The sequence below is a fragment of the Clostridium sp. TF11-13AC genome (assembly GCF_003481065.1).
Lineage (GTDB): Bacteria > Bacillota > Clostridia > Lachnospirales > Lachnospiraceae > Otoolea > Otoolea fessa.
Map to the genome: position 1 here is coordinate 401,513 of NZ_QUKJ01000003.1, position 53,909 is coordinate 455,421.

The window sequence follows — 53,909 nt, forward strand, 5'->3', positions numbered from 1 at the left end:
CTGTTGTGTCTTCCTTGTGTAGTGGTGGCAATGGTGGCACGGTGCTTCTGCGTCATTATAATATAGGCACTTTTCGTCTGTATAATATATACAGTCCGAGCCGTCCCAGCCATGCAAAAAGCCCGTTTCAAATTCCTGTTCTTTTACTCTTTCTGCCACGTCAATTCCTCCCCGGTGTCCCGCTTGTATTTCTCTTTCACCGCTTCCACAACATAGTTGTTCTGGGAAGAATAGCCCTGCACCTTTGCTATTTCTTTGATACGGGCTTTCATACCCTTTGGCACCGCAAGTTCCATGCGGTCATAATTGCTATCACGGTATTTATTCTTTGCTACCGTCGCCGCAGGTCCTCTTGGTATATATTTCTTTTCTGTTGTATCTGGCATTGTCTGCACCTCCTGTTGTTTTATTCAGTATATCACACTTTGTTTTCTTACGGAAGTATACATTTTATACAATCTTACGGAAGTATATTTGTTTATTCTGCCCATTGCTTTTATACTTCCGTAAGTATATAATAAAGACAGTTAAAGAAATCAAGCACATGGAGGGCAAACGATATGGGAAAAATTATTTACATGGAAGATAGAATAAACGGGCTTCACTGCTACACCCCGGAAATGGGACAGCGCAAGCCGGAAGTCAAAATGGAAGCCAGCCTTGCATATTATGGCAAACACTACTTTGTTGATACCCCGCTTGAATTAAAAGGCAGGGGCATAACGGAAGTTGAAGCCCACTGGGTTGACGGCTGCCAGAAGAAAATTGAGAACTGGCGCAGCTACCGTGTCACAAAGGCAGCTTTTGAAAAGCTGAAAGCGCAATATCCAATTTCAATGGAATGTTATCTTGATTAACAATAGCACGGGCGGCGCTGCTGCCGCCCAGAAAGAATGGTGATGATATGAAAAAGTTAAAATGGACGCTCAATGATATTTCTTTCAACCGCAGCAATTACAGACCTGTTATTGCCCGGTTTGACAACTCTAAACACTGGCTGGGTATTCCCTCCATGACAACTACCTCAAGCGCACGGGCAATGTTCCGGGAACTCGCCAACGCATACGGTGCAACCTCCGTTGAATTAAAATACTTTTATGATGATATGGACCAGCAGACCGAAACCGACGTTGTGGACTTCCTCAAACTCTCTGCCGGGTACAAATTCAGAAATGAATTGCAGGTGCCAGCCGGAACCCGCCGCAAATTTGTTGAGTATGAAGAAAAAGAAATTTTTGAAATGAGGTGATTGTATATGGGAAAATCTTATAATAGACGCTTTAGAAAGAATGGTCTTTCATTCATGGTGCAGGACACGCACCCGGCAGACCGTAAAAGTGATAATGATAAATACTATCTGACAGTAAATAAGGACGGTATATACAAAATTGTGTATGATAGTATCACATGGGAAATTCCAAAGTTTCCAACCATACACGCAGCGCAGTTTTGGGCGCTGACCAGTTCCGATTTTATCGGCACAATGTAAATGACGCTGTATTTGCCCCGTAAACGTAAAAAAGACCGCAGGTGGTGTATTTCTCCACTTGCGGTCTTTCTGCTTTATTCTGGCTTATTCTGTGCGACGCTGGCGGTATTATTTGAGGTCTGCCAGTGTGTTTCCTTTTTCATCAACAATCTTTGTGACTGCCGCCGCCATTTTCTCTGCTTCCTCTTTCGGAATACAACCAGTGATATTTCCGGCAGCGTCATAAATGTTCACTGTTCCGTCTGCGTTCACCTCTGTTGCTCCCTCCGGCACGTTGTCTGTTGCAACTGCCACTTTCTCTGTGTTAATCACAACCGTTGCTGCCGGAACTGCTGCGACTGCTGCCAGTGGCTCTGCTGTTGCGCTCTCTTTTTCTCCGGCTTTTATTGCATTGTATGCAGTCTGGGCAATGGCTTTCAGCTGTTCTTCCGTGACATTCAGCCCGGCTTCATCAGCAATCTTTTTCAGCTGCTCTACAACTGCTGCCATTTTTTCTTCCCCGGTCTGACCCTTTTTGAACTCTTTTGCCCATTCCACAAACTGTGTTGCCCATTCAGACAGTGACGCCAGCTTGTCCGTCACGGTCTTTGGAATGTTCGGAAATACATATTTTCCAAGCAGGAACGCACCCAGCGTCACGCCAAAATATACAGCTGCATAAATAACATTATCCATTTTCTTTTCCTCCCGTGATTATGCAGGCAATTTCAATGTCTGCCCAGCGTAAATTGTGTTACTTGAAAGACCGTTCATGGTCTTAATTTCATTGTATCTGCTGCCGTCGCCCAGCTGCTTTGCTGCAATAGCCCAAAGGCTGTCACCAGCTTTCACGGTGTATGTACGCACGCCGCTTCCCGGAATTTTGATTTTCTGACCCACGCTAATGACGTTAGGGTTTGCAATGCCGTTGTAGCTTGCTAACTTCTGGTAGGTTGTACCATACTTTGCAGCAATACCAGAAAGCGTGTCACCACTCTGCACTGTGTAAACCTGTTCCCCGGTTGCTCCCTGTGCTGGCTGCGCTGGTGTCGCAGGCTTTGCAGGTGTGCTGCTGGCTGTCGCTTTCTTTGAGAAGTCCGGCACGCCAAATCCTCTGATATAGCGCCCGTTGACTTCCAGCGTTCTTCTACCAACTGCATTGGACTTGTTGCCCTCGATAACAGTGATAGTGTGACCGTTGCAGCTTTCTACAATGCCCACATGGTCTGCGCTTCCTGTGCAGTCACCAACGCCGTTGTCGTCCCAGTCATAATAGATGTAGTCGCCCGGTTCCGGCACCTTTGCGTCATTCTCACACCAGCGCCCCATATTCTGCCACAATTTAATCTGGGCGTCGCAGCCGCACTCCGTAGGAATAATGTCTGTGTAGCCAGCTTCAATGGCAATCTTTGAACCAAAGGTTGCGCACCATGCGTCCGTATACTTCACCGCATACCCTCTGGCAAGTGGTTTGTGCCTGTTGTAGTCGTCAATGATTGCATGGTGTGCCGCCGTGCCCCCTTTTACTCCCACATAGGCTGCTGCTCTCGCAGCAAATTTCTTTCTTACTTCTGATACATTCATATTGCTTGTACCTCCATTCTCTTTATTGCTAACGGCTCTTGCTGCGTACTGGTCAAAATACTTCTGCCCGTATTCTGCACGCTTTGCCTTTACCGTGTCGCTCTGGTCTGCCGGGCGTTCAAACTGTGTCAAAACTGCATTGGAAGCAGCCGCCACAGTCTGCGCCGTCTTTAATACTGACAATGTGGCTTTGTAGCCCTCTGTCAATTCTTTCATAAGGAACCCCAGTTGCATTTCCATGTCACCAATAGACTTCCCGGCTGCTTTTGCATATTCCAGTAAGGCGGCTTTTCTGGTGTGATATGTCCACTGTGCCAGCCCGTAGCCTGCGGCGTCCTTTGCAAAATTCGTATAGCTGCCGTTGTCCACCGCCGCCGTGTAGCTTGCGTCCGTGTGTCCCAGCTTCTTTTCATAGCTGTTCTGCAAATTCTGCGGGTTCAACCCACTTTCCGCAAACAAGTTCCCCATTAGTCCGGCTGTCCCGCAATCGGACAGCCCATTTGATTTTAAAAAGTTCCAAATCTTTTCAGCTGTTGTGTTTCCTGCAAGTCCCATGTCCTGCACCTCTCTTTCTTTACTGCGTCATGCTTGAAAAATCAGACAGCGTGCCGGACAACTCCGGGTATGCTGCCTTGATTTTCAGCAGGTTTTCTGCCTTTGCTTTCCAGCAGTAGAAAGCTACTGCGGCAGCAGTTACCCCGCCAACAAAGGTCAGTAAAACGGATAGCTGGTAAAAATCTTTTGCCACCACAACCCACACACCCACGCCAAACGCTATGTAGTAGGTTGCCAGAATGGAAAAGATAATGATTTTTGTTGCCCCGGTCTTGCGCTCTGGGTGTTCCTGCAATTCCTCTTTTCTTTTCTTTCGCAAGCGTCTGAAATGCGGTAAATTGCATAAAAAAAGCACTGCAAATGCCAGTGCAAAACCGATAATGAAAAATATTAAACTTTTCATGCTGCTTTTCTTGTACCTCCTGTTATGTTTCTTCCGGCTCTGTCTTTATCAAAGCAAAGTCGTTTGTGCGCATACACTCTTTGTAAATTTCCAGAATATATTCATGCGCAACGTCAACCTGTCCATTGGTCAACTTGTGGTCCTTGATGTACTTGTCATACTTTGCAAGTATATCAATGATGTGGTCGAACTCCTCTTTTGTGTGTCGCCTATGATTTATGCAACTGCTCTGAAATTCCAGAATTTCCATGCGCCAGCTGTCAACCTTATGGTCTGTAAAATCCTTTTGCAGCTGGTCCAGTTGCTCTTTCATGTCGTGGTTCATCAAATTTCCCAGCTGTTTGATTAACCAGCGCACGGGCTGCACTTTAATTCCCGGCGTGAGGTCAATAACAATTCCAATCCTCGCAAGCCACACAATAGCTTTCTGTACCACTTCCCAGACGTCCGCTGGGTTAAGCGTCTGCATTGCTTCCACTGTCCGTCACCTCCTTTTTCTCCGGCTGCTGTCTGATATAATCATCAGTGCTGCCATAATATCCGCAGAATAGACCGCATTTGTTGGCTGGCTTCTTCTCCGGTTCTGGATATGGCTTGCCCATTTCTTGCAAGTACAGTTCGTTTAGGCTCTGGCGCATACCGTAACTGTTGAAGTGCTGCAATATGCCCCGGTATGAAGCAACGGACCTATCCAGTGTATCTTTGTCAATCTCTCCGGCGTGATATGCTGCAAACATATATTTCAATCTACGTTTCAGCTTCTTTGCCGTCTTCTTGCGCAATTTTACGTGTGTTGACCAAATACGGAAGCCCACAAACTCAATACCCATGCTGGTTGGTCTTATGCATGTTTTCTTGTTAAGCTGTAAATGCAGCTTGTTTCCCAGAAAGTCCGCAATCTTATTCTTTATCTTTTCCAGATACTTTTTGTCTGGGTGTAAAATTATAATGTCGTCCATATAGCGTATGTAATAATGCAGGTGCAGTTTGTGTTTGCAGAACTGGTCAAGTTCGTTCAAATACAAATTCGCAAACATTTGTGAAGTCAGATTGCCAATAGGCAGCCCAACTTCTCCCAGCAATTCATCAAACGCCACGTCGCCAATGTCGGCACCCAGCGGCAGACCAAAGTTTGTGTCTTCGCAGTTTATTATTACTGACAAGACGTACAACAAATCTTCATCAGCAATCTTCTTCCGCAAAATGTCCATCAATACTTCATGGTCTATTCTGTAAAAATACTTTGCAATATCCAGTTTCAAATAATAGAAACGCTGCGGTTTCCGGTCAGTCTGTTTCAACCAATCATGCAGGCGGTTGACTGCTTTGTGTGTTCCCCTGCCTACTCTGCAAGCGTAGCTGTCAGAAATGAACTGCTTTTCAAAATATGGGTTCAGCTGGCTATATATAGCGTGCTGCGCCACACGGTCTTTGAATGTTAGTGACATAATCATGCGCTTTTTCGGCTCATAAACATAAAATATGTTGTAGCGTCCCACGGTGTATGTCTGCCAGATAAATTCATTCTGTAATTCAATCAGATTTTCTTCTAACTTATCCGTGTACGCCATTACATCTGGTCTGTACCGTTTGCACTTTATCCCGGCTTTGTACGCATTGAAAAGATTTTCAAAGTCGTAAATCATAGGGAAAATGTTTTTGATTTTGTGCAATTTCTTTTCCCTCCTGTTGTTAAAATCTGCCGTACAAATCAAATTGCGGTTCTTCCGCAACTCAAACGTGATATATACATTCAGCGCCAGTCTTCCCGGCTCTGACTTTCAGCCCTGCGGCTTACTAACTATCTTTACGGCTATTCAATCTTTTTCCTACGGCTCCCGGCTGGCAGCCTTTGGAATGGAAATAAACCCCTTTAACCCAAGCGCACTGGACGTGTCCACTTGTGGGCACGACTGCTGGCAGAAATGGGGTGAAGCGGAACGCAAGGACACATTGTTGTTGACGTTAGAACGGGCGTTGTTCAAGTTCAGCGCACCAGCGCCACCGTTGGAAGTGTTGTTGAAACTCGAACCCCGGATAGGCACGGCAAGTCCTCTATTAACGGCTTATTCCCATAATATAAAAAGCAGGTGTTACCCTGCCTTTTACCAGTCTTATTTTGCAGCACTCCCATTCCCGGAAGTGCTGCCGTTCAGTGATTTATAATAGCCGCCCACCATGCAGCCTATTTCATTGATATATCTTGCCATCATTTCATATTTCTTCATTGGCAGACACGGTTTGCCGCTACGTGTGTATTTTGTACTCGCCGCAAGTCTTATCAAATGCCGCAGCACATCAACTTTCGTGTCCAGTTCTCCAAGTGTCGTTTTCTTATAGTGCTTGTTTTCAAGCATTATGACCAATTCCAAAATATCCAGCATGGTTCCGTCTATCTTCTGTGCAAGCCCTCTTTTTGCTCTGGGAAATTCTTCAAGTTGTGGTCCTGCATATTCCAGCATTTCCCACACTTTATTTTTCATTTTGAAGTCTTCCTGTGTGGCGTTATCTCGCACATTGTCCAGCTGCGGCGGTCTTTCTTCTGTTGTGTTTTCCGGCATTTCTTAAACCACCTTTATTGTATTTTTGTAGTATGGGGCTTACTGCCGTAAGCCCCGCAGTTTATCAGTTCCCAGTTTCCAGTTATTCATATAAAGCGGAACGCAAGGACACATTGTGGCTGACGAGAGAACGGGCGTAGTTCAAGTCCAGCGCACCAGCGCCACCGTCGGAAGTGTAGTTGAAACCCGAACCCCGGAAAGGCAGTCTTTCGCCGTTATTTCTTGCCCAAAATCTGCCCGGCGTCGTCTGTCCTGCGTCTGGATATAAGCCCGACGCAATCAAAATTTGCGGAATGGTTACGCCGCTTACTGCCTTTGTGTCTTTGAATGGCACGCTTGTGTCGTTGCTGTCTGTTGTCTGTGTTGTGACACTTGTGTTGATACGCAGCGTTGCGTCACTCGCACTGGTTCTGTCAATCTTTAACGTTCCAACTGTTCCCGGTGCTACCAGTGAACCGTCCGGCTTAATTGCTTTCCATTCGGTACTATTTGCGCCCATGTTGCAGTCAGACTTCATGGCGTTTCCGTATGGGATAATCTGAATTTCACCATCTACAATGCGCATACCAGATACCCACTCCCAGCAGTTGCCGCAAAGGTCGGCAATTCCAGCCGGGCTTCCATCATGGTTCCATGTTACCGGACCAGAACCCGTTGCAGTTCTGCCGCCGCCATGTGAACCGTCAACGTATGTATTTACACCCTTTTCATACGCTTTTTCATAGCTTCTATCCCAGTTTGTATTGCCCCGTGGTGTAAATCCATTCTTCATGCACCAAAGATTGATAGCGGCAAAAACGCCGTTCTGGTTAAGGTGCCAGCCCTCACCCTTTCTGCGGCACACTGCAAGTGCTGTGTCAAAGTCAATGTATGCTTTAGGGTCTTTCATTGGCAGTGAATATGCACGGTCATTGACTACCACGTTAATATACTTTGATACCCAGATAACTTCTTTTTCTACCCCGTCCACAATCCACCACGGCAATGTTTCCTGTGTTCCTCCGGTGATAATGTCGGAATACTTCATTTTTGGAATACCCACCATAATTGACGGCATACCCAAATCATCAAACTTTACTGCATTGTTGCCCCCAAAGGAAGCAACCGCCATTGCTAAATCATCAAAATTAGACATAATTCTTTATACCTCCAATCCCCAAAGAATAAGCGTGCAAAGTGACATATCAAACGGGATAGGCATTGGAACTTCTTTCGGTTCTCCGTTTTCGTCCTCTCCGTCTTCGATAACATCATAGCGTCTGGCAGGAATAACAATCTGCGCAGCGTACTTCTGCGCACGTCCTCCGGTTCCAATCACCACGCCGTCTTCTTCGTCAATGCAAATGTCCAGTGATACTTCAAAATCTCTTTCACGGCTGGCAAGATTGATTGTTAATTCATCATCACCAAACGTGATTTTTTTACTGCCGGACAGTGCATATTCAATATGTGTGCCCGGTGTTTTTTCAACTACATTGATTTTATTAGTAGCCATAATATTTTCTACCTCCATTCTGGTTCTTTACTACCTCATTGCTTCTGGCTGCGATAACTTCCGCAGCTTCCCTCTGGGCTGCTGTTCCTCTGCCCTGCACGCCAAAAGAACGCAATACAGCTTCTTCATGCTGTCTGCGTTCCTCTGTCTTAATAATTACGCCTGCCATTAGTAAAACCCGCCTTTCACATAGATTTTCACCGTCACGCTGGTTGCGCTGCCAGTGTGTGCGATTTTGAAACCATTTAACAGTTTTTCAGTAATAACAATGTCACCCGGAAAACCGCCCGTGTACTCCACAACTTCCGTTTCCACGGTGTAGTCCATGTGGTTCCTTTCAGTCTTCAGTGCAACTGCCTGTTTGGAATTGTTGAACGGGTACTGCTGCGTATTTTTCAGTGTCACCGTTTTTGTTTCGCCCTGCAAGTCAGCTGTTGCCTGCTGCTGGTGGATTGTTGCCAGTGCCAGAAGCGCCGCTGTTTCCGTCGCATTTGAAATTCCCTCCTCCATGTGATTGAAGTTGGTTGCGTTCTGCGGCGTTCCCTGCTGAATAATTTCACCCTCAACGGGTGTATGCGTTATTGTCCCGTCGTCATTTCTGCTTTCGGTGTATCTGTCTTCAAATTCTGTTACATGGTCCTGCCACAATTTAGGTTCGTACATCTGTTACACCTCCTTTTCTACAAAGTCAAATGTAAAGCGGTATAACACGCCCTCTTGTACGTTGTTCAAGGGAATGTTTACCGCTTTATCTGCCCACAACTTATTATTCTTGTTGTAAAGCTGCACCCGCTGCACCGTAGCGGTTCCGCTTACCTGCGGGGTAATCTGCACATATACAGCCACCCTGCCGTCTTTCAGACGTTCCCTGCGGTGTATCACCTTTTTTTCGGAAACGCCGTTGACCGTTACTTTCGCATAGGCAATGATATTGTCAATGAAATCTTTAAAATCATTGATTGCGTCCGTTGTCAACATGGTCTTCACCTCCTTTTATAGCTTCCGGGTGCTTCCGCACGGCTTGACGCCGTATGAATACCCCATTGCTTGCGTACTGCTGCCCACGGTGCTGCCCTCTGTCCTCTGCACCGTGCTTCTTTCCGGGACGGTCCCGGCTGCCGGGGTTGTGAAGTGGTATGCTTCCGCTGTGTCGCCCATTGTGACCGCTGCCCCGTCCGTCTGCCCTCTGGTGTTCCTCTGCGGGCTTTCTCCGGCTCTTATGCGTCCGGCTGGTGTATTTGTATACCCAAACGCATTTAACGCCGTTTCTGCGTCAATATGCGTTGTCTGATTGGCAAATATCGTGTTTCTGTACGGTTTTGTACCTGCTGCTGGGGCGTTGAATATGAACCCGGCTGCTTCTGTCCCCACGACAAATGTTCCGGCACCGATACCGCCCCTTGTGTTCCTCTGCGGGTGCGTTCCGGCTTTCAGTCTGCCTGTCAGCGGTGTTTTATATCTGAAATATTCACCGTGGGTGTATATTACCCCGTGGACCTGCCCTTGATATGTCAGTTCGTCCATGTGCGCTGACAGCCTTTTATACATCTTTACCGCCCGGATAATAGCTGCATAGTCTGCCGTGATTTTCTGGTTTGTTACATCTAAAATAATGTGAAAGTGTCCGGGTTCTCCCTCATACTGGAACCATTCTTCCACTTCACTTTCTGGAAATAGGCTGCCCAGTGCTGTTTCAATGGCGTACTTTGTCCCCATTTTTTTGTGAACCTTGACGCTGTTTTTCACTAAGTCCCGTTTTGCTTCCAGTGGGTAGTTATAGTCGTACCAGTCAACGTGCAGGTCATACGCCAGAATGTCCACCAGTTCTTCCGGCAGTTCGTCAAACCGGGAATATATCAAAACGCTGTTCATTATCCCGGAAGTGTCCAGAAGTGCTGCTGCCGTGGCGTTTGCCAGTGCAACCATTTTAGGGTCTTTCTTTAATGCTTCCGGCAAACATTCTGAATAGTCGGCATTGTAAATTGTTTTAGACATTCTCAATACCTCCATTCAGAACCGTTGTGTTTCCCAACTTTGCAACCTTTATGTCTTCAACCACCGTGAAAACAGGCTTGCGAACTTCGACACGTTTCACGCCTGCTTCCATTAGTCGTGCCGTAAGGTATGACGGGTTAATGTCCCGCCCCATTTTGCTTGTTTGCCACGTCTTGTAATCTTCTACCGCCTGCCGTGCTGCCGCTTCAATAATCGTTGCGCTGGCTGCGTCTGGCTGCGGAATATAAAAGGTCACATCAATGTCAAACGGCACTGTTTCCGGCACCGATACTGTCACGGTGTCTGTCAATGGTCGGACGTCAGAAGCGTTCAACGCTGTTTCAATCTCTTTCAGTACCGCTTCCGTTGCCTGCGCTCCATTCTGTAAAAGCACCCGGACGTCTACCACGCAAGGTTCCGGGCTTGTCACCGCCACGTCTGCAACTGCTGGGGACACCGACTTTGTGAAGTAAATATAACCATTTACGGGACCTGCTGTGCTGAAACTCTCCATACTCTCCCGCATACGCTCATAATAACTGTCGTCGTCTTCTTCCTCTGCACCGCCGCTGGTTGCTGTGATATTCTCTGCTTTCTGGTAGTAGTCGTATAGGTCCACAATTTCTTTGACCTGCCCTGCTGCCAGATTGTTTCCAACTGTCCCAGCTGTTGTGCAGACGCCCTCAACGTCCCCGTATGTCTGCCCGGCTTTGATTTCAAGAATTTCTTTCGTTTCGAACAATATTGCGCCGTCAAAGGAAATTCTTGTGCCCGCCGGGATAATTACTGATTGTGTCTGCGCCTGCGATATGTAGAAGCGGAACATTGCAGACGCCGGACTTGCTGGCAGCCTTTCCAAATCCTTGAACAGTTCTGCCAGACTGTCCAAGTATTCACCGTCCGCATAGCGTGGCACGTTCTTTTTTGCAGTTTCGTTGATAATGACACGCTGCTGCACAATGATATTTGCCACCCATGAAATAAACAGCCTTTCTGGTGACGCCGGGTAAACTTTGTAATGCTCACGCCCCGGCACCTGCTGCACCATGTTTTCATATAGTGCAATCAGATTGCTTTCTATCGTTTCTGTGTCTGTTTCCACAAACTCAATGTCTGGGTATTTTCTGTCACTCATTGTCTGTTCTCACCTCCTCCAAATAGATTATAGGAACTGTACGCCCTGTTCCTGCGTCGTGGTCAAATGTAATGTCTGAAACCACCGCCCGTGGTTCAAATTGTTCTATCTGGTCATACAGATAGCCAACCAGTATACTTTCAACTACTGGCTGCGGTCTGCCATATAAGCTGCCCGGCAATCCAAAGTCACGGAACATGGGGCATGACCCTTGCACTGTGTCCAGAATAACTGCAATATTCTGTATTACGGCTTGATGTTCATTTGCTGGCGCAAGGTCAATTTCTTTCAGCAATGAGCCGTCACCTCTTATTACGTCCATGCTTTTTCACCTCTTTGGATATTCTTTCAAGGTCACATCTGCCGTGGCAGCCCAGCAGTTACCTTTATTGTCGTAGCGTTTCAATGTGCTGCTGACTCCCGTTATTACCCACTTATATGACCCGTACTTTTTCCCGCCTAAAATCAAGTAGTTTACTTCACCGTTGCTACACATTTTGTTTAGCTTTTTAATTTCATTCAGCGGGTTTGTTCCGTGAAATACACTGAACGCCATTTTGAAACTGATTGTGTCCGGCTCTGGTCCCAGAAATTCCAGCACATCACGTTTTATATGTCTGTCATGCGTTGCGTACTTTGCAGACACTTTCCAGCTGATTTCATCAAACGTGCGCACCGTCTTTTCTGATACCGAAAAAGCCAGCTTTCCAAAGCTGCCTATCTTCGCCATGCGTTACACCTCCCCCACAATGAAGCCGTCACCGTCACCGTCTGGAAGCATAATACAAAGAACCATGTCGTTGACGTCCGGCACCCATGCAGAAACAAAGGCTTCGTGGTAGTGGCTCACTTTCTTTTTCAGTTCGCCGCCGTAGTCATATTGCAATTCTGTTTTTGCTGTCTGCCCCTCTGTTCCGCTTTCCATTGCTGGTATGACGTACACCGGGCGTTTGATAATGTGCAGGTCGCCGGAAGTTATGCCGCCTTTGTCCTTGAACTTCACACGGGCTGTCATTTTTTCCGCACTCACACTTTGCACCGTGCCAATGCGTATGGCGTTTTTAAGTTCTGTCATGTCTGCCATTTAGTAGCCCTCCAATACCTGTTTTAATTCAATTTGCGTTGTATAACCTCCCGTCAGCTTGTGCGTTGCTTTCGTGATTTTATACTTGCGGTCGAACTTCTGAAACCCTTTCAACCGAACCGTTGCGCCCGCCACCAGCTGCACGTCACCAAGCATGGTGAAACTGGCTGTATACTGCTGTGTATTCTTTTCACGCAGCCGCTTTTTCGCCAGTTCGTGCGCTTCACTGGTGCTGTTCACCTTTTCGTTGATTTCAAGCACCTGCCCGGTTCCCTCTGTACTGTCCGGGGTGTATGTACTTTCTATCGTTTCCTTGCTGTCCGGGTCAGTATACGAAACATGGCAGCTGGTGTATGCTGTATCATGCAGGCTGGTTCCCAGCTTGTATGACAAATAATCACCGCTGCCATATTTTATGGTTTTTATAGGTGGCTTGCTGTCGTATTCTTCGGCGTCATAAATAACCACGTTCATTGTGGTTACTTTCAACGCCAGCCCAGCCGCCTTGCATAGCTTCTGCAAAAATACAATGTCTGACTGCTGCACCTGTTCTTTTCGCTTATATTTCGGGTTTGACCCAGCAAGGTACATCAGTTTTAAACGGCTTTCTTTCGCTATCTGCTCCGCAATCACTTTCAGTGTCGTGTTTTCCCATGCTTTTGACTTTCTCGCAACCCTCATGGTTGAGGTGTACGGAATTGACGTGCCTTTTAATGTGATTTTGGTTGGCGGTCCGCTGGCGTCTACGCTGTCCAGTTCAAAGGTTCCGCAATTCAAATGCACATCTTTTCCGTTGTCATGCCAGTTTTTCTGCACAATAGTTGCCGTTATCAATTTAGGGTCTGACACCTTTTTTGTGGTTTCTTTTGTTTCTGAAACCGTCTGGGTTGCTGTCCCGCCTGTCGTGATTTTAAATACCTGCCCCGGATATATCAAATTGGGGTTCTTGATATTGTTTTCACTGGCAATCTGCGGGTATTTCGTGCCGCTTCCCAGATACTTTTTGGCAATAGCCCAAAGGGTATCACCTTTTTTAACTACATAATTGACGACGCTTGCAGCTTCCACCTGCTTTTGTACCGTCGTTGAAGTCTTAACAAATGTCGGTTTTACTTCCAGCCAGCTTCCCAGCCACTTACTTTCTCTATCATCAAACGCAAGCTGCAAATCGTCTGCGTTGTCTTCTTCTTCATCAGTGAAAGTAAGACTGCTTAAATATTTGTTGATGTCTGCCGGGACAGAAACATTTTCAAATTTCAGTTTCAATTCCACCCGGCGTGCCAAGTTCTTTGCACTCATTCTATGTCAGCAGCCCCCTTTTCCACGGTGGCAGTTCCAAGTCTTCTTCGTCTTCCACCTCCGGGATTGTTAAAACAACCCCGGCTGGGAAAACGTAGGTGCTGGCATATTTGACATTGGCTTTCATCAGCTTATCTGTATGCAGAACGCTTCCCATTTCGTTGTATGCGATTTTGTCCCACATATCCCCAGATATTGTGGTGTAGCTTTTAGTCATATTTCTGCCGCCTTTCTTTGTCTTCTTTTTCGTCCAGCAATTCTTCAACGTCACGCAGCAGCCGTTTGTTGTTTTCTTCCAGCTTTGCGTCTAAGTCTTCCGGCTTATCTCCGTTTACCACGATTGTTGGATTATTGTTGATAGTTACATTCTTTGCACCGCCGCCGTTGTTGCCTGCTCCTGCTGTCACCTCCGGCGCTGTATTGTAATTATTTACCGTCTGCGCTGTTGTGGTCGGTGCTGTTGTTGGCGCTACCGCTGCCGCTGTTGTGGCTGCCGTATTCTGTGCCGCCATGATACTTCTTGTCTGGCTGGCAGTAAACACCGTGCGCCCCGGTGCGTTTGTGATTAACTCTGGTCCAGCTTCGCCCGCTATGAATGTATCTGGGGTATTGCTTGAACCTTTCGCCAGCATAGGTATTTCAGATATGTTTATACCTTTTCCACCTACGCCCGGCACCCAGTCTGGCACTTTTACTTTGTTCAATCCACGAATAACCGTGTTGACCGCAGATATAATGCCGTTAATTGCACCCGTACACACTGACTTGATAGCCTGCCAAATTCCAGAAAAAATGGACTTTATGCCCTCCCAAGCCTGCCGCCAGTTCCCGGAAAAGACGCCAGTTATAAAAGTGATAATTCCATTCAGCACGGTTACAATTCCAGAAATCACGCCGGAAATTGCTTGAACTCCGCTTTGAACGATAGCTTGAATTGTCGGCATTACAAATTGTACCGCCGCTAAAATTCCTTGAATTATCGGACTGACAATATTCCAGATAGTTGATAAAGCGGTTTGAATGGCTGGAAGCAGTGTTTGCAGTACGTTTTGTACGACTGGTAAAATTGCTTGTATTGCGTCTGAAATTGCCGGAAGAACCGTGCTGCAAATAAAGCTGAACAGTTCTGAAATAATCGGTAAAACGTAAGTTGAAATAAACGTGATTATTTCGCTTATAATTGGCATAAGCCCAGCAATAAAGCTGCCTATCACCGGGATAATTGCCCCGATAAAATCCGCAACGCTTTGTATAATTTGCATGATTGTTGGGGCTGCCGCTTGAATAAAGCTAACAATCCCCGGTATCACTTGTGTTGTGATTACCTGCAATACCTGTTCTGCTACTGGCACAACATTTGCCGTTATGAAGCCCACAACCTCTGAAACTGCGTTCTTTACTGTTCCCAGCACATTTACAAACGTGTCAAAGACTGCTGCCCCTTTATCTCCGAACAGTTCTTGTATTTTGTCACGGGCTGCGCCTATGTTCTCACCAGAAAACACATTTTTTATTGTGTTTCCTACGTTTGTTATAACCGCAACGATTTTGTCAAATACCGCCAGTGCTTCATCACCAAAAGTGCGCTGAATGAAACTGCGTATTTCTTCAAGGTGTGTTTGTACCAGCTTAATGACCGTGATAATTGTTGTGATAACGCCCACAACTGGCAATATCTTTCCTGCGATACCTCCCAGCGGTCCTAGTGCTGTTTTGGCAAGGTTTCCGAGCGGTCCCAGAACTGTTTTGACTGCGTTTCCGAGCGGTGCAATCAGTGTTGTTGCCTTACTGAAAGCCCCGGTAATTCCTCTTGTTATCAGACCGCCTATTTTCCCAAGCGGGCTGTTTGCAATCGCAGTTCCTACGGTTCCAAGTATCGGACCCAGTTTGCCGCCAACCAGTGAAAACGGTTTGAGTAAAAGCCCCAGCAGCTTTGTTCCTGCGCCTGTCAGTGCCCCGCCTGCCTTTGTAGCAAGTCCCATGAAGCCATTGACAACGGACGCTTTCACATTGCCCATGAAGCCCGTAACTGCTCCAATTACTCTGTTTCCGCTGAAAATATTACCTATTGCAGAACCTACGCCGCCCAAAGCACCTTTTACGTTGCCAAAGTAAGAAAGTACACCGCTTCCGGCTGCTTTCAGCTTTGCTGCAAAACCTGCGCTTGTTGCTGCGTTCTCAATAAATCCGGCACGCAAGCCAACCAGCTTCTTTGCCAGTGACAATATGCCGTCTTCCGCTGATAAAGTAACCAGCTTTGTTGTCAACATTCCCACTTTCAGTGCTGCCAGTCCTGCTGCTACCTTTAAGACCGTTTGCACTAACTTTGGGTTTGCTGCTGCAAATTCTGAAACTTTCGTGACCACGGTTGCCACTTTGTCTGCCATGTTTCCTACAATCGGCAGTAGGTTTTGACCAAGAACAATGCTCAAATTCGCAATACTGTTCTTTGCCTTTTCCATTTTGGCTTCTGTGGTGTCTTCCATTTTGGCAAATGCGCTGTCTGTTGCTCCAACGCTATTCACCATATCTTGTACGCTTGCATTGAAGCCGTCAACGCCGTTTGATAACAGCGACATTGCCGCTTTTCCTGCTTCCGAACTGCTGAACATATCGGACAGGGCAAGACCAGACTTGCTGGCTTCGTCTTGTATTCCTCCCAGAATTTCCCCAAGTGATTTCCCACTTTTCATCAATTCTGAAAAGCTACCGCCCATTTTCTCACGCAATAGCTTGTCCGTTGTACTTCCAGACTTCGACAACTCATTCAACATACTGTTCATGTACGTTGTCGTTTCTGCGGCTGCAATACCTTTGCTGGTCATTATCGCATAGCCAGCGCACAACTGTTCCAATGAAACATTGCTTGCGTTTGCAGTTGGGATAATTTTACCCATGCTGCTTGCCAGTTCGCCTACGGTTACTTTACCTTTGTTCTGCGTCTGTACCAGCATATCTGATACAGTACCTACCTTGTCCGCACTCATGCCGTATGCGTTCAATACGGTTGTCAATACGTCCAGCGTTTGCGAACTTTCGGCAAATCCGGCTTTCGCTAACTTCGTACTGTTTGTAACAAAGTTTACTGCGTCTGCCGTTTTCTGCCCGGCAGATATTGCGTTGTATACATCATCAGCAACGGCGCTGGCTGCAATTCCTGTCTGGTTTGACAGCTGCATAATCTGTTGTGACAATGTGCCCAGTGGTACTTCCTGCGTATCCGCAATGGTTCCAACCTTTGCTATTGCCGTTTCATATTTCTGCGCCGCCTGCACTGGTCCCGCATATACCGCCGTTGCTATTGCACCGATAGCGCCAATCGTTCCCAGCAGTTGCCCTTTTGTTTTAGAAATGCTCTGCTGTACCTGCTGTTGCTTTTCATTTATCTTCTGCAACGTCTGCTGTGAACTCTGCAACTTTTCATACGATTTTTGCAACCTGCCGTTGGCTTCTTCCAGATTGTCTGTATTTACCCCGGCTTCCCGCAGTTCTTCTGCGTAACTGTTTAATTGTCTTTCCTGTTCCTGTATTTTGGCAGTGGTCTGTTGTATCTGGCTTTCATTTCTTTCGAGCTTCTTCCGCAGTGCGTCTGTGGGTTCGCCCGTCTGCTGTAACTCCTGCTGCAACCTGTCATGTTCAGCATTAAGCAACGCCAGCCGTTCTTTGTTCTTGTCAATAGCGGCAGACTGCTTTGTGTAGCCGTCAATCTTCGATTGCAAGGAATTTACGTTTTTCATGCTGTCCCGCAACTGGTTATTGGTGTTTATCGCACTTTTGAACGCCCCATTGAAGTTGGGACCCAGCGCCGCTTTCAGCTTGAAAAGCAGTTCAAATTCCTTTTGTGACCCTGCCAAGCTGTTTCACCTCCCTACGCTTTATTCTGCTGCCGTTCTTCCGCTTCTTCTTTTTCCACTTCATTGATTGTTTCAATCCATGCAAAAAGCCTGCGTATGGGCATTTTTAACCAGAATGGGACGGGCGTATGTGAAGCCCTTGACATTTTATATATCTGCTTTCTTATGAACTTTGCGGGTTCTTTAATCTTTAATAGCCCGCAGCAATTAAAAAATCCCTTGCTTTGTTCTTAATTTTCATATAGTCTGGCACTGGAAGCCGTCTGATTTCGTCAGAAGCAACCCCCGCAGCCTTTGCCGCAAGAATACACTGGAACGCAGAAGAAATTTCCGGGGAAAGAACATATTTGTTCATGTCCGCAAGTTCCTGTTCCACTGCTTCTATATCCTCACCAGTCAGATTGTCAAAATAAAAGGTTAATGCGGTGTACTTCTTGCCCTCAATCTCTCTGGGCGCTTTGAAAGTGTGGGTGTAGTTCAGACTGGTGTTTTCTTTCTCTGTCTTCTTTTCCTCAAAACTCACCACGCCGCTTGCCTGTGCTTCCTGCATTTCTTTTGCCTGCTCTGCCGCCTGCTCCATGTTTTCAGTGTTTTTTGTTGTATCTGCCATTTTGTTTTCCTCCATATCTGATTTATTGCAGGAAAAAACCAGCGGTTCCCCGCTGGCTCCTGCTTTTCTGTCTTTACTTTCCTAACGCTTTTCTAACGTCCTTTAAGTAGTCTTTGCCATTGATAATACAAATGAAGTTCAACGGGTCAATCTCCGTTACCTTTGAACCGTCCATATACATTGCGTAGTATGAAACGGCATATTCTCCGCTTACATCAGCAGTGGACGCAGCAGCAACCTTGCCCAGTGCTGTTTTCTTCGGTTTCACTTTCATAATATGCTTTACCCCGGTGACTTCATTTGCACTGGTACGCAGGTTCATTCTCTGCTGTGCCACACGCAAATCAATTCTATGCACACGGGGTTCCATTAACTTGACCGCTGCTGCCGTTACGGTTCGGAAATTGAAAGTTGTTGTCATGGCATTTAAGTGACCAATAATGATTTCTTCAATATTGCCCGCAATGCCTGCGCCGCTTAATTCTTCCGTCATGTACTCTAAATCCGGCAGGGTCACTTCTGTTGTTCCCAGATACTCCGTGGCGTCTTCGTAAATCGCATAGTTAATTACTAATTCATCAACTTTAGACATTTTGTTTCACCTCCCCTTTATGCCGCCACCAGTGCTTCAAGATATGAAAGGTCATATTCAAGCACAAAGTCCATTTTCTGTAATGGTGACGGCGGTGTCATGTAGATATGAAAACGGACAATTCCTGCTGCCAGCTGGCTTGCGCTGTTCTCGCTTGCGTTCAGTTCGACACGCCCGCCAATGATTTTTTCATCAGTCGCAAGGCTTGACAGCCAATCGTTGACGGACTGCACGATTGCGTCCAGAAGACGTCTTTTAATACCTCTGTCAAGGTAGTTCCAGTATGTCAAAATAAGGGTCTTTCCAACCCATTTGAACATACGGTTGATACAGTAGAAATAATTTGTCATGTCAGTATCGGCAGGGTAGCACGCTGTATAATTCCCCCAACTTACAAAACCGTTGTAGAAATTAAGTGCTGTAACCACGCCGTTTTCATTCAGATAGTTTGCCTGCTGTACGTCCAGAATAACTTCTGAACCGTCCGCAACAACCATTCTATCTGCCTGTATGCCCTTGTTTGAAGCACTTTCGCACGGTGTACCGTCGCCGTATGCTGTCGCATTGTCTACGGCAGAAATGCTGGCTGCAAGCTGTGTGGAAAGATTAAAAACCCTATCGCCCAGCGCAACTTTAGGAAAGCAAAGAATTTCCGTTTTCTTTGTGAAATTCTTTTTCTTTTTCCACTCCGGCACCTCTGTATAGTAGATTGCGCCTGTTTCCTCTGTGCAGTCTACGTCCAGAATTGCTTCTGCTTCAAACAGACCGTTGATGTTCTCTGCCTTTGCAGACATGACGGCTGCAACCTCCGGGTCATGTGACCAATTCGGACACAAAATAAGGTCTGGAACTTTCGTGAAGCGTGGGAACACGCTGTTAATCAGTTCAAGCCCTGTGGTCTTGTGTGTGCTTACGCTGTAACCGCCGATAATGTCACTCTTTGTAACCTGTGTAGGGTCCACGGCGTCATATTTTACGTTTGCTTTTCCTGTTGTTTCTTTCAGAAACTCCACAATGCAGGCTGTGTCACCGTAGAACACTTCGTAGTCTTCCCCAGCTGTCTTTCCAGTCACTTCCACGCTTCCTGCGATTGCTTCCAGTGGTAATTCAATCTGGTTATCTGCCACGTCCATTTCCTTTTCTGCTACTGTCTTCTTATGCTTTTTAGGGTCAAGCACATTTACAAAGAATACCTGCGCACTGTTAAAAAGCGTAAACGCTGTGTAGATTTCTTCGCAAAGGCTGTATTTTTTCCAGTCGTCGGAATATCCCAACGCCTGCACCGCTTCTGCGTAGCTGGAAGCCATGATAACTTCATTTACTTTTCCGTTGGTCGCCTGCACGGGTGCTGTACCGACTACAAAATGTACGCCAGTGTCTACGGAAACGGGCGTGATTGCTCCGCTGTCGGTCTTTCCGGCATTTACTCCATGTGATACGTCACTCATTGCTTATACCTCCTGTTCTCGTTCTGCGTATGCAAGGGCGGCAGCTTTTAAGTCGGAATACCACTTGTTGTATACGTTCCCGGCTGTCTTCACCTTGTCTTTCTTCTCCGCAAGTTCCGTTGTCGGAACAAGCATTTTCTTTACAAGTGGGAACTTTTCAAGAATAAAAGACAATTCCTTGTCAATTTCTTCTTCTGTTCCCTCAAAAATTCTGTTGCACTGCAACATTGCTTTTGGCAGGTTCGGTCCAATGTAAATCAGCTTTACCGTTTCCGGCTGCTCATTTGCCGTTTCTGCGGCTTTTTCCGCTTCACTGGTATTTTCTACCGCCTGCACCTTTTCAGCGTCCTTTTCGGCTGCTGTGGCGTTTGCTGTGGTCGCTTTTGCCATGTCTTCTACCTCCTGTTTATAAATTTTGCAGAACTGCTGCCACGTCACGTTGTACGACTGGCAGGCTCCAATTTGTCACCATTTCCCCCATGTAATACGGCGGCGTGGTGTCTTGATACACGATATATTCCAGTGGCATTTCCAGCACAAATTGACCGCCGCCAACTGCTCCGGCTTTCTTCAATTCGCTTCGCACTCTCAACATGAGGTTGAGAAGTGCAAGTGGTCCGTCCTGTCCGTTTTCGGAATACACCGCAAATATAATTCTTACTTTGCAGCTGTCTTCTTCTGGCTCTCCCGCTGCCTTGTCGTCCGTCCCTGTTAGGAACTTAACCAGAATGTATGGCACTTTCTGTTGTGCGTCGTCCGCTTCCGGCAGTCCCATTTTGTAAACCGCCGCCGGGCGCTCTTTCACTTCATTTCTGCCCGTTCTGGTTCTCACTGGTAAAATAATGTCAGCCGTTTTTTCTTCTATGAACCGCTGCAAATTTTCCAGCAAAAAAACTGGTGTCATGCTTTTTATCCTCCATATCCATTCAAAATTCTGTTCATTTCATGGACAATACGTTCATTCACCAGTTCTTGTACCTCGTCTTGCAGTCCGTCTATAACTTCCGGGCTTCCTACCATTTGCGCAGCTGAAAGACCCATAAGCTGTTCTGTCGGTACACGCTTTCTGGTTACTCTCTCATATACGCCCATGCCGTTTTTCATGTTCGCAACAAAGGCGTCTTCAAACGGTGTTGCGCTGCCGCCTTTCTTAACTGCCGCCCGCACCTGTTTTCCTGTTCCAGATTTCGTGGGCGTCACCTTGAATTGATATAACGGCAGTTTTGTTCCTGCAAACGAAACAAAGCCCGCAAGGTTTCCCGTGCTGGCTTTGTTTATCTGCATTGTTGTTCTCGCTGTCAGTGCGCCATTGTTTACCGTGTATACCTGCTTTGTTCTTTTCAAAGCCTGTGTCTTTACTCTGGAAATACCACGGTTCATTGCGTTAGCAAAGACCCGTTCCGCACCCTTTGGGACGTCTGCCAGCAGGGTTCCAACTCTTTCTATTGCGTCAGATGTTATTTCAATCATTCTTCCAACATCTCCAATTCCAGAATTATTTCCCCGTCTTCACAATCTGCCTTTGCGATACGGTACATATTTACCGCCCCGGCTTCGTCAATTTCTATCTGCCGCCCCTGCTTTGGTACGCAACCAAAGTCATACAGCGACATATAGACAAGACATGACGCACGGTGCAACCCCTCTGCATTGTCCCCGCTTCCTCTCTGCCGTTCGTCGGCTGCCGTGTGGTCAATGATAATGGGTATATAGTGTTGTTTTTCTTGATACCATACGTCTGTCATGGTTGCCATTTCGCCGCAGTTATGAAACACTTTCATGTCACTGACAAGCTGTGCTTTGAAGTCCATTAAATAGGCGTTGCAACAAACCAGCTGTCAACGTCATGCGGTACGCATAACGGTGCGGAAGACAGATTGAGAAATCTTCTTGCAGGCTTGCGCTTTGTCCATGTGTCCGGCACATATTTTCCCTCAACGGTCATAAAGTTGCCGTCCGGCTCCTTAATCAGTGTAATTGCGCCGTAGTACATGGAATAGTCACTGCTTGTGCTTAACAGTGCCAGACTGTCCGCAGGTACAAGCGGCTTGTCCTCTGGTGTTGCCGGGTTTGTCCAGTCGTCCAAATACCATTCGTTGTACTTGTAAATATCAAGCCCTAATTCGTGAATGGTTCCCAGATACGTTGTACCGTTCGGAAGCTGTCGTGGCTGGATAACTGCTAAATTGTAGTTCTTTACGTCAAGAACTTTCTGCACCTTTGCATTGCCCACAAACGCATTTGCAACGCCTGTTCCCATAACGCAAATATCGCAGTTCACAAAACCTGTCTTCTGGACGGTTTCATGCCAGCGTTTTAAATCTGCGATAGGGTCGGAAGTGTCGGCAGTCCATTTCTTCTTTGCTTCTGAAATGGTTTCTTTGTTGGTGAAAAAGAAGTCAATTTCTTCATTCACGCCGTCACCGATAATGGGAATTTTACCAGTGAAGATTGTCTGGGCGCACATCAATTCTTCACGGCGCACAATCTGTTCTCTTAATTCCACAAAATCGTCTGCCATTTTCAATACGGCACGTTCCGCAGGTGTTCTGCCGGAATAAATACTTTCACCCGGTCTTCTCTGTAAAAGGTCGTCAACCGTTGTGACCTTTTCCGGGGCTACTAAAGGCGGCGTATAGGTCTTTGTTTCATAGCCAGTGTTCGGCACTACCTTTCCACCAATTAAGCGGCTTACAAACGGCGCAACCTTTCTGCTGCCCTTTCTGAAATCTACATCAACATTTTTTGTTGTGAAAGTTTCCTCATGTTTGAAAAACGTACTTCTGAAAAAGGTACGCACGGGCGGTAATTTCTGAACCACTCTGCCCATTGTCCGTGGCTCATAAATAGATACTTCATTTGCCATGATTTCTTTTTCCTCCTTATCTCAAAAAGATTGATACTTTTCTTAATGCTTCTTTGATTTTCGCCACATCAGTGTCGCTTTCAACGCTTAATGCGTCGGTGAAAAACTCACCTGTCATGTAATATGTCACGGGTTCCCCGTTTCCTGCTGCTGCCGCAGAAATGCCGATTGCGCTTGCTTCGCTTCCTTTGGCTACCGGGATAATTTTGTTGTCACTCGCCGTGTCAACCATTACTGGCGCATACTCTTTAATATCCGCACCCGCAGTCCCCGTTTCCGGCACTGTTGGGAAGTCGCCAGCAAAGAAGTTTTTCGGCGCTGTTTCTCTTTTCTCTACTGCATATTCGCTCATGCCTGCTACCTCCTTACTTCACTTCTGGAAACAGCTTGTCAATAGCTGCTTCAAAAACATTCTTGCCGTTGTCGCCTGCTCCGTCCTCCGGCACTACTCCAAGCACTCCATTTGCCCCGCTGTCCTGTGCGTCTTTCTGGCGGTTCTCAATGTATGTGCCCCCAGCTTTGTTCTGCTCTGCAATGATTTTCACTGCCAATTCCTGCGCAGAAGTTGGGTTCGTGAATTTTGCGTCTGCCGCAAGTGCTGCATAGTTACCGTTTGTCAAATCCTCAATGCTTTTAATTCTGACACGTTCTGCGGCGGCTGCGTCGTTCTGAATTGTCGCTACTAAATCCGGGTAAGCGGCTTTTAGTGCGTCAACCGTTGTGATTTTGTTTTCTGGTGCTGCCATTTGTTGTTCCTCCTTTTCCTGTGGCTTTTTGCTTGCTGCTGCACTATTATTTATCAAACTACCCGGATTTTGATTGTGCGGGCTGTTTAATAACTGTGTTGGAATACTTTTGAACATAGAAACATCAATGGGCACTGAATTAACCACAATTTTTGAAGAATTTTCAACAACTGTGCTGCTTTCTTCAAACATTAGTTCATCACAAAACCCATTTTCAACGGCTGTGTCTCCTGTCCACCATGTTTCATTTGACATAAGCTGTTCTATGTCCTCTGCATTTCTCCCGGTCTTGCTGGCGTATGTGTTGACAATGCTTTGTTTAATCACTTTCAATTCATCAGCCATTTTCAGAAAGTCTTCTGCCTTGAAAGTGTCCCAGACTGTCATTGCTGGGTCATGTATCATAAACACGCCGTTGCGGGCAATCTTGATTGTGTCGCCCGCCATTGCAATGATTGTGGCTGCGGAAGCTGCCCAGCCGTCAATTTTGACCGTCACTTTCGCCGAACAGTCTTTCAACCGTGTAAATATTGCGTTTGCTGCGAACACATCACCGCCGCCGCTGTTAATGCGCACGATAATTTCCGGGACGTCGCCCAGTTCCGCAAGTTCTGCGTTGAATTGCTGCGGTGTTACCCTGTCTTCCCACCATGACTGCTGACTGCTGATTGCTCCATACAGAAGCAGTTCTGGTGGCTTGTCGCCTGCTGCCGGAATGAAATTCCAGAATTTATTTGTTGTGACCCCGTATGGGTTGCCCGGTTGCCTGTTATCCTGTTGCCGGGTCGTCTGCATTTCCATTGGCAATTTTCCTTACCTCCCTTAGTTCTTTTTCTTCATGTTTCAGCTGCTCAACATTGCTGTAATAGCCGCTACCTGTCATTTGCATTGTTTCATCACTTCTGGTGCTGAAACCGTTTTGCACTCTCTTTTCCGCTGCCGTAACCTCTTTTACTGGGTCAAGCATACCTTTTGCCGGACCGTTCCATTTTGCCGTGCAATATGCTTTTCTGATTACTGCGTCAGTAAAGAAACCCGGTGCCTTGATGCGCCCTTTTGCCACCGCTTCTGTCAGCCATTCTTCGTACACGGGCTGGCAAAAGTCTGTTGCCAACCAATCCCGGTACATATTGAACATTTTCCATGCTTCTTCCAGTGCCCCTTTGCTGGCTGTATAACTGGCGTTAAAGCGTTTTACAAGCAATTCATAAGGAATTTCAAGTGAAGCGCCTATTTGCTGGCATATAGCTTCCACAAAGCCATTAAAATTGGCGTTTGGTCTTCCGGGGTTCATGTCATGTGCTTTTTCGCCCTCGTTTAAGTCAAAGACAGCACCCGGCGCAAGTTCAATGGTGGTTTCGTCCTCTGCGTCAACCTGCACTTCCTCTGGTATCATGCTTCCTATTGCGTCCTCGTTGCTGGCGTCTGCCTTTTCAATAAACACCGTAAACATTCCAGACACAACCGCCGCCACCAGTTCTGCGTCTGTATAGCGTCCAAGCTGCTTCAAGCTCTCAATGACCGGGGCAAGGAACGGAACGCCCCTGCGCTGCTCTATCCTCTCACGGTTCATCAAGTGCAGCACATTTCTTCTGCCCGTCTTTATTCCAAATGCTTCTACCCTCTGCCATTTAATGTCTGTGTATGCGTATGACAACGGGTGGTGGTCTGCTATGTGGTACGCTACCACCTCCCCGGACTGGTCAACCTCTACACCTCCAACAATCTTGTTGTCTATTGTGTCGCAGTTGTCCGGGCTGCAAAGCCTGTCCGCTTCAATCAGCTGCACACGCAAATCATACGGCTGGTTTAATCTGGGCTTTACTGGCAGCACTGCCAAGCAGTCACCAGAAATAAGCCAGTTCAGAAACGCCAACTGCTGCAACTCATAAAAATTATCAATGCGTGCCATGTCACAATCTGTGCTTTCTGCCCAGATGTTCCATTCCCTTTCAATCTGCTTTTCCAGACTTCTTCTTTCTTCTGGTGTCAGCCCTAATATTTCAGCGTCTATGTTCGGTTTCAAACGTAGTCCACGCCCAACTACATTGGTGCGCATGGTCTTGACAGCGCCGTTGGCAATCGGTACGCCCATATATAAATCACGGGTGCGCTGCCGCAGGACAGAAACATTGTCTTCTATGTCCTCACGGCTGCTGCCGCCAGCATGAAGCCAGCCCATAAGTGATTTTTTTGTTACGCTTGCCCCATAATTGCTGTAACCGCTGTTTAATATCTGCAATTTCTGTCTTGCAGCAATCCTTTTCAGTGCTGTTTGCGGCGCAATCGCTGCTATTGCCTTATCAATTCCCGCTGCAATCCCCACGTTCTCACCTCCTTTATGGCATGAAAAAAGCACCTTTTCACGGGTGCTTTTTGTCTTTTCTTATTTTTCCACGCTACAATATTACCTCATTTTTGTGGGCAATGGGGGGAAATAAACCCCTAAAACGGGCAATAGCGGGCAATCTTTACAAGTCACGGGGTACAAATCGTTTTACCCGGTTTCTGCCGCCGTGTTTGGCTGCGTTCTCCAGCGCATTGACCTTTCCTTGCCAATATTCAATAGACTTTCTGATTTCCGCTAAATCAGCTTTTGTCATGGTCCTGCTGCCGATTGTGTATGACTGCGCATTTGTCACCGCCAGTTCTGCTTCCAGCCATGCGTCAAGGTGCCTTTTTGCTGTTTCCAGTGTAATTCCTGCCATTTATAATATACCTCCACTGTTTCTTCTTCCCCGCTTCACAACTTTCTTTGTTGTCTGCGGCTTATTCTCTTTCTTTTTCGGTTTCTTTAATGGTACGCCCGTTATTTCAATAGCTGCCGTGGCGTAGTTCCGGCAGTCAAGCGCTTCGTTTCGTTTGTGCTGTCCTTTGTCTTTCAGGTCCCATGCAAAATACGGTCTGCCCATTTTATAGCGCATGACCTTTTTTTCCGACGTTAGCCCCTTGAAATACTTTTCATCATAGCCCCTGCCGTCTTCCTTTGGGAAGTGGCAAAAGCCGGGTCCCTCGTCTTCCAGCTTCAATCTGTCCATTAACAAACTTTTTCCTGTGTCTACTCCCAGCGTGAACAGATATGCGCCCTCACGGTTGCTTTTTGTCGGCTTCTGAATGTATGCCGCTGCACTATCGTTTGAACCTTTGATTGCAAATACCCTGCGATTGAACCGTGCTTTGCAGAACTTATATACTTGATTGCTTCGGTGTCCTCCACTATCTATGCAGGTGCATGACAATTTCAGCTGCGTTTCGTCTGCTTTTTTCCACGACTGCTGCAAAAACGTGTCAAGGTCTTTCCAGCACTGGTCTTCCATGTTCGACGTGTCACCGTATATCACGGCATACTTAATTCCCCAGCTTTCATATTCTGGACCCCAGCCCACAACCTCAATTTCAAATCTATCGTCCTGCGTGTCCACGCCTGCGGTCAAATACAGCACTTCTTCTGGCACTTCGCAGTTGTACTTCTCCCTGCGCTTCATCAGTTCGTCGTCTTCTACGGTTTCGCCGTCTTCCTCCCACGTCTGCCCCATTTCCGTATTGGTCCATACTTTCATCAATTCCACATTGCCTTTTTTCATTTCTGCATTGGCAATCAAGAATTTTTCAACCACTTCTTGCCATGTGGTCAGTGTTGACGCAAGCGTGTTCAAATGGAACCCACGCACGGGGTTTTCCGGGTCCTCATGCACAAAGGTTCCCTCTGTAAAGTGTTCTTTCCACTCTGCTTCACTGGATATGACGCCGCATTTGCTGCAAGCGTATTTGATTTCTGACAAGTCCTCTTTGTCAAAGACTACATTTGACCAGACCAGCGGTTGCAGTTCTCCGCAGCACGGGCAAGGCGTGTTCCACTCTCCCCGGCTGCTGTTTTCGTACTCCACTTCTATTCTTGATACGCCCTTGACCGTCGGTGTGGAAATGTCCACTTGCTTCTTGTTCCAGAACGTCGTCTGTCTTTTTGAAGCCAATAGAAGCGGGTCGCCCTCTTTTCCTGCACTGGCTGGGTATGCGTCTATTTCGTCCGCAAGCAATATTCTGATTGTGTGGCTACGCAATCCCGTTGGGCTATTTGCCCCGGCAATAGTGATAAAACCGCCGGGGAATATCTTCTGCATGATTGTATTACCGCTGTTTCGTGACTTTTCGTTTATTCTGTCCGCAAGTACTGGGGTATCACGCAGCATGGGTGACAGCTTTTCTTTTGAAAACTTCTCTGCCATGTCTATTGTGGGCTGTATAACCATAATCGGTGACGGGTCATAATGCACATAGTAGCCAATAGGGTTCAGCACCATTGCGTCTGTTTTTCCCACCTGCGCCGCTGACATTATCACCACTTTTTTAATTGTGATGTCTGTTATTGCGTCCATGATTTCTTTCTGGTACGGGGCTTTTGCTGTCTTCCAGCGTCCCGGTTCTGCGGAAGACCCGGCAGACAGCCTGCGGAATTTATCTGCCCACTGGGAAAGTGTCATTTCCGGTGGCGGCTGCAATACCTTAAAAATGCGGGCGAACATATCAGCTGTGTGTTTCTTCATCTTCTACACCGTACCCAAACACTGTCTGAAAGTCTGAAAGTTCTTCCAGTACCTCATCAATAGCGCTTTTCAGCAGCTTGAAAATTTCTGTCTGGTCCTTTTTCTTTGATAAAATCGGACTTAACTTTGCAGGTATTGCCATAAGTCTTGTTTTGAACCTAACCAGCGTGTCTGTCATTACCTGTTCCACGTCCTCTGTGGTGTGAACTTCATTTCTGCGCAGCTTCAATTCCAGTTCTTGCGCTTCCCTCTTTGCTCTCACCAGTTTTGCCCGCTCCGCATTGTAATTTATTGTGCTTTCGCTGTCCGGGTTGTTCTTCCGCAGGTAGTTTATGTATTGGTGGTTTACGGTTTTCAAATCGTACAGCCCCGGTCTGATTTCCGTTATCACTTTTTCGTCCCGCAGCTGGCGCACTCTGCGTTCTGATATGTCAAGCCATGCGGCAACCGCTTTTGACGTATACGCTTTCAAAAACCGCACCCCCTTTCTTTTTTCTGGTTCGGAAGCGGAAGTGAAAATTTTTAATTTATATCTAGGAAACCTTTGGGCGTCGGCGTACCCGCAGTGCTTCTGGGGCGCTGACAGAACCTATCAAACCTCGTCCACAATTCCCGTTATTTCGTCGTTTTCTCCGTCTTCCTCTGGGTCAATCTCAAATTCACCCGTTAGTTTCTGTTTATTCAATTCAAATTGCTTTTCAGCCAGCGTCAAGCGTCTGTCCTCCAACTCATAGGCTTTGATACTGTCCAGCTGCTTAATGATACGCCCATGCAGCTTGTTTAGTTCGGCTTCCACTTTCATTGCCCTGTCGAATGGGCTTGACTTGATAATGGATTTCATAGCCGTTTTGTATATCTCCTTGCCGCCCTCTGGGTCTGCTGCCTGCGTCTGCTCCATGCCGCAGTCTTCTTCCTCCCGGCGTTCCTCCATACTCTTTGGTACAATCATGTGTACTATCTTATCAGTGTAGAAGCCCTCGGCGTCTGCTGCTTCATACTGTTGCAGTAGGCTTTCCAGATAGGCTTTGCGTACATACAACGCCTGCAATTCATTCATCATTTGTGATAGTGCAGACGGCGTGCCCATGTTCTTTATTGCTTCTGCCTGCTCCGGGTCTATATCCTCATAGCCCGCCTGTGCAAAGGCACCATGCGTCACGGCGTTTTTATTCCCCTTTTTTGCTGGGGTTTTTCCTGCTGCATTTTTATTTCCCTTTTGCCCCCCTCTTTTTCTGGGCTTCTTTTTTAACGCTTCTTCCCAGCTGTCTTCTGACTTCCATTTCCTTATACGGCTTTCCGGCACACCTGCCAGCTTCGCCAGTTCTGCTGTTCCAATCTTGCCGTCTGCGTCCAGATAGCGTTGTAGTGACTTGTCCCGTTCTGGGTTGCGTGGTCTTCCCATGTCCTCACCTCTTTTCGTTTGTTTTCATTCTTCCGAACCCTCCCGGTTTACGGAAGTATAAAAAATTATGGGCTTTGTAATTTCAAAAAATCGTCAAAGCCCACTATTGCCAACGTGCAAATATAACGGCGTAAAGCCTGCTTTACTGATATAAATTATATCAGCAAATCGCAGGCAATGGCGGGCAATGATTGCTTTATGCAACCTTATGAAATTGTGAAATAATCTGGTTCTTTCCGAACCTCTGTGAAAGCGTTTCAAGGGCATTATCTCTAATGTTCTTGCACTGCCGTTCACTGTATGCGTTCCGTTCCGCTACTCGCTCCCATTTGAGGTTGTGAATGTAAAAATCAAAAATAATGCGCTTTTCTTTCAGTTTCAACCTTGAAATCTCCTGTAACATCTGCGCTTTGAGGTTCTGCAACTGCTGCACCTTTTCTTCATACTCTCTTATTTCTCCGCTGACATAATCTGGAATGTTCAACGCCATATTTTCTGTTTGTCGTGATATATTATTTTTTCCCTTTGGAAGACCGTCGCACTGTATAGCGCCAATGGGGTTGTAGTATTGGTCCGTTAAATCAGTTATGATTTTTCTGTAAATGCTCACCTCCCCGTCTATGTCCTTGTAGTATTCCAACAATTCAATCACCTTGCTTTTTTCCATTGCCTGCGCCATTTGCTATTCCTCCATTTCTTGCCTTTCTGCCAGTCTTTCCCGGCTGTCAATCATGCACGTCAGTTTCGGTTTCCTCTGCTGCCTGCTGCCGTTCCTCATACCCCATGCATTTCATGTATCTTTCCGGCTTTCCGCAGCGTTCATAATATTTGCAGTCAACGCACACGTTTTCTTTCATTTGTGTTTCCTCCGTGATATGTACCCGGCACATTCTGGCTGCCCTCTCAATAGCTGCATAGAACACGCCCCGCCGCACTCATAAGCCTTTGAAATATGCTTTGCGCATTTTACGTTTGCACACTGATTGCGGCAGAACACGGGCATTTCGTCCGTGTCAACCATTATTACTGGTCTTTCCATTCGCTGTACCTCCGTTTCTCCTTACGAACTGGAAACACCACGCTTCATCACGCATGGTCTTTATTACTCCGTCTTCGTCAATGTATACTGCGTCAATGAATTTCGGCTGTGGCGGGGTCCCGTCCTCTGCGGGTCCCCTGTCAAAATCAAGTATAATTTGCAGTACGTTGTATACTCTTTCATGGACTATCATTTTATAGTCCGTCATGTTTATTGGCACGTCCTCACCTCCTATTCATCAAATGCCGTGACATTGAAACCGATAATGCAGTAATCATCATCAAGCCCCGTCCAGTCTGCCCAGATATAAACAATCTCAACGTCAATCTTGCGTCCTGTCGCTTTTCCGTCCGTGAACTCTCCCAGTTCCAGTTCCTCACCGATTTTGAAGCCGTCTTTTTTCAGCAAAAGGAACGTCAGCTTGCCTGCGGTGATTTCAGCGTACTTCTGCGGCGTCAATCTAATGTCCCTCTGCTTCTGCTGACCGTCAGACGGTAACTGCTGCATTTTTTCTTCCTGTTGCTTCTCACGCAGCTTCTTTCTGGTTTCCCGGTCAATAGCTGCCTGTTCCTCGTTGTATCGTTCTTCGTCCGTCTTCTGGGCTTCTCTGCGGTTCTTGTAAGCATTGCAGCTTGTCACGGTTGCTGTCTTGTCGTGGCAATCCTCATAATGTGTGCATCTGTAACACAATGACGTTATCTGCTCCGGCTGCGGGTCCACATATTCTGGCTGCTGCCCGGCGGCTTCCTCTGCTCCCTCTGTTCCCTCTGCTCCCGTTTCCGTTTCTTTCTCCGGCTTCTGGTCTTCTTCGCCCTCTGCGGTCGTTGTTTCCTCTCCCACTGCCTGCTGCTGGTCTTCAAACTGGCTCATGTCCATTTGCCCCGGTATCTGCTGCGCCGCTTCATAGTTCTTCTTTAACTGCTTAATATCTGCTATTGTCAGCACCTCATTTTCCCGGAACATTTCTGCCGCCTGCTGCTGATAGTCTGCCGGAAGCCCGGACGCTTCATAAATTACAGATACAACAATTCTGTTTGCCTTAAACTCTGCCATTAACTCTGGAATGAGGTTGTTATATATTGCCTTATATCTTCCAATCTGTGCAGGTGACGTTTCTATGATTTCAGCCAGCAAATCACGGGTTCTACCCGGAAGACTCATGCTTTCTTTCAATTCCAGCACCAGTTTTTCTGTTTCCAATGCTTCTGTCATGCGTTCCCAGTCTGTCTTTTCACGGAAGCGGTTTGCCATAATCAGTGCCAGTCTGTCCAGAATAGCGTTTTTCTTTGGCTTGATTAAGATTGGAACACGTCTGAAACGCTCTTTTCCCTCGTCCACCAGCTGCATGACCGCAAGGCGTCTTCTGTGTCCTGCGATAATGCGGCGCTTGCCGTCTTCTTCTTCATCAGTGACCAGCAGCGGTTGTAATACTCCCAGAAGTTCTATGGACTGTTTCAAGTCCTGCACATCTTCCACGCTGTAAAAATTGCCTTTGGACGGTATAAGGTCGTAAATATCAGCGGTACTGCTCACGCCGTCTTCCGGCGTGGCAATCTCTGCTGTTTTCTCCTCCTTGTTTTCCTGCACTGCTGCTTCTCTGGAACGCTCATTTAATAATCTTGTCAGATTGAATTTCGGTGTTGTTCCTGCCATGCTTTTTCCCTCCTAACGTGTCCGAATTGGTCACATCTTCAACCACTCGTCCACCAATGCTTTATAGTCTGCTGCTGCTCCGCAACGTGGTGAATACAGAATGATTGGCAATCTCTCAAACGTGCTGGGCTTCATTTTCGGTGTCTTTCTGATATGCGTATTGAAAACCGGGTATTCAAGTGTTTTCAGAAATTCTTCCCCCTGTGTGTCCGCTTCATTGGTTCTGTCGTACTGGGTGACAAAGCAACCGCAAAAGCGCAACTGCGGGTTCAAATCTTCACGGGTGTTGTCAATCTGTTCTTTCAGCTCTGCCAACCCGTCAATCGCAAAATCATCAATAGTGATAGGCACCATGACGTCTTGTGAAGCCACCAGCGCATTGATTGTGGAAATGTTAATGTCCGGGGCGTTGTCAATAATGCAGTAGTCATATTCCTGCTGTAACCCGTCAAGAAACTTCACAAAGCGGGTCTGCTGCGGTCTGGACTGGTCCAGCATGACTTCCAAATTGGCTGTCAGCAGGTTCATGTTTGCTGTGATAATGTCCAAGCCGTCATAATCGGTGTGCTGGATAACTGCTGCCGGGTCAATGCCACGCTGGGTCATAACCTCTGCGGTTCCCTTATGGTCGTAACTGTGGCGGTTCAAAATCTTGCTGGCGTTCCCCTGCTTGTCGTTGTCGATTAACAGGACTTTGCAGCCGTGTACTGCTGCCAGAATGTGTGCCATATTAACGCTGGAAATGGTCTTTGCCACTCCACCTTTTAAGTTAATGATTGATAATGTTTTCATGGGGTATTCCTCCTTGTATCTGGTATGTTTATAGGTTCTTTTCCCAGTAATGCACGGGACGGGACTTGAACCCGCACCCGGCAGCTTCGGGGGCTGCTGCGCTATCCATTGCGCCACCCGTGCTTTTTAAATCTCAAAATTATTTGTTGCTAATGCAAGGTTCAGCAACGCTTCTTCCTGTCCGCATATATTGTAATACTCACTTATCAAGTTCATAGCGGTGTATACATAGCCTTTCTTTGTCAGTTCCTCTACCAACTTTTCAATGCAACACCAGCGGTTCCCGTCGCCTTTCTCTGCGCACATTTCCTGCAACTCTTTGAAAATTTCTCTTTTTCTTTCTCCCAGCTTTGTGATTTCTCTATTCCAGTTTGTGTATGCTTCTTTTAACTGCTTCTTTGTCATTGCTTATACCTCCGTTTTCTATGTTGTGTTGTTGTTCCTTTGACTGTCTTTATTATATACTTACGGAAGTATAAAAGCAATCGACATTTTACACAATCTTACGGAAGTATATTTGTGCATTTTGTATACTTCCGTAAGTATTTATTTTTATCTGCCACGGCGGTTCAGTTCGTCTGCCGTTTCTCTTACCGGGACTTTCACGTTTAATACTTCATATCTGCCGGACCCGTTCAATTCATATCTGAATACTGTTTTGCCGCTTTTCAGATAATGCGTTGTTGAAATGTCCGTGACCGTGTGTATTGATACCGTACCCGCCACAACTACTTCCATGCCCGCTGGCAGATAATATGCCGTTCTCACTCCTGCTGCGGTCTTTCCTGCTCCGATTGCTACCGTGTCCCCAATCTCTAACGGGCACACCGCTTTAAATACTTCCGTTTCCATTCTCTTTTCCCTCCTGCTCATATTTCCTGCGGTTCTCCTGCTTTACAATCCAACCAACTTCCCTAACAACCACAAACACCAGATACAGCACGCCAAGTCCTACGCATACCGCAATGAATGTCAGAAGTGCTTTTGCTGTTTCAATCAAGAACGCTGCCATTTTCTTTGCCCTCCCTCATTCTCTGTTTTGCCCTCTCAATGACTGGGCGTAACTGGTTGACCTGTTTCAATGTCTTTGTCAGTCTGTTTCCCTGCTGCTGTTCTGCCTGCTGCCGCTCTATCTGTCGGCGTCTTATCAACTCTTTGCCGCTGTAATGCTTCTTACCCTTTGCCATGCCTTATTCCTCCGTAGCTAACACGTTTAAGATTTTCTCAACTGCTTTGTCCCAGAAGACATTTGCAAAATCTTCTACCGTGCATACTTCGTCACCGTCCCAGTCGCACACGCTGGCGTCGTCACACTGGCACAACTCGCAGCCGTTTTCCCTCAACGCTTCGTTTGCAATTTCTGTTACCGTTTCTTGTGTCCCGGCATAATCGCAGCCACGGTCTAAGAACTCCCGCAGACTCTCTATTGTTTTCTTTGAAATCTTCGCCATTGTCATTTCCTCCGTCAAAAGAATTTTCTGTGATACCTGCTGCCCTTGCTGGCTCTCTGCTTGCGGCGCTGTCGCTGTTTTCTCCGTTTCTGGTGCTGTGCGTCCTCTGCCGCCGCCACCTGCTTTTTAACTGCTTCATGGTCTATGTTGTCCACTTCCTCTTGCAGGACTTCCAGCACCTCAACTTCACTGTCTTTGAAAGTGAATGTCATACCGGGGTCGTATTCCTCGTTTTTCCAGTCGCTCTGGAACTTCTCAAAATCTCCCTTATATCGGTTGTATGGGTGGTACTGCTCCGCTTCATAAATTCCCAGCATAACTTTTTCGTCGTCTTTATCGTCCCAGCTATAAAGGTGCCAGCTTTCGTGGTTGTCCCAGTTCCACTTTGACAGATACAACACCAGCCCGTCAAAATAGTTACCCTCACGCACCATGCTTTTCATCTGATTGCAGGTGAAGCCCTGCCCCTTTAATTCCTGTTTGATTTTCTCATACTCTCTGCCTCCAGTATGTAACCTTGCTTTTACGATTAACGGCAAATACTGGGGTAATTTGATTTTATCGTCTTTTTTCACCTTTGTTTTTCCTTTCCAGCCTGTCTGCTATCCGCAGTATGCTTTCCATTGACGTTCTAATGTTCGTGTCTGTGGCTTCCGTGATTTTCAGCACTGCTGCCACGTCCCGCAACTCCTGTGCCATTTCCTCTGTTTCCCCGGTCACAATGTCATATTTCTTCTGGCAGGCGGTGCAGACCTGCGAACCCTCCGGGATAATCTCGTTACATATCACGCAGCGTTCAACGTCTGTCATTCTTCCCAGCTTTCATACTTCTTGACACGCCTTGTCAAGTTCTGCACCTGCTCAACAAGGTTTGCTACCTCATGCGGTGAAAGTCCCGTCTGCTCATAATCATACAGTTTCTTTGCTGCTTGATTGACGGTAACGTGCGGCTTCAATACGGCTTTCTGTCCGTTCTGGCTATATTCTGTCAGCGTCGTTCTTTTCTGCCGCTTCTGTGGCTTCTGGGGCTGTCTGAACGCCCCTGCACGCTTCATGGTGCTGTAATACGGCACCGTCTGTTTCAATGTCTTATCCATGTAGCCCATTACCATTCCACCTTTCTTCCTGTCTGCTCCATAACTCCCAGATAACCCGCTATGGTGTCCATTGCGTCTTCCGCAGTCCAGCAGACCGCCGTTTCATATCCCTGCTGCCGCAGCTGGTCAAGCCACCAGTCCTGCTTGTCCGTGGTTTTATTCTTCTGCCACTTCATTTCCACATACAGCCCGTGTTTGCCGTTTCTGGGTACTGGCAAGCATAAGTCCGGCACCCCGGCTTTCACGCCCTGCCGTTTGAGGTTGGCGGCTTCCAGCTGGTTTCTGCTGCCGCCGTTTGGGATATGGTGCAGCAGTGCCAGTTCCGGGAAGTCCTTTGCGTAGAACGTCGCCCAGTTCATAACTCTTTCCTGCTCTGTGGCTTCGCTGCGCTTTCTGTAATATGCTCTACTCATGTTTTTCTTTCCTTTCGTCAAGGTGTGTTGCTTCCATATCCGCAATGTGCAGCATGACTGCAAGCCTGCTGCCCGCAAAAGCGTTGTTCATATCGCAGCTACCACCTTTTGTTGCATAATCAAAAGCGCCCATGTGCCAGCGTATAGCCAGCATTTCTTCTTCGCTCAACTGCATAAAGCGCATAATCTGTATAACCGATTTTTCACCGTGTCCCAGCGGTAAATTGTTTGTGTACGTCCAGTACACCTTTTTCACCACTGTTTTGTATGGGCAGTTAAGGTCCTCTTTTTTAATTTTATATGCGTCTGCCTTGCAAACATCATGCAGAAGCGCCACAACTGCGATTGTGTCCACCGTATATTCTGGATATGTTCTGCCCAGCCTTTTGTCTTCTTCGGCTGCCAGCTTCACCAATCTGCGGTATACATTGTTTGTATGCTCCACCAGACCGCCTGCGTATGCTCCGTGATACTTCGTGCTTGCTGGTGCTGTGAAAAACCCTACTTCTTCCAACCACGCAAGCAGCTTATCTGCTCCCGGTCTGTTTATGTACGCAAAGTAGTTCTTGAACCTCTCAACCTCTGCCATTCTCTGTTCTTCGTTCATTGTCTTTACCTCCTGCGGCTTTTTTCTTCGCTTTCTTGTTTCTGACACCCGGCGTCACCTCCCGTCTGTTCTGGTGTGTCCGTTTCGGTCACGTCGTCAATATCAAAACACTGGTCCCACAATTCTTGCAGGCTTGTTTTCTGTTTCCATGTGAACCCCAGCTTTGCTTCTGCGTCTACCCATTTCCGCATTGCTTCCGGGTGCCGCTTCATGTTCTCCATGACCTGTTCATTTTTCGCAAATATGCACATCATGCAGCTGCAACGGTCAATGTATTCATAACACGGGTGCGGGTCTAGCCCCAAACGTTTTCCAAACTCAAACATCTTGCCTTTTTCGTAGTCCAGCACCGGGCGCAGCCAATGACATTCAAACTTGCCCTTGCGCTCTGTTTTCAACGTCGTGCTGTGATACTCACATTCTGGTAGCTTTGCACGCCCTCTGCTTTCGTCCCGGCGTTCCCCGGATATGAACAAACACTTTTCGCCCAGTATGTCCCGGTGTGTCCTTATCCAGTGGTCAGTCACCGCCGTTTTCAGATACGCCGTACACCAGCGGTTCTTGCTGTCCGGGAACTTCAACCGCTCATTCAAAAGCAGATACAGAAAGTCTTTCGGCGCTTTCAGCAATATTGGTTTCAGTCCCAGAACCTTTGCAGTATTGAAAAACAATGCTTCATTCACGCTGTATTCTGCGCCAGTGTCGCAGTACAGCAGGAATATTTTTTCTGGCGCAAAATTCTGTGTTGCCCAGTAAATAGCGCCCGTGCTGTCAATCCCTGTGCTGTATGAAACGATAACGGAAGTATACCCGCACTGCTTTTCTGGCGGCACCAGTATTTTTGTTCTTGCCATGCCCTATACCTCCATTGCCACTTCTTCAAGTTTCTGCTTCATGGTTTCATACTGTATCTGCAAATCCTTTATGTTCTCGTGCGTGCCGCACCCTGCGCAATCCTCTGTGTGAGTATGTGGACAAATTGTGCATAACTCCATTTCGTCTTGCAGGTTGTTTGCTATCACACCCAGTGCAAACGCAAGCCCCCAGCACTGTTTCAAGTCAATTTCTGTTATATCCACCGTGCCGCCTGCTGCCCGGCTCACTTCTTCGTCTGTTATGCCGTAACGCTTCTTTAAGGTGTCATACATCAGCTGCGCTGTTGCCTGTTCCCCGCCCACGCCAAGTTCCGCAAGGGCTTTTATCTTTATCAGCTTTGCAATGATTTTCTTTCTGTCTTCACTCAATCTTCTTCCACCTCCGGTTCTCCAATCAGTGCCCGTGGCGGTCTTCTCTTGTCAAGCACCTGTGAATACCACGCAGCCTTTTTCAACATTCGCTTTTCTTCGTCGGTTCTCTCCGGCGCAGGTCCGTTGTTCTCTTTGTAGCAACGGGCGGTCTTGTCCGGGTAAAGGTTGTTGCCGCTTCTGAAAGCTACCATGAACGCTTCCAGTTCCCGCTTCAATTCCGCTTTGTAGAAATTGAAAAGCAATGTGATTTCCGCTGCTTCAATCTCTGTGCAATCGCAGCCACGCTTCTTCCTGCGGCTGTATTTGCCCGTGTAAATGTGATATGTCGTGCCGCCCGTGACCTTGTAGAAAATCTGGGTCAGCAGTTCTTCTTCCAGTTCCGTTGCATATCCGAACCAGTGAAGCGTTACTGCGTCCAGCATGATTTCTTCGTCTTCCAGTTCGTATCTGGCTTTTAAGTCCTCATACATACGCATTGCGGTTTCTTTCTCGCCGCCTACTCCACGTTCTGCCAATGCTTTAATTTTCTTTAGCTTTGCAGCTATCTTTTCCCGTTGTATCTGGTCCATGTTCTCTACCTCACATACTGCCACGACTGCGGCGCACGCTTCATTCCCAGTTCTTCCAGCGCCACTGCCTGTGGATATTCCTTGACGGCTGTTATCTCCCAGCCATACACCTTGTTTCTACTGCCCGCCGCATAATTGTGAATGTCATGTGCTGGCACCCGGCTTTTCTTTTCTGCTTCTTCAAAGTTCTTGATTTCCAGAACTTCCGGGCAGACAAATTCACCGACTACGCCCACGCCGCCTGTGACATACACCAGCACCCGGAACGGCGCTTTGCATTGCGGCTTTGACTTCCGCAGTTCCAGAACCTTTTCACCTGCTGCCATTTTCTGCCACCATTTCTGGTGCAGTGATAGGACAACAACTGCCATTTCCTGCAATTCTGGCATCTGCCATGCTTTCTTTTCGTTCTCCATGCCTTATTCCTCCAAAATCACCCGGATAAATAACAGCTGTTGCAGCTGCCCTATGTCATATTGTCCTAGCTGTTCAACTGGTATCTGCTCCGGCAGTTCCCGTATGTTTGCCCAGTCCCACATCTTTTCTGTGCGCTTGTACGTTTCCATACCCAGCCCAAAGCGTTTCACCCGGCGCAATGGGTTTATTGTCCCGTGTGCAAAGTTTGCCGCATAGCCACGGTATATCACCTGCCCGGCAGCGTTGATGATAATCAGACGGTCACTGGTCGTCATTTTCTCTATCAATTCACCTAACTGCACTTTTTATCCTCCTTTCTGCCCTTTTTGGGCTTCTTTTTCCACATTTTCAAGTAAATATGCCACCCGGTTTGTTCATAAAACACGGGTTCGCATGAAACAATGTCATAATCACTGTAAATCTTTTTAAATTCTTCCAGCCCGCCGTCTGGTGACTTCGCCAGCTGCTCTACCTTGCGTTTGCTGTACTTGAAATCATTGCACTTTTCCGTTGGGTCTGACAGATTGCGGCTATACTTCCAGTGGTTCTGGTCACGCTGCTGCTTTTCCCCTCCGTCCTCTCTGGTTGTTTCCGGGCGGTCAAGGTTCCTGCTGCTTGAATAGCGTTTCTTTCCCTGCGGGTCTTTCACAATATACTTGCAAAGCCCCTCTATGCCGTTCTCATTCATTTGCAGGCGGTCTGCATTAACCCAGCCCAGCTGCTTTATACTGGCTCTATACTCTGGGTCGTCTGTCTTCTTCCAGTTGATACGGTCTTTCGTCCACATCAATTCCACGTCGTCACGGTCTAAACCACCGTTCATAATAATATGGTGATGTATTCTTTTAAGACACTGACCATCCTTGCTGTACTTGTATTCTGTTACCAGTATGTATTTAAGGGGTTCTAACCCCAGCTTCTTTCTGCGGTATGCTATTCTCCGCAGGTAGTTTGTCACAATGTTTTCTGCTTCCTCTACCGTTCCCGGCAGGTTCTCTGCGCTATATGTGCAACTTGTATGCAGGTCCCCTATGTGGAAGTTGCCATTTCCCAACTGTACCAGATAGCGTTTAGCGTTCTTGTCGTTCAAGTCCTTTTGCTTTGGGGCATTAACCTTTCTTTTCTTACCCCTCTTTCCTCTGCTTGCCTGCTCTGCTGCTTCTGTTCGTGGTATTATATCCACTTCTCTATACTCTGCGCAGTCTATCTTCTTCTCCCTTATGAACACCACTGCACTTCCTTTTCTGTCCTATACCGTTTTAAGCGTATAAGGGTATACCAGAAGTGGGGTGGGGTTCTTCTTCTCCCTCTTATCCCTCCTGTTCATTATCCATACAGCGTATATATATTTATATATTTCGTAGGAATGTTAATACCCCATACAAGCCCGTTTAACAGGTTTGAAACCCGCTATTTTCAAAGGCTTTCGCCCTCTAAAATGTTTGACTTGTAGCCGCCAATATGGTATAATAAACATGTATTGAATTATTACATATTGACTTTTGAAAAGCCTTTGATTTTGTGTTTCCGGCACATCTTCAAAGGCTTTTTGCTTGCCCTTTTTCATGGGTCAAATATCAGAACGTCTGTTCTTTATGCGTGCGCTGTCGCACCCGCTTTCAGTAATTCAGTTACCAGTTCCCAGTCTTCCAAGAACAAAGCGGAACGCAAGGACACATCGCTGAGGACGAAAGAACGGGCGTGGTCCAAGCTCAGCGCACCAGCGCCACCGTTGGAAGTGCCGTAGAAACTCGAACCCCGGAAAGGCACGCTTTCTTCAAGTTCGCTGTCTGCCCAAAGTCCAGCTGTTTCATGCTTCCAGTCATGCGGTACAATTCCCAGCTTGTACGCAATTTCCGGCACTTCGTCCAGTTCTTCCAGCTGCAAGTCTGCCATGTGGCAGCCCTCCCAGTTTTCTTCGATTTCTTCCGCAACGGACATTACCACATCACCAGCACTGTTGCCGTACAGCTTTAACGGTCTGCCGTTCACCTCTGCAACGGTCCAGTCTGGCTTCTCTGTGTAGCCCTCAACTGCTGCGTCGTTGTTCGGCGTGTATTCCACAACGCCTTTGTGCAGACGCAAGCCCGTGACCCATTCCCAGAAATTACCGCAAAGACCAAACACGCCGTCTGCTGTTCCGTCATGGGACCATGTGAGGGGGTCGCACCCGGTCAGCGTGCGTCCGGCGCTGTCGTATCTCACGCCGCTTTCCTGCTCATTCTTTGAGTTGCTGCCGTAGTTTGTATTACCGCCGATTGTGTGCCCCAGTTCCTCTGCTTCATGCAGTAGATAGACAAACTCTGTATTTGTCATAAGGTGCCAGCCCTTGCCTTTTCTTCCGCAGGCTGCCGCCGCTTCATCATAACTGATAGTGTGTTTTGGCTGCTGGTAAGGTAAGGACGCCGGGACGCCCTTAATCATGGTGTTGGTGAACTGCGACACCAGAACCGCAGGAACAATCTTGTTTCTGATTTTGAACAGTTCCGGCACGTCCTCCGGCTCATAGGTCCCCGGCTCCATATAAAACATGGTCATGTAGTTTGGCAGTCCTGCACTGTCCATGACAATGACTGCTTTTTTCTTCACAAATTCTTTCATTTTGTGGCTTTCCTCCTTGTATCTGGTATGATTTTTATTTGAACAGCCTTGCTGCTATTCACTGCTATTGACTTTTGAAAAACCTTTGTTTCTTCTGCTGCCCGGCGCTCACGCTGACTGCTTTTCTTTCTTCTCCGGCTCTGGCTGTGTCACTGTCACGGTGACTTTCACGCCCTCCCGCTGGGATATAATCAGCGCCAGCGTTTCAAAAAAGCGCTGGGCATTGAATGTTCCTTGTACTTCCATTCCTGCGCCCTCCTTTATACGGACTGCGGCGCAATTTTCTGTGCCATGCCCTTTGCAAATCTTATGCCCTGCATGAACACCAGAAAGTCTTTCTTTTCCTGCGGTTCAAGTTCCCCCAGAAAAGCCATGACCTCTGTTGCTTCCTGCTGGTTTTCAGTTGCAATCATGGTTTCCATGTTTTTAACTTCTGTCATGGTCTGTTCCTCCTTTCATGCTGTGTGGTTTCGCAAGCGGTAAACGCTTCTGTTGTAGCGGTTACTGCTTGTTTAACTATATATTATAGCGGTTACTGCTATTTGTCAACCCTTTTTCCGTTTTTAATATTGACTTTTTTAGCGGTTACTGCTATTCTTTAAACATAAAAGAAAGGCGGTGAAGTCAAATGACTATCAATGAACGTGTGAAGCATTTTAGAAAAGATGTTTTGCACATCAGCCAGACTGAATTTGCAGTAAGTCTGGGAATGAAGCAAACTGGCGTCAGCTACATGGAACGGGACGGCTCAACCGTCACTGACCAGACAATCAAGGCAATCTGTCTTCTTTATAATGTGAATGAAGAATGGTTGCGCACTGGTTCTGGTGAAATGTATATACAGCCGGACACATTCAGCCTTGACGACTTCGTGAAGTCTAAAGGTGCCACGGGTCTTGAATTGGAAATCATAAAGACGTACTTTGAACTTGACCCAGAAATTAGAAGAACTGCCGTGGAATTTTTCAAACGCAGGCTTGTCGCTGCTGTTACTGCGGACCCTGCATTGTTAGTTCCAGACAATCCAGAAGATTTAGAAGCCCAGTGCCCGCCCGTTGACACTGGCAGTGTTTCCGGGACAGACGCCGGGTGATAACGCACCCAGCGTCCCCCGCTATTTACAAATTATAAGTTGCGTTGCTCCATTGAAATCTAAATTATAATAAATAGTGTTTATGCTGCTGTAATAGATTGCGTACACTCTGCAATCATACCAGTGTATATATTTTTTTATCATGTGTGACCACCTTTCCAGCGTGGCAAGGCTGGGCGCACTCACTATTATAATTTCTATGTTTTTGTGGATATTCGCAAGAAAGGTGGTTTTATATGGGTTTACGTTTCAGAAAAAGCGTGAAAATTGCCCCCGGCGTCCGTCTTAACATCAGCAAGAAAAGCGTTGGTATAAGTGCAGGCGTCAAGGGGTATCGTAAAAGTATAAACAGCAGCGGCAGGGTCACAACCAGCATAGGGGTTCCCGGCACTGGTGTTTCTTACGTTAAGACCGAGAATTTGAAAAGCAAAAAGAAAAAGACAGTCAGCAGCCGTGTTTCTTCCACTGCTGCCGCCGCCAGTTCCTCTGCTTCCTCTCCTGCTGCCGCTCCTGCTCCTGCTAAAGTTCAGAAAGCAGCTGCGCAGCCAAAAGAGAAGCCGCCAAAGACCACGGCAGTTTTGCAGGAAAGACCAGACGCCAGCTTTGTTGTGTTCGGCGTCGTTGCTCTGGCTGGTGCCGTGTTCCTCTTTGCTTCTTCTCATGTTATTTTTTCAGTTGTTGCCGCCCTGTTCGGTATCTTCTGTCTGTATAGCTTTATACACATAAAGCGACACCCGGAAGACCCACGATACATCACGGAAGAACAGCTGACACGCTGGGGGCAGCTGGTACACTCCGACGCAAAGACCGTTTCCCAGCTGCAAAAAGCGTCCGTTCCTGTTCTGGTGGATTTAAAGAAGCGTGCTGCGTGGCATTATGAGCAGGTTTCTTCCGTTGGCTTCGGTCCAGACGTTTCATACTACGGTCAAGCCTTGATTGACGTACAAAATCAGATTGTTGCTTTATCTGAATTTGTCATGCTGCAAGGTGATAACCCTAAACAGGATTTAGAAAACTATTCTTCTTTTGTAAGTCATAAAATAACAGCCTTTGCAGACGACATTCTGAAAGACTAGTAAAACAAAATGCCCCGGTCGTGCTGGGAACACTTCCGGGGCGTGCAAAGATATGTCATACCAGATACAACAATACCGTCTGCAATTTTGATTATATCACCAGCAGGCGGGAAATGAAAGGAAATGCAGGTGATACAATAGTGAAAAAGATTGATTTAAGCCCGGAACTTGTCCGGGTTGCTTTATATATAAGGGTTTCCGGGGAAGAACAGAAAATAAAAGGTCTGTCACTGGAAGCCCAGCAAGAACGACTGGAAGCATACGCAAGGGAACGTGGCTGGGTCATTGTTGGAATTTACATTGACGCTGCCAAGACCGCCAGAAAGAACATTCATAAAAGAACCGACTTTCAACGCATGATGGACAGTGTGAAGCGTGATGAAGTGGATATTCTGCTTTTCTGCCGCCTTGACCGCTGGTTTCGTTCCGTGGCAGATTATTATAAAATCATGGAAGTTCTGGAAGCGCACAACTGCGACTGGAAAACCACTGATGAAGAATATGACACCACAACCGCAAACGGGCGTCTGTATATTAACGTGAAGCTGTCCATTGCCCAGAATGAAGCGGACATTGACGGGGAACGAATAGACGTTGTATTTGACAGTAAGATTGCCCACGGCACCGTTGTTTCCGGCTCTGCTCCCTTTGGCTTCCGTGTTAATGAGGAAAAGCGGCTGGAAGTTGTGCCAGAAGACGCAGCCATTGTGCAAGACGCTTTCAACTACTTTGAAACTTCGATTTCCCAGCGTGCTACTGTCCGCTATATCCGGGAAACCTACGGCGTGAACTGGTGTGACGCCACTTTCCGGCGTATGCTGAAAGAAAAGCTGTATACTGGGGTGTATGACCGGGGCGGCAGGTTCAATGACCATTTCTGCCCGGCAATCATCAGCAAGCAGCAGTTTGACCGTGTGCAAGCGCTTCTGGAACGCAACGCACGTTCTGTTCCGTCTGGCAAGGTATATATTTTCACTTCCATTCTGACTTGCGCTGAATGTGGGCATAAACTGGTCGGGTACAAGTCAAGTGATTATTATTATTACCGCTGCAACCAGCATTTCCAGCGTGGGCGCTGCTCTCATAATCATTCAGCCCGTGAAGACGTCGTGGAAAAGTGGCTGTTTGAACATCTGGCAGAGGAACTGGAACGCTGCCAGCTGGAATGGGAAGTTGCCGCAGCCAAAAAGAAAGCGTCCGTTGCCCGCACTGATAAAGCAGCACTGAAACGGAAGCTGACCAAGTTAAAAGAATTATATGTGAATGACTTAATAGACATTGAGGACTACAAAAGGGACTATCAAATATATACTGCTGCACTTAAACAGATACCGGAACCCAGCATTGAACCGCCGCCAGACTTCGCAGCCGTCCGCAGGCTCCTTGATAATGATTTCAAAACAATTTATGAGAATTTGACCCGTGAAGAAAAACGCACGCTTTGGCGTTCTGTCATTAAAGAAATTAGAATTGATAATGACCAGAATATCACGGGTGTTGTTTTTGGGTAGTGTTGTACTAATGTGACACTACCCGTCGGCTCATCTGCAAATATAATTTCCGGACGATTCACCAGTGCTCTTGCAATTGCTACTCTCTGCTGCTGTCCTCCGGATAACTGATTTGGCAGATTATAAATCCGGTTTTCAATCCCCAAAGTTGCAATAATATCATTTACATACGCTTCATCCACTTTTCTTCCATCCAGCCCCAGTGGCAGTACAATATTTTCCCATACATTAACAGACGAAACCAGATTAAATGCCTGAAAAACAAATCCGATTTTTCTTCTGCGGAAAACAGCAAGAGCATCTTCTTTCATCCTGTATAAATCTTTCCCTGCTAAAGTAACACTGCCTTTTGTCGGGGTATCAAGCCCTCCAAGCATATGAAGTAATGTACTTTTACCGGAACCTGACTTTCCAACAATTGCGACAAATTCTCCCTGCTCAATCTGAATGTCCACCTGATTGACCGCTTTGACCTGATTCTCACCTGCACCATAAAACTTACAAAGCTGCCTGGTTTCTAATATCACACTCATGTGTTGCCTCCTTTTCATCCTACATCCAAATTGTATCAGGGCAATCTTTCATTTCACTTTCAAAAAACGAGCAGAAGTCTTACAGAATTGTAAGATTTCTGCTCACTTAAAATTTAACCAACATATGGTAATTGAATCACAAACATGCTTCCTTTTTTCTTTTTGCCGGAGGTTACCGTAATCGTACCTGCGTGTTTTTCGATAATTTCTCTCGATAGAAAAAGTCCGATTCCTGTACCACTCTTTTCCATGACCTCCCGGGAACTTCCTCTGTAAAATCGTTGAAAAATTTTGTGATACTCATTCTGCGGAATACCAATTCCCTGATCCTCAATTTCCATTCTTACAAAATCGTTTCTTTTTTGTAACCGGATAAATATTTTTGAACCACCCGGACTGTACTTGATCGCATTATCCAGAACGTTGATAAAAGCTTCACCAAGCCACCTTTTATCCTGCATAATCGTGCATGTTTCCATCTCTTTTTCATATTCAAAAACAAATTCAATTTCTTTCTCATCCGCTTTGGGATAAATACGGTTCACAGCAGATATGACAGTATCCATAAGCGGAAGTTTTTTCTTATTAATCTGAATCAATCCGGTTTCCATCTTGGATATTTCAAGAAGCGATTGCAATAATGTCTCCAGTCCATCCAGAGCACTCCGACAACGGATACGAAACTCCTCCTGTTCTGTGGCACTTAAGTCATTCTGCATCAGCACACTAAAACATGTATCCAAAGCTGCAACCGGTGTCTTTAACTGATGAGAGATATCAGAAACCATTTCTTTCGTGCTCTCTTTTTCTGCCCGTGCTTCTTCCTTTAGCAACTGAATATGATGTCCGATTGCTTCAAGCTGATCATTCAATTTTTCCAGTTCTGCATGATTTTCCGTTTTCAGTAAATCATCAAATTTATTTTCACGGAATCTGATCAGAATTTCTTCCAACTGGTCTAATATTTTCTGATGACACGCATCTTCTGTCTTCTTCCAATAAAATAAAATAATCAAAAGAAGCACGCATATCACAGTGCTTACAGCACCGGTCACCATAACCTGATGCCGGAATTGCGAATAAAATGCATTCCCTTTATTCCCCCAGTATCCATATTGCTCCAATAATCGCCTTCCCTGTTCGTTGGTTTCAATATCCTTATCCTTAAGCAATTCCGAAACAGCATCCAGCCCGGAAAATTCTTCCTTTGCAACAATGTCTGTCATAAGATTCATTTTATATTTATAATCTTCATAAAACACATACGTGGTAAAGCCATTTAATATTGCAAACAATACTATGACAGGTAATACCAAGGAGAGCACTACTGTAATCTTCTTGCGATATCTCTTTGTCACTGCCTTACCTCCTGATTCCATATATACCCAAGACCTCTGATATTCTTTATATAGACCGGTGCAGCCGGATTGTCTTCGATTTTCTCACGGAGTCTTCTGATATTGACAGCGATTGTATTTTCATCCACAAAATCCCCTTCCAGATCAAACACATTTTCCAATATTTGTGTTTTTGAAAGAATCTGTTTCGGATTCTGAAGAAAAAAAGTCAGCATTTTCAACTCCGTTTTTGTCAGACTGATTTCACGACTCTTTATCAGGACTTTCATTTCTCCTGCGATAAATACGATATCTCCCGAAATCATCTTTCCGGCTTCCGTTTTCTCCTGTCTGCGGCGGAAATGTGCTTCTATTTTCAAAAGAAGTACCGAAAGACTAAACGGCTTTGTAATATAATCATCTGCCCCTGCTTCATATCCCATGACCTGATCCATCTCCTGATCTAGTGCTGTAAGACAAATAATGTATGTATTATAATTGCATCTCATCCACCTTACAAATTCCAGTCCATTCCCATCCGGAAGATTCACATCACAAATGGTAACATCCACATTATTATCACTTGCAATTCTTTTCGCTTTTTTCACTGATTCTGCTGAAAAAACATCATATCCGGATTTTTTCAGTGAAAATGTAATTCCACGATTTAAATTTTCATCATCTTCAACCACGAGTATACCTGGCATAGCATATGCACCTCTCTTTATTAACTATATATATCAGCTGGGAGATGACTCCCACCTCTATAGGTGGTGAGAAACAAGCTTGTATCAGTGGGGGAGTCAATCCCCCAGCTGATATAGCCTCCGGCAGGATTGCAGAGGTGCGCAGTAGAAGTATGTCATGCAATTGCATGACGCGCACCTCGCAGCAAGAATGCCGAGGCATTCTTGAATTAATATCAGAGTACTGCTTCTTCAATTCTCTCATCGTTTGTATCTCCAAAAGATAAAACAATAGTCTTGCATTACACTGTCAAAAAGTCTCTCAATTTGTGCGGTACTCCATACAAATTCTCTTTGAATTGACGGGAGAACATATTTATTAGCACAAATATCCTTCACGACTTCTGCTATCGTTAATGGTGACTCATATGCCATTGATTATGCCTCCTCCTTTTTTACATATGTGAGCTGAATATCATAACCGAGAGCATCCAGCATCTCTACAAAAGTTTTATTAATAACGCCATCGCCCTTTTTGATGATACGATTTACATATTGTCCTGTTGAACCAATCATCTCTCCCAGCTGTGCCTGTGTTTTTCCAGCTTCTATACACTTGATTTTTACATCTACTTCTATATTATTTTTCAGCATTCGTATCACCTCATCTGAAATTTGTAAAATAACACTAATCGGATAATATTATAACACATCTTTGCTTTCACTTCAATCTACTCATCTCGAAATTTGCACTTTGTACACATAGCAAAAACACCCAGGACATATATCCTGAGTGTCGTATCTGCTTCATACCTTATTCTGCTTTCATTTCGGTGCCGTCTTTGAATACCACCGTCACATCTTCCTTGCTCTTTACTACAATTTTCTCCACTAGACTGCTCCAAAGGGCATCGTCAAATTCTGTGATAACGCTTTCCTGGTCTTTCAGGACTGTGATGAATCTGCCCATCTGTTCATACCTTGCTTCATTGTCAGAAATTGCGGTGCTGACTTCATCGTATTGCGCTTTCAGTCTGTCATAGCGTTCCACCAAGGCATTGTAGCGTTTATTGTAATCATCCTGGTCTTGTGCCACTCGTGCGTTCTCTGCTACCGCATTCTGCGTAAGTTCTACCGTCACAGCGATTTCTTCCTGCAGGGCATCACGCTTGGCTTCCAGTTCAGAATTATCGCAAAGCATCTTTTTTACTGCTGTAATTGCTCCGGAAATTTTAAGAACAATCGTCATCATCGTATTGACGCTTTGGCCATCAACGGTAGACATAGAGTCTTTCGTGATACCCATTGTTACCTGTACCTGGGACATCGAACTTTCAAAATCCACTGCCGTTTTAAGAGAAGCAGCTCCCATACCAGTAACTGCTGCAGTCACCGGTAGGAGCTTCTGACCGGCACTCGAAATATTATCTCCTGTAGTCTTAAGCTTCTCACCAGTAGCTACAATCTTCTGAACGGCTGTAGCTGACTGATTTGCCTGTGTTTCTAATTTCTTTAAATCCTGTTCTGTCTCAATGATTTCTCTTTGAAATGCGTCATACTGTTCCTGAGAAATATCGCCATTTGCAAGAGCTGTGTTTGCCTGCTCTGCTCCTTCCATAAAAATTGGCATAAAAAAAGCGCAGATTTCTCCAGGCATGAAAAAAGCACCAACCATTTCTGATTAATGCTTTCAAATTATTTTGTTTTTGTAAATCTGTTTAATTGCGTATTCACATCTCGTCCACCGTACATAACACGGATAATCGTAACCACTTGTGTATCATCATCCGGAATATATAGAACAAGATAATTGTCTACTGGCGCTACACGTAGCCCTCGGCTTTTCCATGGTTCCAATTCATATTGTCGATATCTCTTCGGCATATGATCAAGATCCATAATACATGCTTCAAGCCTATCAAACTGACCACTTGCATTTTCTGGTGCCTGCAGTTCAAAAGCAATGTATTCGAAGATTCCACGAAGGTCTATCTCCGCCTGATCTGAAATCACGATATCATAAATCATAAATTGTAATCCTTGCGGATATCAGCAAAAACAGATTTTGCTGCTCTAGTATGACCAGCCTGCATATCCGCATATCCTTTCTCTAGTTCTGCATTCATCTGTGCTTCTGATAATGCACTAACGTCTACAGGACGAGCGGATGGCATTTTCACTTCAAAAGGAAGTCCTCTTTGAAGAATAATTTGTTTGTAAAACATATTTATTGCATTGGATGCAGGAATTCCTAATGCTGCTAAGATTCCTTCTGCCTGTTCTTTTACATCAGGCTCAATGCGTGCGTATAAATTTGCTGATTTTGTTGCCATAATAAACACCCCTTTCGAATTTTTTCTAACTCTATTATATTCGTTTGTGCGGACAAAAGCAATACAAAATCAGTATTTTACAAATTGTTACAAATTGTTCATACTCCAAAATCTACCAGTTCATTAAAATTTGTCAAAGTCCTCCTGAGTCGCCACTTCCATATATCCTTTATAATCATCGTTGCTGTTTTCAGCATACATATCATTCACGAGGCCAATGGTAAGCAAATCCAGGTCTCGGATACTAATCCCCATCTGTACGCAACGAAGCAAAAATAAAGGTGTTGTCATCGGGCGATCTGTTGGACGAAGTTTTTTTAGCACTTACATCCGTCTGAACGTTTAACCCCCAGAGCTCAATGAGCTGTGGAAGAACCTGATAGATTGAGAACGTATTAAATCCATCCAACCATTCTTCTGGCGTATGCTCTGTCTTTTTATTCCTACAAATCTTCGTGCAGTTTTACATCGCTATTATCTGCCATGCATTGTTTTAAGGCAACAATCATTTTTTCCGCATCCAGCGGCTTTGCAAGATGAACATTCATTCCAGCCAGCCGGCTGTTGATAATGTCTTCTGCAAAGGCATTTGCAGACATTGCAATGATCGGAACCCTCCTGGCATCCCTTCTTTTCATTTCCCTGATTGTCCTTGCCGCATCCAGACCATTCATCCTCGGCATCATAACATCCATATAAATTACCCCAAAATAATCCGGTACAGATTTCTCGAAGATTTCAACTGCTTCCTGCCCGTCTACTGCACATGTAACTTCCATACCGCTGTCTTCCAGTATACATCTGGAAATTTCCATGTTCAACTCATTGTCTTCCACAACCAATGCCCGCATGCCTTCTACCGAATAATCATCAAGGCTTACTGGCTTATCTGATAAATTACTGTTTTTATCCTGTGTGCCAATTTTGAACGGAATTTTTACAATAACTGTTGTCCCGACACCTGCTTTGCTCTTCAGTTCAATACTTCCATCCATTCTGTCCACGAGTTGCTTCGTAATTGCAAGCCCCAGTCCGGTGCCTTCATACCTGGATCTGCTTGTCTTGCTTTCCTGAGAGAACATATCAAAAGCATGTGCAATAAAATCTTCACTCATACCCACACCTTGGTCTTTACAGTAGAAAGTGAAAATTGCTCTGCCATCATCCAGAGTTTCTTCCTCAACCCAGACCGTAATCACACTACCCTCCTGACTGAATTTTATGGCATTGTCCATAATATTCGACAGAATCCTTCCAAGATATACCGGGTTTCCAACCAGAGCGCTGTGACTGTATGTACCATTTTTCCAGTCAATCTCATACCGGATGCCTTTCTTGGCAGCCCGCTCATCATAAATCTGGTTCAATTCCCGTAGTACCATTGTCAGATCAAACAAAAGCTGCTGATCCTTCAAATCTCCGCTCTGTAGTTTATTCATATCCAGCACATCATTTACCAGAGACACCAGATATTTCAGGGATTCCATTACCTTTTCTCTGATCTTCTGCTGTATCTGTGAATCATCTGCGTACTGATTTTCCATATTTACCATACCGATAATACCGTTCAGTGGTGTACGTATATCATGACTCATAGTTGCCAGAAACCTTGTTTTCATTTCGGCTTCCCGCTTTGCTGCTTCCGCAGCACGGTTATAAAAACCAAAACTGCCATGGACTGCGGTTGCTTCGAAAATATATATTTAGTTTCTGTCATAACAAAACCCTCTCTATGTTTCCTAGCTGCTTTTCCCATACATCCAGGAAGACAATTACAGCCAGTTTTCCAGAACATCATTCAGCTTATTCATATCCAGCGGTTTCGCGATATGTCCATTCATGCCTGTATTTTTGGCCAGCTGTACATCTTCTGCAAAAGCATTGGCAGTCATGGCAACAATAGGCAGTTTTCCCTTTTCACCCGGAAGGCTCCTGATTGCTGCAGTTGCCTCATAACCATTCATGACAGGCATTTGGATATCCATAAAAACAAGATCATACAATCCTTCCGGAGAAGCTTCCACTTTTTCAACTGCGATTTTCCCATTTTCTGCTGTTTCCACTTCTGCCCCTGTCATCTGCAAAATTTCAACACCAATTTCTCTGTTCAACTCATTATCCTCAACCAGCAGAATCCTTTTTCCTGTATAATCTGCTTCGGACAGTTTCTCCAGATAATTTCTCGCTGTATTTTCTTTTCTGCCTGAAGTAAACTGCCGCAGTGTAGCCGTCAGTCGGGAACGGAACAGCGGTTTTGCAATAAAAGCATCTACACCTACAGCCTTTGCTTTTTCTTCAATTTCGCTGAATTCATAGGATGTCAATACAATGATGGTGATCTCTTTTCCTATCCGTTTCCGGATCTGTCTGGCAGTTTCTATACCATCCATCTCCGGCATCTTCCAGTCCAGGATAACAGCAAAATAATCATTTTTTAGCTCATGACGTGCATAACAACGTTCAACAGCTTCCTTGCCAGAAAGAACCCATTCACCTGTAATATCGATTTCTTTCAGTGTGGCAACTGTACTTTCACAGCATGTCTTATCATCATCCACTACCAGAACCGGCAGATTCATCAGATTTTTGTCCTGTTCTTTTTCTTTTTCCTGAAGCTCCAGATAAATTGTTACTGTGATTTTAGTTCCCTTGTGCAAGGTACTGTCCACTTTAATAGTGCCATTCATCAGGTTCACAATATTTCTGCTGATTGCCATTCCAAGACCGGTTCCCTGAACTCTGGTTGTCCGGTGGTCATCTGCACGGCTGAACGGATCAAACATGATTTTCTGGAATTCCGGTGACATACCGATTCCATTATCCTCAATCGTAAATTTATAGCATCCAAGTTCTGAAAATCCATTGGGTTTTTCCTCTATCGAAAAAGTAATATTTCCACCATCCGGTGTATACTTGATCGCATTACTCATCAGATTCACAAATACCTGCTGAATCCTCAAGCTGTCACCACAGACAGCCTCATGTTCAATATGATTGATGTGTATATCAAAATTATGTTTATGTTCATCAAGCACCGGTTTCGTAAGTGTAATAAGATTATCTACCAGCTCTGACAGATTGAAATCTTCCTGTGCTAGTGTCATTTTTCCACTTTCAATACGTGCCATATCCAATACTTCATTGATCAGCCCCAGCAGATGGCGGCTTGATTCTGTGATCTTGCCGAGGCATTCAATGACTCTGTCCTTGCTCTCAACATTTGCTCCTGCGATTGCCGTCAGACCCACAATCGCATTCATTGGTGTCCGGATATCATGGGACATATTGGAAAGGAATTCCGTTTTCGCACGATTTGCATTTTCTGCGGACCGGTAAGCCTCTTTCAGTGCCTGACGGGATTCAATCTCTGCTTTCTTCTCCTGTGTCACATCCATGGATGTCAGCAATACTTTTTCCAGCTTTCCATTCTTCCATTCCAAGGGAATATAAGAAGCGATTTTATAAGTCTTTTCATCCAGGCTGCAATACTCAAACTTATAAATATCATTTTCACTTTTCAGTTTCTTCCGAATATTATCCGGGGCTATCAGGATATCTATAGCTTCTAATGGTTCCAGTGTCTTATATTTTTCAAGAACCTGCATCTGAAAATCATGATAAAATCCCAGAGGTTTATATATCATCTGTCCATTCAGATTGTAGAATTCATATCTGTCATTTTCCAGATCACAGACAACAAAGCGGTCAACCAGACGCACAATACTCTGAATCAACTGCTCCATGGAAGCATTATCCGTTGCCATCTGCAGATGCCGTGCGCTCTCTACCTTTGCCTCTGTGATATCACGCAGA

General features: G+C 46.0%; 76 protein-coding genes, 1 tRNA gene and 2 pseudogenes (2 of these 79 running past the window's edge). 6 read left to right on the plus strand and 73 right to left on the minus strand.

The annotated features are described in order from the left end of the window. Positions 1-159, minus strand: partial view of a hypothetical protein gene (locus tag DXD12_RS15160; protein WP_147354021.1) — the 5' portion only. Its footprint begins 27 nt before the window's first position; only the first 159 of its 186 coding nucleotides appear in the window; the start codon lies at positions 157-159; the stop codon falls past the left edge of the window. Next, a complete protein-coding gene (locus tag DXD12_RS09220) occupies positions 144-386 on the minus strand; it encodes a hypothetical protein (protein ID WP_118638170.1) in 243 nt (80 codons plus the stop codon). The genes DXD12_RS15160 and DXD12_RS09220 overlap by 16 nt, the downstream gene beginning before the upstream one ends. Before the next feature lie 174 nt (positions 387-560). Here DXD12_RS09220 and DXD12_RS09225 point away from each other — a divergent pair, with 174 nt between their 5' ends. The 3 genes from DXD12_RS09225 to DXD12_RS09235 are packed head-to-tail and all read left to right on the plus strand — an operon-like array spanning position 561 to position 1,489. Next, positions 561-857, plus strand: coding sequence for a hypothetical protein (locus DXD12_RS09225; RefSeq protein WP_118638172.1), 297 nt, complete (start codon positions 561-563; stop codon positions 855-857). A 47-nt stretch (positions 858-904) separates the two neighbouring features. After that, positions 905-1,249 carry a hypothetical protein gene (locus tag DXD12_RS09230; protein WP_118638174.1) on the plus strand — a complete coding sequence of 115 codons (345 nt, stop codon included), beginning with the start codon at positions 905-907 and terminating at the stop codon, positions 1,247-1,249. Positions 1,250-1,255: 6 nt separating this feature from the next. After that, positions 1,256-1,489 (plus strand): hypothetical protein, encoded by a 234-nt coding sequence (locus DXD12_RS09235; protein ID WP_118638176.1) that lies wholly within the window; start codon positions 1,256-1,258, stop codon positions 1,487-1,489. Between the two features lie 108 nt (positions 1,490-1,597). Here the strand turns inward: DXD12_RS09235 and DXD12_RS09240 are convergent, their stop codons facing one another. The 60 genes and pseudogenes from DXD12_RS09240 to DXD12_RS09520 form a co-directional block, all read right to left on the minus strand. After that, complete coding sequence (locus tag DXD12_RS09240; RefSeq protein WP_118638178.1) at positions 1,598-2,164, minus strand: phage holin, LLH family; 567 nt, start codon at positions 2,162-2,164, stop codon at positions 1,598-1,600. Positions 2,165-2,182: 18 nt separating this feature from the next. Beyond that, positions 2,183-3,607, minus strand: coding sequence for a phage tail tip lysozyme (locus DXD12_RS15430; protein ID WP_207665264.1), 1,425 nt, complete (start codon positions 3,605-3,607; stop codon positions 2,183-2,185). 19 nt (positions 3,608-3,626) lie between these two features. After that, positions 3,627-4,010 (minus strand): hypothetical protein, encoded by a 384-nt coding sequence (locus DXD12_RS09250; protein WP_118638180.1) that lies wholly within the window; start codon positions 4,008-4,010, stop codon positions 3,627-3,629. Positions 4,011-4,032: 22 nt separating this feature from the next. Further along, complete coding sequence (locus DXD12_RS09255) at positions 4,033-4,488, minus strand: hypothetical protein (RefSeq protein WP_118638182.1); 456 nt, start codon at positions 4,486-4,488, stop codon at positions 4,033-4,035. Then, positions 4,466-5,509 (minus strand): reverse transcriptase/maturase family protein, encoded by a 1,044-nt coding sequence (locus DXD12_RS09260; protein ID WP_243105369.1) that lies wholly within the window; start codon positions 5,507-5,509, stop codon positions 4,466-4,468. Before DXD12_RS09260 ends, DXD12_RS09255 begins: the two co-directional genes overlap by 23 nt. A 615-nt stretch (positions 5,510-6,124) precedes the next feature. Continuing rightward, positions 6,125-6,571 (minus strand): four helix bundle protein, encoded by a 447-nt coding sequence (locus DXD12_RS09265; protein WP_081338262.1) that lies wholly within the window; start codon positions 6,569-6,571, stop codon positions 6,125-6,127. Positions 6,572-6,653: 82 nt separating this feature from the next. After that, the gene (locus DXD12_RS09270) at positions 6,654-7,706 is read right to left on the minus strand and encodes a hypothetical protein (protein WP_118638186.1); all 1,053 of its coding nucleotides are present in this window, start codon (positions 7,704-7,706) and stop codon (positions 6,654-6,656) included. Between the two features lie 6 nt (positions 7,707-7,712). Next, positions 7,713-8,066, minus strand: coding sequence for a hypothetical protein (locus DXD12_RS09275; protein ID WP_117469253.1), 354 nt, complete (start codon positions 8,064-8,066; stop codon positions 7,713-7,715). Beyond that, positions 8,056-8,235, minus strand: coding sequence for a hypothetical protein (locus DXD12_RS09280; protein WP_118638188.1), 180 nt, complete (start codon positions 8,233-8,235; stop codon positions 8,056-8,058). Before DXD12_RS09280 ends, DXD12_RS09275 begins: the two co-directional genes overlap by 11 nt. Next, positions 8,235-8,729 (minus strand): hypothetical protein, encoded by a 495-nt coding sequence (locus DXD12_RS09285; RefSeq protein ID WP_118638190.1) that lies wholly within the window; start codon positions 8,727-8,729, stop codon positions 8,235-8,237. The genes DXD12_RS09280 and DXD12_RS09285 overlap by 1 nt, the downstream gene beginning before the upstream one ends. Positions 8,730-8,732: 3 nt before the next feature. Next, entirely contained in the window at positions 8,733-9,044 is a 312-nt protein-coding gene (locus DXD12_RS09290) for a hypothetical protein (protein WP_118638191.1), read from the minus strand. Between the two features lie 15 nt (positions 9,045-9,059). Next, complete coding sequence (locus tag DXD12_RS09295; protein ID WP_182457055.1) at positions 9,060-10,061, minus strand: phage tail protein I; 1,002 nt, start codon at positions 10,059-10,061, stop codon at positions 9,060-9,062. Beyond that, positions 10,054-11,196 carry a baseplate J/gp47 family protein gene (locus DXD12_RS09300; protein WP_118638193.1) on the minus strand — a complete coding sequence of 381 codons (1,143 nt, stop codon included), beginning with the start codon at positions 11,194-11,196 and terminating at the stop codon, positions 10,054-10,056. The genes DXD12_RS09295 and DXD12_RS09300 overlap by 8 nt, the downstream gene beginning before the upstream one ends. Further along, complete coding sequence (locus tag DXD12_RS09305; RefSeq protein ID WP_118638194.1) at positions 11,189-11,518, minus strand: hypothetical protein; 330 nt, start codon at positions 11,516-11,518, stop codon at positions 11,189-11,191. Before DXD12_RS09305 ends, DXD12_RS09300 begins: the two co-directional genes overlap by 8 nt. 6 nt (positions 11,519-11,524) lie before the next feature. Next, positions 11,525-11,926, minus strand: a complete 402-nt coding sequence (locus DXD12_RS09310; protein WP_118638195.1) for a phage tail protein — start codon at positions 11,924-11,926, stop codon at positions 11,525-11,527. A gap of 3 nt (positions 11,927-11,929) precedes the next feature. Further along, positions 11,930-12,280: a hypothetical protein gene (locus DXD12_RS09315; RefSeq protein ID WP_118638196.1), complete on the minus strand. Its 351-nt coding sequence runs from the start codon at positions 12,278-12,280 to the stop codon at positions 11,930-11,932. Further along, entirely contained in the window at positions 12,281-12,961 is a 681-nt protein-coding gene (locus tag DXD12_RS15840; RefSeq protein WP_333563197.1) for a contractile injection system protein, VgrG/Pvc8 family, read from the minus strand. 225 nt (positions 12,962-13,186) lie between these two features. Beyond that, positions 13,187-13,324 (minus strand): annotated as a pseudogene (locus DXD12_RS15845) (LysM peptidoglycan-binding domain-containing protein); the annotation flags it as partial. A gap of 256 nt (positions 13,325-13,580) precedes the next feature. Next, entirely contained in the window at positions 13,581-13,796 is a 216-nt protein-coding gene (locus DXD12_RS09325; RefSeq protein WP_118638198.1) for a tail protein X, read from the minus strand. After that, entirely contained in the window at positions 13,789-17,433 is a 3,645-nt protein-coding gene (locus DXD12_RS09330; protein WP_118638199.1) for a phage tail tape measure protein, read from the minus strand. Before DXD12_RS09330 ends, DXD12_RS09325 begins: the two co-directional genes overlap by 8 nt. A gap of 190 nt (positions 17,434-17,623) precedes the next feature. Beyond that, positions 17,624-18,043 carry a phage tail assembly protein gene (locus tag DXD12_RS09335; RefSeq protein WP_243105370.1) on the minus strand — a complete coding sequence of 140 codons (420 nt, stop codon included), beginning with the start codon at positions 18,041-18,043 and terminating at the stop codon, positions 17,624-17,626. Positions 18,044-18,116: 73 nt separating this feature from the next. Continuing rightward, the gene (locus DXD12_RS09340) at positions 18,117-18,635 is read right to left on the minus strand and encodes a phage major tail tube protein (protein ID WP_118638200.1); all 519 of its coding nucleotides are present in this window, start codon (positions 18,633-18,635) and stop codon (positions 18,117-18,119) included. Positions 18,636-18,652: 17 nt separating this feature from the next. Beyond that, a complete protein-coding gene (locus DXD12_RS09345) occupies positions 18,653-20,083 on the minus strand; it encodes a phage tail protein (protein ID WP_118638201.1) in 1,431 nt (476 codons plus the stop codon). Between the two features lie 3 nt (positions 20,084-20,086). Further along, positions 20,087-20,473, minus strand: coding sequence for a hypothetical protein (locus DXD12_RS09350; RefSeq protein ID WP_118638202.1), 387 nt, complete (start codon positions 20,471-20,473; stop codon positions 20,087-20,089). A gap of 16 nt (positions 20,474-20,489) precedes the next feature. Then, a complete protein-coding gene (locus DXD12_RS09355) occupies positions 20,490-20,987 on the minus strand; it encodes a hypothetical protein (RefSeq protein WP_118638203.1) in 498 nt (165 codons plus the stop codon). Between the two features lie 5 nt (positions 20,988-20,992). Continuing rightward, on the minus strand, positions 20,993-21,553 hold the full coding sequence (locus tag DXD12_RS09360) for a phage tail protein (protein ID WP_118638204.1): 561 nt from the start codon (positions 21,551-21,553) through the stop codon (positions 20,993-20,995). Further along, entirely contained in the window at positions 21,550-21,864 is a 315-nt protein-coding gene (locus DXD12_RS09365) for a hypothetical protein (RefSeq protein ID WP_243105371.1), read from the minus strand. Before DXD12_RS09365 ends, DXD12_RS09360 begins: the two co-directional genes overlap by 4 nt. Before the next feature lie 29 nt (positions 21,865-21,893). After that, the gene (locus tag DXD12_RS09370; RefSeq protein ID WP_118638206.1) at positions 21,894-22,949 is read right to left on the minus strand and encodes a major capsid protein; all 1,056 of its coding nucleotides are present in this window, start codon (positions 22,947-22,949) and stop codon (positions 21,894-21,896) included. 16 nt (positions 22,950-22,965) lie between these two features. Next, complete coding sequence (locus DXD12_RS09375) at positions 22,966-23,301, minus strand: hypothetical protein (RefSeq protein ID WP_118638207.1); 336 nt, start codon at positions 23,299-23,301, stop codon at positions 22,966-22,968. Positions 23,302-23,314: 13 nt separating this feature from the next. Continuing rightward, complete coding sequence (locus tag DXD12_RS09380) at positions 23,315-24,496, minus strand: head maturation protease, ClpP-related (protein WP_243105372.1); 1,182 nt, start codon at positions 24,494-24,496, stop codon at positions 23,315-23,317. Beyond that, positions 24,465-26,021: a phage portal protein gene (locus tag DXD12_RS09385; protein ID WP_207665265.1), complete on the minus strand. Its 1,557-nt coding sequence runs from the start codon at positions 26,019-26,021 to the stop codon at positions 24,465-24,467. Before DXD12_RS09385 ends, DXD12_RS09380 begins: the two co-directional genes overlap by 32 nt. Positions 26,022-26,166: 145 nt before the next feature. Further along, entirely contained in the window at positions 26,167-26,403 is a 237-nt protein-coding gene (locus DXD12_RS09390; RefSeq protein WP_118638209.1) for a DUF6148 family protein, read from the minus strand. Further along, positions 26,404-28,239, minus strand: coding sequence for a phage terminase large subunit family protein (locus tag DXD12_RS09395; protein WP_118638210.1), 1,836 nt, complete (start codon positions 28,237-28,239; stop codon positions 26,404-26,406). Continuing rightward, a complete protein-coding gene (locus DXD12_RS09400; RefSeq protein ID WP_118638211.1) occupies positions 28,220-28,711 on the minus strand; it encodes a hypothetical protein in 492 nt (163 codons plus the stop codon). The genes DXD12_RS09395 and DXD12_RS09400 overlap by 20 nt, the downstream gene beginning before the upstream one ends. 120 nt (positions 28,712-28,831) lie before the next feature. Next, entirely contained in the window at positions 28,832-29,641 is an 810-nt protein-coding gene (locus DXD12_RS09405; RefSeq protein WP_118638212.1) for a phage terminase small subunit-related protein, read from the minus strand. A gap of 196 nt (positions 29,642-29,837) precedes the next feature. Next, positions 29,838-30,320, minus strand: coding sequence for a sigma-70 family RNA polymerase sigma factor (locus DXD12_RS09410; RefSeq protein ID WP_118638213.1), 483 nt, complete (start codon positions 30,318-30,320; stop codon positions 29,838-29,840). Between the two features lie 46 nt (positions 30,321-30,366). Beyond that, the gene (locus tag DXD12_RS15795; RefSeq protein ID WP_270706880.1) at positions 30,367-30,498 is read right to left on the minus strand and encodes a hypothetical protein; all 132 of its coding nucleotides are present in this window, start codon (positions 30,496-30,498) and stop codon (positions 30,367-30,369) included. Positions 30,499-30,654: 156 nt separating this feature from the next. Next, positions 30,655-30,900, minus strand: coding sequence for a hypothetical protein (locus DXD12_RS09415; RefSeq protein ID WP_243105373.1), 246 nt, complete (start codon positions 30,898-30,900; stop codon positions 30,655-30,657). Positions 30,901-30,911: 11 nt separating this feature from the next. Continuing rightward, positions 30,912-32,333: a ParB N-terminal domain-containing protein gene (locus tag DXD12_RS09420; RefSeq protein WP_118638214.1), complete on the minus strand. Its 1,422-nt coding sequence runs from the start codon at positions 32,331-32,333 to the stop codon at positions 30,912-30,914. Between the two features lie 30 nt (positions 32,334-32,363). Beyond that, complete coding sequence (locus DXD12_RS09425) at positions 32,364-33,125, minus strand: ParA family protein (protein WP_118638215.1); 762 nt, start codon at positions 33,123-33,125, stop codon at positions 32,364-32,366. 50 nt (positions 33,126-33,175) lie between these two features. After that, positions 33,176-33,248 (minus strand) — tRNA-Arg (locus DXD12_RS09430). A 3-nt stretch (positions 33,249-33,251) separates the two neighbouring features. Next, positions 33,252-33,530, minus strand: coding sequence for a hypothetical protein (locus DXD12_RS09435; protein ID WP_118638216.1), 279 nt, complete (start codon positions 33,528-33,530; stop codon positions 33,252-33,254). 147 nt (positions 33,531-33,677) lie between these two features. Beyond that, entirely contained in the window at positions 33,678-33,977 is a 300-nt protein-coding gene (locus DXD12_RS09440) for a hypothetical protein (RefSeq protein ID WP_182457056.1), read from the minus strand. After that, on the minus strand, positions 33,958-34,137 hold the full coding sequence (locus tag DXD12_RS09445) for a hypothetical protein (protein WP_118638217.1): 180 nt from the start codon (positions 34,135-34,137) through the stop codon (positions 33,958-33,960). Before DXD12_RS09445 ends, DXD12_RS09440 begins: the two co-directional genes overlap by 20 nt. Continuing rightward, positions 34,118-34,312: a hypothetical protein gene (locus DXD12_RS09450; protein WP_118638218.1), complete on the minus strand. Its 195-nt coding sequence runs from the start codon at positions 34,310-34,312 to the stop codon at positions 34,118-34,120. Before DXD12_RS09450 ends, DXD12_RS09445 begins: the two co-directional genes overlap by 20 nt. A 3-nt stretch (positions 34,313-34,315) precedes the next feature. Then, positions 34,316-34,576 (minus strand): hypothetical protein, encoded by a 261-nt coding sequence (locus tag DXD12_RS09455; protein WP_118638219.1) that lies wholly within the window; start codon positions 34,574-34,576, stop codon positions 34,316-34,318. Between the two features lie 14 nt (positions 34,577-34,590). Then, complete coding sequence (locus DXD12_RS09460) at positions 34,591-35,151, minus strand: hypothetical protein (RefSeq protein WP_118638220.1); 561 nt, start codon at positions 35,149-35,151, stop codon at positions 34,591-34,593. Beyond that, positions 35,135-35,386: a hypothetical protein gene (locus DXD12_RS09465; RefSeq protein ID WP_118638221.1), complete on the minus strand. Its 252-nt coding sequence runs from the start codon at positions 35,384-35,386 to the stop codon at positions 35,135-35,137. The genes DXD12_RS09460 and DXD12_RS09465 overlap by 17 nt, the downstream gene beginning before the upstream one ends. Continuing rightward, complete coding sequence (locus tag DXD12_RS09470) at positions 35,383-35,688, minus strand: hypothetical protein (protein ID WP_118638222.1); 306 nt, start codon at positions 35,686-35,688, stop codon at positions 35,383-35,385. The genes DXD12_RS09465 and DXD12_RS09470 overlap by 4 nt, the downstream gene beginning before the upstream one ends. Further along, a complete protein-coding gene (locus tag DXD12_RS09475; protein WP_118638223.1) occupies positions 35,682-36,086 on the minus strand; it encodes a VRR-NUC domain-containing protein in 405 nt (134 codons plus the stop codon). The genes DXD12_RS09470 and DXD12_RS09475 overlap by 7 nt, the downstream gene beginning before the upstream one ends. Then, a complete protein-coding gene (locus tag DXD12_RS09480; RefSeq protein WP_118638224.1) occupies positions 36,079-36,693 on the minus strand; it encodes a hypothetical protein in 615 nt (204 codons plus the stop codon). Before DXD12_RS09480 ends, DXD12_RS09475 begins: the two co-directional genes overlap by 8 nt. Positions 36,694-36,698: 5 nt before the next feature. Further along, positions 36,699-37,547, minus strand: a complete 849-nt coding sequence (locus DXD12_RS09485; RefSeq protein ID WP_118638225.1) for a phosphoadenosine phosphosulfate reductase family protein — start codon at positions 37,545-37,547, stop codon at positions 36,699-36,701. Positions 37,548-37,550: 3 nt separating this feature from the next. Continuing rightward, entirely contained in the window at positions 37,551-37,937 is a 387-nt protein-coding gene (locus DXD12_RS09490) for a hypothetical protein (RefSeq protein ID WP_118638226.1), read from the minus strand. After that, positions 37,934-38,509 (minus strand): hypothetical protein, encoded by a 576-nt coding sequence (locus DXD12_RS09495; RefSeq protein WP_118638227.1) that lies wholly within the window; start codon positions 38,507-38,509, stop codon positions 37,934-37,936. The genes DXD12_RS09490 and DXD12_RS09495 overlap by 4 nt, the downstream gene beginning before the upstream one ends. Positions 38,510-38,514: 5 nt before the next feature. Then, positions 38,515-38,925 carry a hypothetical protein gene (locus DXD12_RS09500; RefSeq protein WP_118638228.1) on the minus strand — a complete coding sequence of 137 codons (411 nt, stop codon included), beginning with the start codon at positions 38,923-38,925 and terminating at the stop codon, positions 38,515-38,517. Between the two features lie 3 nt (positions 38,926-38,928). Continuing rightward, positions 38,929-39,228, minus strand: coding sequence for a hypothetical protein (locus tag DXD12_RS09505; protein WP_118638229.1), 300 nt, complete (start codon positions 39,226-39,228; stop codon positions 38,929-38,931). Continuing rightward, positions 39,219-40,154 carry a hypothetical protein gene (locus DXD12_RS09510; protein ID WP_118638230.1) on the minus strand — a complete coding sequence of 312 codons (936 nt, stop codon included), beginning with the start codon at positions 40,152-40,154 and terminating at the stop codon, positions 39,219-39,221. The genes DXD12_RS09505 and DXD12_RS09510 overlap by 10 nt, the downstream gene beginning before the upstream one ends. A 365-nt stretch (positions 40,155-40,519) precedes the next feature. Next, on the minus strand, positions 40,520-41,527 hold the full coding sequence (locus DXD12_RS09515) for a hypothetical protein (RefSeq protein WP_118638231.1): 1,008 nt from the start codon (positions 41,525-41,527) through the stop codon (positions 40,520-40,522). 108 nt (positions 41,528-41,635) lie between these two features. Next, positions 41,636-41,773, minus strand: coding sequence for a hypothetical protein (locus tag DXD12_RS15360; protein ID WP_171905518.1), 138 nt, complete (start codon positions 41,771-41,773; stop codon positions 41,636-41,638). 14 nt (positions 41,774-41,787) lie between these two features. Next, positions 41,788-41,967 (minus strand): hypothetical protein, encoded by a 180-nt coding sequence (locus DXD12_RS09520; protein WP_055285960.1) that lies wholly within the window; start codon positions 41,965-41,967, stop codon positions 41,788-41,790. A 188-nt stretch (positions 41,968-42,155) separates the two neighbouring features. Between DXD12_RS09520 and DXD12_RS09525 the strand changes: the two genes are divergently transcribed. The 3 genes from DXD12_RS09525 to DXD12_RS09535 all read left to right on the plus strand — a co-directional run bounded on the left by DXD12_RS09525 (position 42,156) and on the right by DXD12_RS09535 (position 45,207). Continuing rightward, complete coding sequence (locus DXD12_RS09525; protein WP_055285962.1) at positions 42,156-42,620, plus strand: helix-turn-helix transcriptional regulator; 465 nt, start codon at positions 42,156-42,158, stop codon at positions 42,618-42,620. A 236-nt stretch (positions 42,621-42,856) separates the two neighbouring features. After that, positions 42,857-43,696 (plus strand): DUF4236 domain-containing protein, encoded by an 840-nt coding sequence (locus tag DXD12_RS09530; protein ID WP_118638232.1) that lies wholly within the window; start codon positions 42,857-42,859, stop codon positions 43,694-43,696. A 113-nt stretch (positions 43,697-43,809) separates the two neighbouring features. Continuing rightward, positions 43,810-45,207, plus strand: coding sequence for a recombinase family protein (locus DXD12_RS09535; RefSeq protein ID WP_243105374.1), 1,398 nt, complete (start codon positions 43,810-43,812; stop codon positions 45,205-45,207). On the opposite strand, the gene DXD12_RS09540 is transcribed toward DXD12_RS09535, so the two are convergent. The 11 genes and pseudogenes from DXD12_RS09540 to DXD12_RS09590 all read right to left on the minus strand — a co-directional run. Continuing rightward, positions 45,102-45,740, minus strand: a complete 639-nt coding sequence (locus DXD12_RS09540; RefSeq protein WP_118638233.1) for an ABC transporter ATP-binding protein — start codon at positions 45,738-45,740, stop codon at positions 45,102-45,104. The two genes, DXD12_RS09535 and DXD12_RS09540, sit on opposite strands and share 106 nt — an antisense overlap. A 113-nt stretch (positions 45,741-45,853) precedes the next feature. After that, a complete protein-coding gene (locus DXD12_RS09545; RefSeq protein ID WP_118638234.1) occupies positions 45,854-47,119 on the minus strand; it encodes a HAMP domain-containing sensor histidine kinase in 1,266 nt (421 codons plus the stop codon). After that, a complete protein-coding gene (locus DXD12_RS09550; RefSeq protein ID WP_118629397.1) occupies positions 47,095-47,784 on the minus strand; it encodes a response regulator transcription factor in 690 nt (229 codons plus the stop codon). The genes DXD12_RS09545 and DXD12_RS09550 overlap by 25 nt, the downstream gene beginning before the upstream one ends. Positions 47,785-48,024: 240 nt before the next feature. Continuing rightward, a complete protein-coding gene (locus tag DXD12_RS09555) occupies positions 48,025-48,198 on the minus strand; it encodes a DUF262 domain-containing protein (RefSeq protein ID WP_227589609.1) in 174 nt (57 codons plus the stop codon). Between the two features lie 3 nt (positions 48,199-48,201). Next, positions 48,202-48,417 carry a helix-turn-helix transcriptional regulator gene (locus tag DXD12_RS09560; protein ID WP_055166464.1) on the minus strand — a complete coding sequence of 72 codons (216 nt, stop codon included), beginning with the start codon at positions 48,415-48,417 and terminating at the stop codon, positions 48,202-48,204. Positions 48,418-48,577: 160 nt separating this feature from the next. Continuing rightward, on the minus strand, positions 48,578-49,420 hold the full coding sequence (locus DXD12_RS15850; RefSeq protein ID WP_347561379.1) for a hypothetical protein: 843 nt from the start codon (positions 49,418-49,420) through the stop codon (positions 48,578-48,580). Positions 49,421-49,458: 38 nt separating this feature from the next. Continuing rightward, on the minus strand, positions 49,459-49,791 hold the full coding sequence (locus DXD12_RS09570; protein WP_118638235.1) for a type II toxin-antitoxin system RelE/ParE family toxin: 333 nt from the start codon (positions 49,789-49,791) through the stop codon (positions 49,459-49,461). Then, on the minus strand, positions 49,788-50,096 hold the full coding sequence (locus DXD12_RS09575) for a type II toxin-antitoxin system RelB/DinJ family antitoxin (protein ID WP_118523261.1): 309 nt from the start codon (positions 50,094-50,096) through the stop codon (positions 49,788-49,790). Before DXD12_RS09575 ends, DXD12_RS09570 begins: the two co-directional genes overlap by 4 nt. Before the next feature lie 244 nt (positions 50,097-50,340). Then, positions 50,341-50,520: pseudogene (locus tag DXD12_RS15675) on the minus strand (hypothetical protein); the annotation flags it as partial. Between the two features lie 19 nt (positions 50,521-50,539). Next, positions 50,540-51,715, minus strand: coding sequence for an ATP-binding protein (locus DXD12_RS09585; protein WP_118638236.1), 1,176 nt, complete (start codon positions 51,713-51,715; stop codon positions 50,540-50,542). A gap of 153 nt (positions 51,716-51,868) precedes the next feature. Continuing rightward, positions 51,869-53,909 carry the 3' portion of a response regulator gene (locus tag DXD12_RS09590; RefSeq protein WP_347561380.1) on the minus strand. 965 nt of this gene lie beyond the right edge of the window, so only the last 2,041 of its 3,006 coding nucleotides appear in the window; the start codon falls outside the window, past its right edge; the stop codon is at positions 51,869-51,871.

Bases quoted from the DNA above. Each gene is read 5' to 3' on its own strand.
- DXD12_RS09235 (WP_118638176.1), top strand. From the start codon at position 1,256: ATGGGAAAATCTTATAATAGACGCTTTAGAAAGAATGGTCTTTCATTC.
- DXD12_RS09485 (WP_118638225.1), bottom strand. From the start codon at position 37,547: ATGGCAAGAACAAAAATACTGGTGCCGCCAGAAAAGCAGTGCGGGTAT.
- DXD12_RS09275 (WP_117469253.1), bottom strand. From the start codon at position 8,066: ATGGCTACTAATAAAATCAATGTAGTTGAAAAAACACCGGGCACACAT.
- DXD12_RS15840 (WP_333563197.1), bottom strand. From the start codon at position 12,961: ATGAGGGTTGCGAGAAAGTCAAAAGCATGGGAAAACACGACACTGAAA.
- DXD12_RS09445 (WP_118638217.1), bottom strand. From the start codon at position 34,137: ATGGCAGCGTTCTTGATTGAAACAGCAAAAGCACTTCTGACATTCATT.
- DXD12_RS09220 (WP_118638170.1), bottom strand. From the start codon at position 386: ATGCCAGATACAACAGAAAAGAAATATATACCAAGAGGACCTGCGGCG.
- DXD12_RS09470 (WP_118638222.1), bottom strand. From the start codon at position 35,688: ATGGTAATGGGCTACATGGATAAGACATTGAAACAGACGGTGCCGTAT.
- DXD12_RS09570 (WP_118638235.1), bottom strand. From the start codon at position 49,791: ATGATTTATGATATCGTGATTTCAGATCAGGCGGAGATAGACCTTCGT.
- DXD12_RS09475 (WP_118638223.1), bottom strand. From the start codon at position 36,086: ATGAGTAGAGCATATTACAGAAAGCGCAGCGAAGCCACAGAGCAGGAA.
- DXD12_RS09410 (WP_118638213.1), bottom strand. From the start codon at position 30,320: ATGGCGCAGGCAATGGAAAAAAGCAAGGTGATTGAATTGTTGGAATAC.
- DXD12_RS09305 (WP_118638194.1), bottom strand. From the start codon at position 11,518: ATGGACGTAATAAGAGGTGACGGCTCATTGCTGAAAGAAATTGACCTT.
- DXD12_RS09365 (WP_243105371.1), bottom strand. From the start codon at position 21,864: ATGAAAGTGTTTCATAACTGCGGCGAAATGGCAACCATGACAGACGTA.
- DXD12_RS09465 (WP_118638221.1), bottom strand. From the start codon at position 35,386: ATGACAGACGTTGAACGCTGCGTGATATGTAACGAGATTATCCCGGAG.
- DXD12_RS09455 (WP_118638219.1), bottom strand. From the start codon at position 34,576: ATGGCGAAGATTTCAAAGAAAACAATAGAGAGTCTGCGGGAGTTCTTA.
- DXD12_RS09380 (WP_243105372.1), bottom strand. From the start codon at position 24,496: ATGGAAATGCAGACGACCCGGCAACAGGATAACAGGCAACCGGGCAAC.
- DXD12_RS09370 (WP_118638206.1), bottom strand. From the start codon at position 22,949: ATGGCAAATGAAGTATCTATTTATGAGCCACGGACAATGGGCAGAGTG.
- DXD12_RS09530 (WP_118638232.1), top strand. From the start codon at position 42,857: ATGGGTTTACGTTTCAGAAAAAGCGTGAAAATTGCCCCCGGCGTCCGT.
- DXD12_RS09540 (WP_118638233.1), bottom strand. From the start codon at position 45,740: ATGAGTGTGATATTAGAAACCAGGCAGCTTTGTAAGTTTTATGGTGCA.
- DXD12_RS09360 (WP_118638204.1), bottom strand. From the start codon at position 21,553: ATGATTGAAATAACATCTGACGCAATAGAAAGAGTTGGAACCCTGCTG.
- DXD12_RS09295 (WP_182457055.1), bottom strand. From the start codon at position 10,061: ATGTCTAAAACAATTTACAATGCCGACTATTCAGAATGTTTGCCGGAA.
- DXD12_RS09515 (WP_118638231.1), bottom strand. From the start codon at position 41,527: ATGAAAGAATTTGTGAAGAAAAAAGCAGTCATTGTCATGGACAGTGCA.
- DXD12_RS09425 (WP_118638215.1), bottom strand. From the start codon at position 33,125: ATGAAAACATTATCAATCATTAACTTAAAAGGTGGAGTGGCAAAGACC.
- DXD12_RS15430 (WP_207665264.1), bottom strand. From the start codon at position 3,607: ATGGGACTTGCAGGAAACACAACAGCTGAAAAGATTTGGAACTTTTTA.
- DXD12_RS09300 (WP_118638193.1), bottom strand. From the start codon at position 11,196: ATGAGTGACAGAAAATACCCAGACATTGAGTTTGTGGAAACAGACACA.
- DXD12_RS09520 (WP_055285960.1), bottom strand. From the start codon at position 41,967: ATGACAGAAGTTAAAAACATGGAAACCATGATTGCAACTGAAAACCAG.
- DXD12_RS09550 (WP_118629397.1), bottom strand. From the start codon at position 47,784: ATGCCAGGTATACTCGTGGTTGAAGATGATGAAAATTTAAATCGTGGA.
- DXD12_RS09315 (WP_118638196.1), bottom strand. From the start codon at position 12,280: ATGGCAGACATGACAGAACTTAAAAACGCCATACGCATTGGCACGGTG.
- DXD12_RS09325 (WP_118638198.1), bottom strand. From the start codon at position 13,796: ATGACTAAAAGCTACACCACAATATCTGGGGATATGTGGGACAAAATC.
- DXD12_RS09290 (WP_118638191.1), bottom strand. From the start codon at position 9,044: ATGTTGACAACGGACGCAATCAATGATTTTAAAGATTTCATTGACAAT.
- DXD12_RS09280 (WP_118638188.1), bottom strand. From the start codon at position 8,235: ATGGCAGGCGTAATTATTAAGACAGAGGAACGCAGACAGCATGAAGAA.
- DXD12_RS09440 (WP_182457056.1), bottom strand. From the start codon at position 33,977: ATGGAAACGGAAGTATTTAAAGCGGTGTGCCCGTTAGAGATTGGGGAC.
- DXD12_RS09560 (WP_055166464.1), bottom strand. From the start codon at position 48,417: ATGCTGAAAAATAATATAGAAGTAGATGTAAAAATCAAGTGTATAGAA.
- DXD12_RS09525 (WP_055285962.1), top strand. From the start codon at position 42,156: ATGACTATCAATGAACGTGTGAAGCATTTTAGAAAAGATGTTTTGCAC.
- DXD12_RS09435 (WP_118638216.1), bottom strand. From the start codon at position 33,530: ATGACAAAGAAGCAGTTAAAAGAAGCATACACAAACTGGAATAGAGAA.
- DXD12_RS09535 (WP_243105374.1), top strand. From the start codon at position 43,810: ATGAAAGGAAATGCAGGTGATACAATAGTGAAAAAGATTGATTTAAGC.
- DXD12_RS09405 (WP_118638212.1), bottom strand. From the start codon at position 29,641: ATGGGAAGACCACGCAACCCAGAACGGGACAAGTCACTACAACGCTAT.
- DXD12_RS09545 (WP_118638234.1), bottom strand. From the start codon at position 47,119: ATGGAATCAGGAGGTAAGGCAGTGACAAAGAGATATCGCAAGAAGATT.
- DXD12_RS09310 (WP_118638195.1), bottom strand. From the start codon at position 11,926: ATGGCGAAGATAGGCAGCTTTGGAAAGCTGGCTTTTTCGGTATCAGAA.
- DXD12_RS15795 (WP_270706880.1), bottom strand. From the start codon at position 30,498: ATGAAAGAAAACGTGTGCGTTGACTGCAAATATTATGAACGCTGCGGA.
- DXD12_RS09345 (WP_118638201.1), bottom strand. From the start codon at position 20,083: ATGAGTGACGTATCACATGGAGTAAATGCCGGAAAGACCGACAGCGGA.
- DXD12_RS09575 (WP_118523261.1), bottom strand. From the start codon at position 50,096: ATGGCAACAAAATCAGCAAATTTATACGCACGCATTGAGCCTGATGTA.
- DXD12_RS15850 (WP_347561379.1), bottom strand. From the start codon at position 49,420: ATGCCTGGAGAAATCTGCGCTTTTTTTATGCCAATTTTTATGGAAGGA.
- DXD12_RS09250 (WP_118638180.1), bottom strand. From the start codon at position 4,010: ATGAAAAGTTTAATATTTTTCATTATCGGTTTTGCACTGGCATTTGCA.
- DXD12_RS09230 (WP_118638174.1), top strand. From the start codon at position 905: ATGAAAAAGTTAAAATGGACGCTCAATGATATTTCTTTCAACCGCAGC.
- DXD12_RS09335 (WP_243105370.1), bottom strand. From the start codon at position 18,043: ATGGCAGATACAACAAAAAACACTGAAAACATGGAGCAGGCGGCAGAG.
- DXD12_RS09240 (WP_118638178.1), bottom strand. From the start codon at position 2,164: ATGGATAATGTTATTTATGCAGCTGTATATTTTGGCGTGACGCTGGGT.
- DXD12_RS09480 (WP_118638224.1), bottom strand. From the start codon at position 36,693: ATGAACGAAGAACAGAGAATGGCAGAGGTTGAGAGGTTCAAGAACTAC.
- DXD12_RS09395 (WP_118638210.1), bottom strand. From the start codon at position 28,239: ATGAAGAAACACACAGCTGATATGTTCGCCCGCATTTTTAAGGTATTG.
- DXD12_RS09355 (WP_118638203.1), bottom strand. From the start codon at position 20,987: ATGACACCAGTTTTTTTGCTGGAAAATTTGCAGCGGTTCATAGAAGAA.
- DXD12_RS09285 (WP_118638190.1), bottom strand. From the start codon at position 8,729: ATGTACGAACCTAAATTGTGGCAGGACCATGTAACAGAATTTGAAGAC.
- DXD12_RS09500 (WP_118638228.1), bottom strand. From the start codon at position 38,925: ATGGAGAACGAAAAGAAAGCATGGCAGATGCCAGAATTGCAGGAAATG.
- DXD12_RS09420 (WP_118638214.1), bottom strand. From the start codon at position 32,333: ATGGCAGGAACAACACCGAAATTCAATCTGACAAGATTATTAAATGAG.
- DXD12_RS09450 (WP_118638218.1), bottom strand. From the start codon at position 34,312: ATGGCAAAGGGTAAGAAGCATTACAGCGGCAAAGAGTTGATAAGACGC.
- DXD12_RS09495 (WP_118638227.1), bottom strand. From the start codon at position 38,509: ATGGACCAGATACAACGGGAAAAGATAGCTGCAAAGCTAAAGAAAATT.
- DXD12_RS09585 (WP_118638236.1), bottom strand. From the start codon at position 51,715: ATGAAAACAAGGTTTCTGGCAACTATGAGTCATGATATACGTACACCA.
- DXD12_RS09270 (WP_118638186.1), bottom strand. From the start codon at position 7,706: ATGTCTAATTTTGATGATTTAGCAATGGCGGTTGCTTCCTTTGGGGGC.
- DXD12_RS09225 (WP_118638172.1), top strand. From the start codon at position 561: ATGGGAAAAATTATTTACATGGAAGATAGAATAAACGGGCTTCACTGC.
- DXD12_RS09350 (WP_118638202.1), bottom strand. From the start codon at position 20,473: ATGGCAAAAGCGACCACAGCAAACGCCACAGCAGCCGAAAAGGACGCT.
- DXD12_RS09265 (WP_081338262.1), bottom strand. From the start codon at position 6,571: ATGCCGGAAAACACAACAGAAGAAAGACCGCCGCAGCTGGACAATGTG.
- DXD12_RS09340 (WP_118638200.1), bottom strand. From the start codon at position 18,635: ATGTCTAAAGTTGATGAATTAGTAATTAACTATGCGATTTACGAAGAC.
- DXD12_RS15360 (WP_171905518.1), bottom strand. From the start codon at position 41,773: ATGGAAGTACAAGGAACATTCAATGCCCAGCGCTTTTTTGAAACGCTG.
- DXD12_RS09390 (WP_118638209.1), bottom strand. From the start codon at position 26,403: ATGGCAGGAATTACACTGGAAACAGCAAAAAGGCACCTTGACGCATGG.
- DXD12_RS09555 (WP_227589609.1), bottom strand. From the start codon at position 48,198: ATGGCATATGAGTCACCATTAACGATAGCAGAAGTCGTGAAGGATATT.
- DXD12_RS09375 (WP_118638207.1), bottom strand. From the start codon at position 23,301: ATGAGCGAATATGCAGTAGAGAAAAGAGAAACAGCGCCGAAAAACTTC.